The sequence below is a fragment of the Pseudomonas sp. LS-2 genome, assembly GCF_003605735.1.
In the GTDB taxonomy this organism is placed as follows: domain Bacteria; phylum Pseudomonadota; class Gammaproteobacteria; order Pseudomonadales; family Pseudomonadaceae; genus Aquipseudomonas.
This window is the reverse complement of record NZ_QXTJ01000046.1, coordinates 57,672-115,342: the sequence shown is the minus strand read 5'-3', so window position 1 is coordinate 115,342 and position 57,671 is coordinate 57,672. Positions and strand designations below refer to the sequence as shown.

51 protein-coding genes (2 of these 51 cut by a window edge) are annotated in these 57,671 nt (G+C 49.8%); 11 read left to right on the top strand and 40 right to left on the bottom strand.

Annotated elements, in window-relative coordinates:
* From D3M70_RS32175 to trfA, 6 genes are all read left to right on the top strand, one after another.
* Positions 1 to 21, top strand: partial view of a hypothetical protein gene (locus tag D3M70_RS32175; protein ID WP_165869944.1) — the 3' end only. Its footprint begins 411 nt before the window's first position; 21 of the gene's 432 nt are visible here — the last part of the coding sequence; the start codon falls outside the window, past its left edge; its stop codon occupies positions 19 to 21.
* Position 22: 1 nt separating this feature from the next.
* The gene (locus D3M70_RS31225) at positions 23 to 796 is read left to right on the top strand and encodes a FlhC family transcriptional regulator (RefSeq protein WP_165869943.1); all 774 of its coding nucleotides are present in this window, start codon (positions 23 to 25) and stop codon (positions 794 to 796) included.
* A 134-nt stretch (positions 797 to 930) separates the two neighbouring features.
* Positions 931 to 2,226, top strand: coding sequence for a 3'-5' exonuclease (locus tag D3M70_RS31220; RefSeq protein WP_375233064.1), 1,296 nt, complete (start codon positions 931 to 933; stop codon positions 2,224 to 2,226).
* A gap of 2,524 nt (positions 2,227 to 4,750) precedes the next feature.
* Positions 4,751 to 5,581, top strand: a complete 831-nt coding sequence (locus D3M70_RS31215) for a ParA family protein (RefSeq protein WP_120130074.1) — start codon at positions 4,751 to 4,753, stop codon at positions 5,579 to 5,581.
* Positions 5,578 to 6,546 carry a ParB/RepB/Spo0J family partition protein gene (locus D3M70_RS31210; protein ID WP_256660051.1) on the top strand — a complete coding sequence of 323 codons (969 nt, stop codon included), beginning with the start codon at positions 5,578 to 5,580 and terminating at the stop codon, positions 6,544 to 6,546. Before D3M70_RS31215 ends, D3M70_RS31210 begins: the two co-directional genes overlap by 4 nt.
* A gap of 8 nt (positions 6,547 to 6,554) precedes the next feature.
* On the top strand, positions 6,555 to 7,502 hold the full coding sequence (gene trfA, locus D3M70_RS31205; protein WP_120130072.1) for a plasmid replication initiator TrfA: 948 nt from the start codon (positions 6,555 to 6,557) through the stop codon (positions 7,500 to 7,502).
* Between the two features lie 1,072 nt (positions 7,503 to 8,574).
* On the opposite strand, the gene D3M70_RS31200 is transcribed toward trfA, so the two are convergent.
* Together D3M70_RS31200 and D3M70_RS31195 are read right to left on the bottom strand one after the other, a co-directional pair.
* The gene (locus D3M70_RS31200; RefSeq protein WP_120130070.1) at positions 8,575 to 9,054 is read right to left on the bottom strand and encodes a hypothetical protein; all 480 of its coding nucleotides are present in this window, start codon (positions 9,052 to 9,054) and stop codon (positions 8,575 to 8,577) included.
* Positions 9,054 to 9,977: a DNA-binding protein gene (locus D3M70_RS31195; protein ID WP_120130069.1), complete on the bottom strand. Its 924-nt coding sequence runs from the start codon at positions 9,975 to 9,977 to the stop codon at positions 9,054 to 9,056. The genes D3M70_RS31200 and D3M70_RS31195 overlap by 1 nt, the downstream gene beginning before the upstream one ends.
* Positions 9,978 to 11,152: 1,175 nt before the next feature.
* Here D3M70_RS31195 and D3M70_RS31190 point away from each other — a divergent pair.
* On the top strand, positions 11,153 to 12,054 hold a 902-nt coding region (locus tag D3M70_RS31190; RefSeq protein WP_165869946.1), incomplete at its 5' end, for a DNA replication terminus site-binding protein.
* Between the two features lie 55 nt (positions 12,055 to 12,109).
* Entirely contained in the window at positions 12,110 to 12,841 is a 732-nt protein-coding gene (locus tag D3M70_RS31185) for a hypothetical protein (protein WP_120130065.1), read from the top strand.
* A 37-nt stretch (positions 12,842 to 12,878) separates the two neighbouring features.
* Here D3M70_RS31185 and D3M70_RS31180 read toward each other — a convergent pair whose 3' ends face one another.
* The 4 genes from D3M70_RS31180 to D3M70_RS31840 are packed head-to-tail and all read right to left on the bottom strand — an operon-like array spanning position 12,879 to position 18,753.
* On the bottom strand, positions 12,879 to 16,004 hold the full coding sequence (locus D3M70_RS31180) for a conjugal transfer protein TraG N-terminal domain-containing protein (RefSeq protein WP_120130064.1): 3,126 nt from the start codon (positions 16,002 to 16,004) through the stop codon (positions 12,879 to 12,881).
* Positions 16,004 to 17,431 carry a conjugal transfer protein TraH gene (locus tag D3M70_RS31175; protein WP_120130062.1) on the bottom strand — a complete coding sequence of 476 codons (1,428 nt, stop codon included), beginning with the start codon at positions 17,429 to 17,431 and terminating at the stop codon, positions 16,004 to 16,006. Before D3M70_RS31175 ends, D3M70_RS31180 begins: the two co-directional genes overlap by 1 nt.
* A complete protein-coding gene (traF, locus tag D3M70_RS31170) occupies positions 17,415 to 18,446 on the bottom strand; it encodes a conjugal transfer protein TraF (RefSeq protein ID WP_256660050.1) in 1,032 nt (343 codons plus the stop codon). The genes D3M70_RS31175 and traF overlap by 17 nt, the downstream gene beginning before the upstream one ends.
* Before the next feature lie 7 nt (positions 18,447 to 18,453).
* Positions 18,454 to 18,753: a hypothetical protein gene (locus tag D3M70_RS31840; RefSeq protein WP_133306556.1), complete on the bottom strand. Its 300-nt coding sequence runs from the start codon at positions 18,751 to 18,753 to the stop codon at positions 18,454 to 18,456.
* A gap of 237 nt (positions 18,754 to 18,990) precedes the next feature.
* On the opposite strand from D3M70_RS31840, the gene D3M70_RS31165 reads away from it, so the two are divergent.
* Together D3M70_RS31165 and D3M70_RS31160 are read left to right on the top strand one after the other, a co-directional pair.
* Positions 18,991 to 20,919, top strand: a complete 1,929-nt coding sequence (locus D3M70_RS31165) for a hypothetical protein (protein WP_120130059.1) — start codon at positions 18,991 to 18,993, stop codon at positions 20,917 to 20,919.
* Positions 20,920 to 21,228: 309 nt separating this feature from the next.
* Positions 21,229 to 22,533 (top strand): site-specific integrase, encoded by a 1,305-nt coding sequence (locus D3M70_RS31160; RefSeq protein WP_120130057.1) that lies wholly within the window; start codon positions 21,229 to 21,231, stop codon positions 22,531 to 22,533.
* 84 nt (positions 22,534 to 22,617) lie between these two features.
* On the opposite strand, the gene D3M70_RS31155 is transcribed toward D3M70_RS31160, so the two are convergent.
* The 26 genes from D3M70_RS31155 to D3M70_RS31035 form a co-directional block, all read right to left on the bottom strand.
* Entirely contained in the window at positions 22,618 to 23,346 is a 729-nt protein-coding gene (locus tag D3M70_RS31155; RefSeq protein ID WP_120130056.1) for a hypothetical protein, read from the bottom strand.
* Between the two features lie 383 nt (positions 23,347 to 23,729).
* Positions 23,730 to 24,869, bottom strand: a complete 1,140-nt coding sequence (locus tag D3M70_RS31150) for a toprim domain-containing protein (protein ID WP_177418501.1) — start codon at positions 24,867 to 24,869, stop codon at positions 23,730 to 23,732.
* 132 nt (positions 24,870 to 25,001) lie between these two features.
* Positions 25,002 to 25,790, bottom strand: a complete 789-nt coding sequence (locus D3M70_RS31145) for a hypothetical protein (protein ID WP_120130053.1) — start codon at positions 25,788 to 25,790, stop codon at positions 25,002 to 25,004.
* A gap of 1,119 nt (positions 25,791 to 26,909) precedes the next feature.
* Positions 26,910 to 27,287, bottom strand: coding sequence for a hypothetical protein (locus D3M70_RS31135; protein ID WP_120130051.1), 378 nt, complete (start codon positions 27,285 to 27,287; stop codon positions 26,910 to 26,912).
* Between the two features lie 104 nt (positions 27,288 to 27,391).
* Positions 27,392 to 27,709, bottom strand: a complete 318-nt coding sequence (locus tag D3M70_RS31130; protein WP_120130050.1) for a hypothetical protein — start codon at positions 27,707 to 27,709, stop codon at positions 27,392 to 27,394.
* A gap of 214 nt (positions 27,710 to 27,923) precedes the next feature.
* Entirely contained in the window at positions 27,924 to 28,067 is a 144-nt protein-coding gene (locus tag D3M70_RS32170) for a hypothetical protein (RefSeq protein ID WP_165869942.1), read from the bottom strand.
* A 228-nt stretch (positions 28,068 to 28,295) separates the two neighbouring features.
* A complete protein-coding gene (locus tag D3M70_RS31125) occupies positions 28,296 to 28,577 on the bottom strand; it encodes a hypothetical protein (RefSeq protein WP_120130048.1) in 282 nt (93 codons plus the stop codon).
* Positions 28,578 to 28,715: 138 nt separating this feature from the next.
* Positions 28,716 to 29,018, bottom strand: a complete 303-nt coding sequence (locus tag D3M70_RS31120) for a hypothetical protein (RefSeq protein ID WP_120130046.1) — start codon at positions 29,016 to 29,018, stop codon at positions 28,716 to 28,718.
* Between the two features lie 464 nt (positions 29,019 to 29,482).
* The gene (locus D3M70_RS31115; RefSeq protein WP_120130045.1) at positions 29,483 to 29,728 is read right to left on the bottom strand and encodes a hypothetical protein; all 246 of its coding nucleotides are present in this window, start codon (positions 29,726 to 29,728) and stop codon (positions 29,483 to 29,485) included.
* Between the two features lie 186 nt (positions 29,729 to 29,914).
* Entirely contained in the window at positions 29,915 to 30,796 is an 882-nt protein-coding gene (locus D3M70_RS31110; RefSeq protein ID WP_120130043.1) for a DNA adenine modification methylase, read from the bottom strand.
* Between the two features lie 733 nt (positions 30,797 to 31,529).
* Entirely contained in the window at positions 31,530 to 33,092 is a 1,563-nt protein-coding gene (locus tag D3M70_RS31105; protein ID WP_120130042.1) for a DNA cytosine methyltransferase, read from the bottom strand.
* A 173-nt stretch (positions 33,093 to 33,265) separates the two neighbouring features.
* The gene (locus tag D3M70_RS31835) at positions 33,266 to 33,568 is read right to left on the bottom strand and encodes a hypothetical protein (RefSeq protein WP_133306555.1); all 303 of its coding nucleotides are present in this window, start codon (positions 33,566 to 33,568) and stop codon (positions 33,266 to 33,268) included.
* Positions 33,569 to 33,930: 362 nt separating this feature from the next.
* Complete coding sequence (locus D3M70_RS31100; RefSeq protein WP_120130040.1) at positions 33,931 to 34,392, bottom strand: hypothetical protein; 462 nt, start codon at positions 34,390 to 34,392, stop codon at positions 33,931 to 33,933.
* Between the two features lie 361 nt (positions 34,393 to 34,753).
* Positions 34,754 to 35,188, bottom strand: coding sequence for a hypothetical protein (locus tag D3M70_RS31095; protein ID WP_120130039.1), 435 nt, complete (start codon positions 35,186 to 35,188; stop codon positions 34,754 to 34,756).
* A 104-nt stretch (positions 35,189 to 35,292) separates the two neighbouring features.
* Entirely contained in the window at positions 35,293 to 36,837 is a 1,545-nt protein-coding gene (locus D3M70_RS31830; RefSeq protein ID WP_133306554.1) for a hypothetical protein, read from the bottom strand.
* Between the two features lie 187 nt (positions 36,838 to 37,024).
* Positions 37,025 to 37,801, bottom strand: coding sequence for a hypothetical protein (locus D3M70_RS31085; RefSeq protein WP_120130036.1), 777 nt, complete (start codon positions 37,799 to 37,801; stop codon positions 37,025 to 37,027).
* A gap of 77 nt (positions 37,802 to 37,878) precedes the next feature.
* A complete protein-coding gene (locus tag D3M70_RS31080) occupies positions 37,879 to 38,304 on the bottom strand; it encodes a hypothetical protein (protein WP_120130034.1) in 426 nt (141 codons plus the stop codon).
* A gap of 70 nt (positions 38,305 to 38,374) precedes the next feature.
* Complete coding sequence (locus D3M70_RS31075) at positions 38,375 to 40,171, bottom strand: VWA domain-containing protein (protein WP_120130033.1); 1,797 nt, start codon at positions 40,169 to 40,171, stop codon at positions 38,375 to 38,377.
* Between the two features lie 68 nt (positions 40,172 to 40,239).
* A complete protein-coding gene (locus D3M70_RS31070; protein ID WP_120130031.1) occupies positions 40,240 to 41,472 on the bottom strand; it encodes a DUF3150 domain-containing protein in 1,233 nt (410 codons plus the stop codon).
* Between the two features lie 203 nt (positions 41,473 to 41,675).
* Positions 41,676 to 41,996, bottom strand: a complete 321-nt coding sequence (locus D3M70_RS31065) for a hypothetical protein (protein ID WP_120130029.1) — start codon at positions 41,994 to 41,996, stop codon at positions 41,676 to 41,678.
* Positions 41,997 to 42,051: 55 nt separating this feature from the next.
* Positions 42,052 to 42,513, bottom strand: coding sequence for a hypothetical protein (locus D3M70_RS31060; RefSeq protein ID WP_120130028.1), 462 nt, complete (start codon positions 42,511 to 42,513; stop codon positions 42,052 to 42,054).
* An 11-nt stretch (positions 42,514 to 42,524) separates the two neighbouring features.
* Complete coding sequence (locus D3M70_RS31055) at positions 42,525 to 43,238, bottom strand: AAA family ATPase (RefSeq protein WP_256660054.1); 714 nt, start codon at positions 43,236 to 43,238, stop codon at positions 42,525 to 42,527.
* Between the two features lie 477 nt (positions 43,239 to 43,715).
* Positions 43,716 to 44,729 carry a lambda-exonuclease family protein gene (locus D3M70_RS31050; protein WP_120130026.1) on the bottom strand — a complete coding sequence of 338 codons (1,014 nt, stop codon included), beginning with the start codon at positions 44,727 to 44,729 and terminating at the stop codon, positions 43,716 to 43,718.
* A gap of 69 nt (positions 44,730 to 44,798) precedes the next feature.
* Positions 44,799 to 45,983: a RecT family recombinase gene (locus D3M70_RS31045; RefSeq protein WP_120130025.1), complete on the bottom strand. Its 1,185-nt coding sequence runs from the start codon at positions 45,981 to 45,983 to the stop codon at positions 44,799 to 44,801.
* Positions 45,984 to 46,320: 337 nt separating this feature from the next.
* Positions 46,321 to 46,509, bottom strand: coding sequence for a hypothetical protein (locus tag D3M70_RS31040; RefSeq protein WP_120130023.1), 189 nt, complete (start codon positions 46,507 to 46,509; stop codon positions 46,321 to 46,323).
* 110 nt (positions 46,510 to 46,619) lie between these two features.
* On the bottom strand, positions 46,620 to 46,931 hold the full coding sequence (locus D3M70_RS31035) for a hypothetical protein (RefSeq protein ID WP_120130022.1): 312 nt from the start codon (positions 46,929 to 46,931) through the stop codon (positions 46,620 to 46,622).
* Between the two features lie 454 nt (positions 46,932 to 47,385).
* On the opposite strand from D3M70_RS31035, the gene D3M70_RS31030 reads away from it, so the two are divergent.
* Positions 47,386 to 48,048 carry a hypothetical protein gene (locus D3M70_RS31030; protein ID WP_120130020.1) on the top strand — a complete coding sequence of 221 codons (663 nt, stop codon included), beginning with the start codon at positions 47,386 to 47,388 and terminating at the stop codon, positions 48,046 to 48,048.
* 38 nt (positions 48,049 to 48,086) lie between these two features.
* Here the strand turns inward: D3M70_RS31030 and traN are convergent, their stop codons facing one another.
* The 8 genes in view from traN to D3M70_RS30990 are tightly spaced (at most 20 nt apart) and all read right to left on the bottom strand, a layout consistent with a single transcriptional unit that may run on beyond the window.
* The gene (gene traN, locus D3M70_RS31025; RefSeq protein ID WP_120130018.1) at positions 48,087 to 51,446 is read right to left on the bottom strand and encodes a conjugal transfer protein TraN; all 3,360 of its coding nucleotides are present in this window, start codon (positions 51,444 to 51,446) and stop codon (positions 48,087 to 48,089) included.
* A 9-nt stretch (positions 51,447 to 51,455) separates the two neighbouring features.
* Complete coding sequence (locus tag D3M70_RS31020) at positions 51,456 to 52,502, bottom strand: TraU family protein (RefSeq protein ID WP_165869941.1); 1,047 nt, start codon at positions 52,500 to 52,502, stop codon at positions 51,456 to 51,458.
* Positions 52,503 to 52,509: 7 nt separating this feature from the next.
* Positions 52,510 to 53,202, bottom strand: a complete 693-nt coding sequence (locus D3M70_RS31015) for an EAL domain-containing protein (RefSeq protein ID WP_165869940.1) — start codon at positions 53,200 to 53,202, stop codon at positions 52,510 to 52,512.
* Entirely contained in the window at positions 53,199 to 54,323 is a 1,125-nt protein-coding gene (locus tag D3M70_RS31010) for a TrbC family F-type conjugative pilus assembly protein (RefSeq protein ID WP_256660049.1), read from the bottom strand. Before D3M70_RS31010 ends, D3M70_RS31015 begins: the two co-directional genes overlap by 4 nt.
* 20 nt (positions 54,324 to 54,343) lie before the next feature.
* Positions 54,344 to 54,838, bottom strand: a complete 495-nt coding sequence (lepB, locus tag D3M70_RS31005; RefSeq protein ID WP_120130014.1) for a signal peptidase I — start codon at positions 54,836 to 54,838, stop codon at positions 54,344 to 54,346.
* Positions 54,828 to 55,145, bottom strand: coding sequence for a hypothetical protein (locus D3M70_RS31000; protein ID WP_133306553.1), 318 nt, complete (start codon positions 55,143 to 55,145; stop codon positions 54,828 to 54,830). Before D3M70_RS31000 ends, lepB begins: the two co-directional genes overlap by 11 nt.
* Positions 55,142 to 57,544, bottom strand: coding sequence for a type IV secretion system protein TraC (gene traC / locus D3M70_RS30995; RefSeq protein WP_120130011.1), 2,403 nt, complete (start codon positions 57,542 to 57,544; stop codon positions 55,142 to 55,144). The genes D3M70_RS31000 and traC overlap by 4 nt, the downstream gene beginning before the upstream one ends.
* Positions 57,541 to 57,671: the final stretch of a DsbC family protein gene (locus tag D3M70_RS30990; RefSeq protein WP_120130009.1), read on the bottom strand. The gene runs 559 nt beyond the window's last position; the window shows 131 of its 690 coding nt (coding positions 560-690); its start codon lies off the right edge, out of view; it ends in the stop codon at positions 57,541 to 57,543. The genes traC and D3M70_RS30990 overlap by 4 nt, the downstream gene beginning before the upstream one ends.

Genomic DNA, 57,671 nt, shown 5'->3' with positions numbered 1-57,671 from the left:
AGCATTATCAAAGGGCATTGAGATGGACGAATCACTGGCTAAAACACTTGTGCACGTAGGCTTTCGATCGGCAATCATCCGTATTCACACCGGTATGACTCGGAAGCAGGTCACCAGCTTGCGCAAGCGGGAAGGCATCGTCGGTCCATCAGAATCTGGCCCACTGCCCAATGCGGAAAGTCTGCTCGCAAAGAAAGAAGCAACGCTTGAAGCAAGCCTCTTTATGCTGGCCTACCTGATAACGGCGAAAGCGCCTCGCTCGGAAATTGACGTAGATGCGGTGATGGCAGCGCACTCTCAATACTACGATTGCCACGCTGCACTGCGGAATGGCCAACTGGATCTCGAGAATGTCCTCGAGATTGACGATGCATGGGTTATCGCTCGGGACTACCGGTCCAAAGAGGTAACCATGCGATCTTGCTCCACATGCCATATCGAATTCGTGGTGAGCATTAATCGTCCAAAACATTGCTGCCCGCTATGCGAAGGTGTCCAGGTCCGCGATCGCTTCCACTGCGACTTTGCAGACCGATCGCTGACTCACAAGACGCCTGCTGAGCTCATTGAAATGTCTTCGAAGGTAAGCCAGTGGATCAATTGGGGATATTCTGTTGAGGAGATCAAGGCGGAGTATGAGTTGACTGACAAAGAGTTTGCAGCTTGCAAGAAGCTGCAGAGCTTTGGTCCTGCCAAACTGCAGGATATTCTGAACCGCTACGCTAGCGGCGACCGACTAGTCAAAGCCCTTCTGAGTGGCACAAGAACGCAGACAGCCCCACTCAGAGCTCGTTAAATCATGCATGCGCCTACAGATGAGCAGGCGGCATTCAGAAAAGCCGCTGTGGAGCTTTTGGGGCTCCTAGGGGCGTCATCAAATCAACTGCCGGCGCTGGATGTGGAAAAACTACAGCGCTCAAAGGTGCAGCATTGGACTGCAGAGAAGCCGGGGCAACCCGGCTTCTTGTATTGGCGTTCAGCAAAACCTTGATTGAGTCACTGCAGACCACATTCGGTGATGTAGCAGCGGTAAGAACGTTCAACAGCCTTGCATTCGAATGGGCCAGGACTCTCATAATTGGACGATCAGTAGGTCAGGTTTACCCCTCTCACGTCATTGAAGCCTTTGATTTATCTAGAAAAAAGCTACCCATCGAAGTGATGAGCTTCGCCAAGGTCACCATTGCAATCCTGATGAATTATTGCCACAGCAGTAATCGGGAGTTCGGCAAACAGCACATTCCAGGTTGGGTAAGAGACCCTGTTGTAGGTGAACTGGGGGCCAAATATGCTGTAGTCCTTTTTAACGCCTTAAGACCTGGTAGTAAGACGAAATTGCACGTCCCCCATGAGGTCTACGTCAAAGCATGGCAGTTGGATGGCTGTCCTGGCCTTTCCACCTTCGACCAGGTCTACATGGACGAAGCTAATGACGCTACTGATGTCATGCTTTCGTGCTTGGCATTTGCCAGGCGCGCTTGCTACGTTGGAGACGCAGGACAACAGATCTCCTCCTTCCGCGGCTCAAAGGATGCAATGCTCAAAGTTCCGGGCAAACAGTATCCACTGACTCTATCGTTTAGGTTTGGCCCCCAAATCGCGAGCTTAGCCAATCAGATCCTCTCGAAGAAAACCACACCGCCCTCTATTTGCTTAAGAGGGATGGCAGGCAAACCAAGTCGTGTCGGCCCCATCTCAGCGAAGGAGCAGCACACTAGGCTTTTCCGAACTAATGTCGGCGTAATCAGAGACGCAATGGCATTGAGCGACATGGGAGAGTCCTACGCCATCACGGGCGATATGGCTGACCTGCGTGACAAGATTCTGTCCACGTACGCGCTATTAAGAAATGCAAAAAATGAAGCACGGCACCCGGCTTATGCATTTTTCAAAAACCATGAGGACCTGGCTGAATGGTCACATGCTCACCCAACCACTGAAGCGGCTCTGCTCTATAGCCTGGCACGGGATTACTCAAGGCGTGAAAGTGATCTCAATCGACTACTCACAGGCCGAGCAAGGGACACAAATCCCAAAATCCAGCTGATGACTTGCGTACGAGCTAAAGGGAGAGAATTCAACAACGTAGTTATTCGCGATGACTTTCAGTATTCCGGACCATCACGAGGGGCCTCCCCTCCTCCGATCGGCGACGAAGAATTGAACACACTGTATGTTGGGGTTACGCGAGCCAGGCTCGCAGTAGAAATGCAACCAACGATATAAAGTCTCGCAACGATTTGCTGTTGGAAAGGTCGCCACATGGCGACCTTTTTTTATTCCCACCATGGGAATTCCTTTAGGTGACGATCGACAAACAATTGTCGTCCGAATGTCGATCTATGCCCGCCCCTTGGAGGGGAGGAACTGTTGACGACAATCGTCTACTTCGATCGATCACCGATTGCGCAGCGATTGTCGATCGATTGTCTATCATCCCAGAAAGCAGAAACTGATTATGGGGTAAGGGCAGTAACACACTGCATGCGCCCTCCCCTTCACCGACGACCTTCAGTGGTCAACATCGCTAACGGTGGTGTTTTCTTCTAACCGTACGTTGCGCGGTAGGACCGGCCTAATGACTGAGCTAGGTCATTACTAAGCAGTCACTTCTTGCTTAGAGAAATTGGATAGAGACCGAAGACCTGCATCAGGATCTCCGCTTCAACTAAAACCGGACAGTTTCGACCTGTGTAGAGCCGTGATCGTACGGGCCAAGAGTCGCCATTTCCCATAATGGGAATCAGCTCCCACATAAGGACGTCAATCAGGCGGTATCCATTTCTCAAAACTGGGAGTGCTCTTGTTGACTCAACTGAAGCAATTAATGTGAATCCAGCCTGACGTGGCAAGAATACTTGTGTGAGGTTCAATTCAAGACGTGAGATAGCGATGGCCTTTGATTCCCATAGTGGGAATTACAGCTTTAAGGATAGAGGATAGCTTCTATCTCTGTATGCCGTGGCCAGACGGCCGCCATCAGAGATGTCCCACGAAAGGGGCGTTACTCGATCTAGGACTTCGCACCTGGCGGATAATCACCAGAGGCGGCAAAGCTAAACTATGCCATTGACTTCCTTTTCGGCGTCTATTCCTACCCAGAGAGCTTAGACATAGAACGGACCAACCGAGGACAGATGCATAGCAAAATAGAGCCCGCCGGTACTCTAAGCAAATGCTTCAGCGAAAAGAGTCGCATGTATTCCCATAGTGGGAATACTGCCGGGACAACAAGCGGTCAGGGATTCAAAACGAATGCTGTCAATACCAATGCCGCCAGGTGAAGCCCAGCTAGCACGGAGAGCACGGTGTTGCGGGGAGGAGCGCTTAAGCACTAGCTAACTCTCATAATCAAAATGGTTGTCGACCATGATGCCGCCGAGTTTCACATGCTTCTAGCAATCCCGCGGACTAAGGAGAGGCAAGCAGCGGTTTTCCATAACGAATGCCGTATGGGTCGTAGCATCGAAAGATGTTAGAGCCTACAACCCAGATCCTGAAAGATAATCGCAATGCCACGACTTGGAACAAAACGGCGATGCTCACAAGTCGGTGCATTGAAGAACGCGTGAGTAATTCGAGATTTGAGAGAGATCGTACTTTCGATAGTGGTAATTCAAAAGGCATGTATGGAAACAAATCGGTTTTTGCCTTCCACCGAGATGATCAACTGGGCACCAACAAAGGGGGGGCATAGAAACCTACGGCTTAAGCCACCCAGACATTCAATTCGGTAAAATTCCCATAGTGGGAATCTCGATGAAAAATCATCCTATTCATCGGGTCTCAGGAAGCGAGTACGCGTTCTTCGGACCAAGCAGCAGCTGAGAAGCCGATACTAGGAAGGGCAGGGAACGATCAGCAAGCTGACAGCTGGCAAGGAGAAGGATTTCCCATAGTGGGAATCACATAGGTGCATGAGCGAAGGGATAGTCCTAGTTTCTCGCTCCCCTCAACGGCTATCTGCGAGCCTACAAAGGAGACATGAAAAACGGCGGGGTAAGCCACCCAACCATTAAATCCGATGAAAATTCCCATAGTGGGAAGGTTGACCAAGGTCAACCAAATCAAAGCGACTGAAGAGAGGAGTGGGATCCTTCGGACCAATCAGCAGCGGAGCTAGCCAATGCTAGGCAGGGCAGAGCAGAGCAGAGCAGAGCAGAGCAGAGCAGGATCAGCAAGCTGACAGCTGGCTAGGAGAAGGAATTCCCATAGTGGGAATCACATAGGTTCATGTGCGAATAGATGTTCTTAGTTTCTCGCCCCCCTCAATGGCAATCTGCGAGCCTACAAAGGAGACTTAAAAAACGGCGGGTTAAGCCGCCACCATTCAATCCAATGAAAATTCCCATACTGGGAATTTTGACGAAGGGTCACCCAATTCAACGGGACTGATGAGAGGAGTACGATCCTTCGGACCAACCAGAAACGGAGGCAGCAGATGCTAGGCAGGGCAGGGCAGGGCAGGGCAGGGCAGGGCAGGGCAGGATCAACGAGCTTACAGCTGGCTGCAAGAAAGAATTCCCATAGTGGGAATCGAGAAATAGGAACACCGAACCCAGAATCGAGGCCGGCACAGAGGCGATCAGCTGCCAATCATGAAACGGGGCGTATCACAAGTCGACAACCAGGCTTCAGATAATGGTGGAAATATCCAAGGACAAGCGCAAAAAACCGGGCTAATGTTGCATAATGAGCATCACGGTGTATGACATTAAGAGGCATGCATCGAAAATATCTAGGAGCAGAAATGGCCGCCACTAAAGCCAAGCCCGGCGAAATTGATACTGTAATCATCGCAATTTGTAACCATAAAGGAGGGGTTACAAAGACAACTACAGCCATTAACCTGGCTGATAATCTTGCGAAGCAGGGTGAAGACACGTCCGTCGTGTTGGTGGACATGGATCCTCAGGCGAACGCGTCGATTCACATTGGTGTAGTGCACCCAATGAAAGTCAGCAAAAACCTCGCTGAATTAATGCTTCAGCCGAACCCTAATATTGCAACGTACATATTCGACGAGACTAGCGTTGAGGGCGTGAGCCTGATCTATGGATCGATGAGCCTGGAAAACGTACCGGACGTTATTCGCCATGAGGCAGCTCGGCCAAATGAAGTACTTAAGGAGCGACTAAAACCACTAATCGGTCATGCGGACTACATAATCTTGGACTGCCCGCCGAACCTTGGGCTTTTAACAATGAACGCCTTAGCTGCGGCAACACATTACATAATCCCGGTTGAATCGGGAGCCAGCTATGCGCTTTATGGACTCGCGGACTTACAGCAAAGAATCACTAAAATCAAGCAGATCAACCCCGAGTTGGATTTCTTGGGCGCTCTACTTGCAAAGCATGACAAACGAATGACCCTATGCCAAGAAACTGAATCGGATGCAGAGCAGTTATTCGGTAAGGTACTGCCCGTATACATTTCTCCGTCCACAAAAGTGAACCAATCTGTAGCTGTTAAGCTGACAGTGGGTGATTTAGATAAACGAAACCCAGTAGCTAAGCAGTACGCAGAACTAGCGGCATACGTGGCAAAGCAGACAAAAGGAAAGGGCCGTAAACCATGAGTAAAAAACCTGCTGTATCAAAAGACCCAGCAAATGAAAGTCCTCAAACCCAGGTGCCTAGAAAACGCACAGGGATCGGGGCAAGACTAGCTGGTTCAATGACCGCGGGATTCATTGCTCACCAAGAAATCGTGGGCACGATGGACAGAGAGAATGATACAAATCTCTGGACCGCTCGCCCAATAGACTTGAGTTCAATCGACCCAAACCCTTACCAACCCCGGCTACGTTTTGTGGGCATAGAGGCTCTGGCTCAGCTCATAGACGAGCAAGGACTACAACAGCCGATTACTGTACGACCTCATGGAGATCGCTACCAGATCGTCTCGGGGGAGCGGCGGTTTAGGGCGCACAAGCTATTGAAGAAGGCTTTAATTCTCGCCCACACCAGGACGATATCGGACCAAGAAATGTCAGCCTTAGCAATGGCTGAGAACCTTGGGCGGGAAGATTTAACCGATTACGAACTTTCGCGTTCGCTCATCAGACACAAGCGAGAGTTTGGCAGTGGATCTCAGACGCATGAAGAATTTGGCCTTAGTAAAACTCTCTATTACAGGCTCATGAGCTTCGAACAGCTTCCTGCACCAGTTGATGATCATCTTGCTACGGCGCCTGACATGATTTCAGGTTTAACAGCAGAAACGCTGGCTAGGATTTTCAAGAAACGATCAGAGGAGGGGATGTCTCTTGAATTGGTCCACAAAGCATTAATCACAATAGTGCAGAAAGCTTCAGCAACGGGCGGCCCAATTAAGAATCTTGGTGCACAACTAGAGGCTAAACTCGGAGGAGAACCCTCGGCCAAGATCACACCACAGAAAATTGAGATGAATGGTGGTCAGATCGGCCAGGTTAAAACCACGAAATCGCATTTCGAGTTGAAACTGAACAGAAGCACTTTCACACAAGAGCATCTCCAACAGATTGAAGACTTTGTGAAAAACCTTACTGCCGCCCGATAGGTCCCGATGTGAGCACTGAGAAATCAGAGAACCATAAAACTGCCGACTTGTTTAGCGGGGAAGACATGAATCTTGCCCCAAAAACTACACCTAAAACGACCAAAGGCAGTGGTATGCAGGCTGCCAGGGACAGGGCTGCGGCCGTCACGGCAGCCCAACAAGAGGTTGCGGAGCGTAGATTGAAGGCGTGGGCAGATGAGGTCCGAGAAGCGCCGAATGAAGCACTCAGAGGAGCATTGTTTACCGCAAGGAACCGCAATACAGCTCGCCAGCAGTTTAGGGCTGAAGAATTGGCAGTTTATGGAAACGCCCGTCTGATCTATACCGGGGAGGAGCTTCGCCAAGATGATCTAGACGTCTGGTTTCAGGTCCTGCATTTTGCGAGAGAAGCAGATCTTGGCCACCCAATCGCATTCAGCCCACTAGCCATGAAAAAAGAGCTGGATATGCCTTACGGCCGGAAGCACACCGATAGGCTCAAGACAATCCTAACCAGGCTGAAAGCTAACAGCTTGACGATACACTCAGAACGTCTCGGCAGGGGAGTGGCGCTGTCACTAATTCGGAAATTTGAGTACGACGATGCGCTGGAGGAAGACAAGCCAGGAAAGGACGTATCCTGGGTCGTTGAGTTGGAACCTGAAATCGTCAAGCTTTTCGGGAGCGGGCTTTACACCACCAGGATTGAGTGGGAACAGCGCCTGCAGTTGAAAGGTAACCTAGCAAAGTGGATGCAAGGCTTCTATGCATCACACTCAGAACCGTACGACATCAAAGTAGAAACACTGATCAAAAGCTCTGGATGCAAAGTTTCAACGCTTGGGAAAGCACGGCAGATGATCCGCGAGGCTTTAGCAGAGCTCATAAAATCCGGCTTCTTGATTGAAGGTTACATCGACAATAAAGACAAAGTCGTAGTGAAACGGCGTAAGACAAGCAAACAAGACCCCGCATAGCGGGGTTTTTTTTGATCAGAAAAAAGGGGAGGGTAGTAATCCAGGCCACAGATTATCCGCAGAACAATGGCGATGGAGTCAGAGCTCGAGAAGCACGCAAGGTCACGCAGTACCCATTCAGCGGCAGCAGTTGGCAGGAACATGGCATTCAGTCCATCAGCTGCCCAGTACAGCCCAGTGACGAAACGACACCTGACTACGGGGTAACTGAAGGACAGTTCCAGTATCTGATTTGCCCCCCAAGCGCACTCATGAGACAGAAAAACAGCTGAAAAAAGAAATTTCGGATGCAAATCGCTTGAGCTGATTTTGGCGTAAGGGGGGACGAGAAGAGCTAACTATGGGGTAAGTCAGTGGGAGGGGGGAGGGCTCACAAGGCGAACAGCTCCAAAGTAGGGCTGATTATGGAGTAAAAAAAGGCAGAAGGAACCATCGTGAACCGCACGCCGGGACCTGCACTATGAGGTAAGGGGAATGAAAAACCTGAAAAAAAGAGGTTCTGAGAGCACCAAAATTGCATTTGCAAGGGCAAAATCAGCGTTTATAGACGCTTTGGAGTGACCGCGAAGGGTGCAAATGAGCCTCCATCAGAGCAGAGCGGAGATTACCATACAGCCTTTTTTACCCCAAAATCAGGTCTTGGCAAAGAAATACGGCATTAGAAAACACGAATTAGAGAACCAGATAAAATCCTTGTAAATCAATGAGTTATAAAGAGTTACCCCATAATCAGTAGGCTTACCTCTAAGTCAGCTGCCTTTACTCCATAATCAGGGCAGATAAAAACAAGCAAAACCCTTATAAATCAAGGGCTTGCGAGCTGTTGTTAACATGATGGCGTATCTTAAAGGAGCCTTACCTCATGATCAGGTATGGTTACCTCATAGTGAGGTAAATTTACCTCATGATCAGGTATAAAAACCTCTTGATGAGGTAACGACAAATCTAGTCAAACCGTTATAAATCAAGGGGTTCAAGGATATTTCTAAGCCCCTTAACCGTCTTTAACCGCTTTTTAACCGCTTTTAACCATTCAAGCTATTTTTTGAATCGAAAGGTACAAAAGCGGGGTTCATTGCATACCGTTGATAAGGCGACCAGTCGTCCCCCGGAGCAGCAGCAGGGAGGTCTGAATGTCAGTCTGTGACTGGAGGGAAAGAACCTTCAGGCCTAGCGCGGATAAATGAAAGACCTTATCAGGTGAGACCGGAAGACTGAGGCTACCAGAGCCGTCCGAAACACGAAGATAAATGATCCCTTTCTCTGGTTGGTTTTCTAGCCGGATCGATTTGTTCTTATTCGAGCCGTGATTTCGAACGTCGAAAACAGGCAAGATCCCTAACAGCGCACACATGAGATTAGGCATCTCACGGTCAGTGACCTGCAACGAGATCTTGTTTGCCCAATCAAAGGTCTCACGGCCGGGTACACGAGCTGCCACATCTAGACCCAGGACAGGTTGACGTGAGGCGTTATAGGCAATCTCAAACTTAGCGGAAGCTGAAGCCCCATAGACGTGGAACCCTTGAGGTAGATCAGTCGACTTAGCCATCACGAAGCTACCGAGGAACTAGGAATCGATAGCCCCGCAGCCCCGATCGTAGCCTCAAGCTTTTGAATCAACTGGGTTGCTAGGGATAAGCGGTCTGACAAAGATTCTTTTTCGATATTACATAGGTGGGTGAGATTCTCAGCATCACTCAGCGATTTTCTCAGACTCTGCATCTGCGCCGCATTCTCAGTGCGCAAAGATTCAAGGACTTTGACTTTGCCCAGGCTTTGAGACTCAGTGTCACGAGCACGTTGCTCTCTTTGAAGGGCCAGATCCACCTTCATCTCAAGCTCCGCTGAAATCTGAGATAGCGAATCACAACGTTCCTGTAATCGAATGCATTCATCGCCGGCGCATTTGAGCTGGTCCGATTTTGCGTCGACAGCCAGTTGTAGGTCGTCAACCTTCGCCTGCAGCAGGGTGAGTGAGAGAGCCTGTTCAGCTTTCACATCATTCGACTTGTCCAGGGCGTCGCTTAACGACTGAATTTGCTCAAGAAACCCAGACCTTTCTTTATGCATCGAGCTGAGCTGATCCTCGAACGACTGGAGGAATTGAACAGCATCCTCCTGGCTTAAAACGAGACGATCGTTTTCGCGTGCAAGCTCAGCAAGCCGTTCTGCAAATTCACCATGAGCGGCAGTTGCCGAAGCGTTTGCTACATCCCGAAGAAGTGAATTCAACGCGGCTGAATGCTTTTTGACTGCTTTTTCGATGAGCTCAGCTACGGCCGGGGGAATTGGGGGCGAACTAGCCTCAAGGTCGCTGCCACCATTAAAGCTCTCATAGACACTCATTAAACGATCAGGCCTGCCTGATCCAAGGATGGCACGTAGCGACCAGCCATTCACAGCCTTGCCATCTCGTTTGAGTGAATCTCCAGCAGCAAGAATCTCCGCATCATCAAGACTGGGCTTTCTCATCGGGGCATCTCTGAAATTAACGTTTAGGGAAGGGTACCAGATTGGACATTTCCAAACAAACAAACAAACAAACAAACAATTGTCAGGATGGTCATGCGTGCGGAGGTGACCAGGTCATGCAGTCAGATTGGGCATGGAGACAGCAGGGCACTGTGCAAACGCTGGCCACCACGGATTGACGAAAACCAGTGCGTGATTTGTTTCTCAACCCACCCGAGGGATAGAAACGAATGACGAAGCCTGACCCTGAGGTCCCAGCACGATTACTGCGAACTTGAGGGATCTCGGCCAGGCTTTGGATTCCAGTAGTAGATCACTGCGCGGCCGGTTACGTGGGCTGGGTGAATAAAAGAGAAAATCCGGTAAGTCGAGAGCACTGTTACGGAGAAAGCACTTTTACCCTGATCGACAACTTGCTGCAGAGGTCAGCACCCTTGGCCCCAAGCACGAAGGCCAGCGCCAAATGGAGTCGGTAATGCAGGATGGCCATCGGTACGGTTGGCTTCTGCGATTGAAAACCAAGGAGCAATGCATGAGTACGGAAGAAGCGCCTTACCAGGATTGAAACCGATCGAGTTCATCGCAGGCGAAATACATCGGGAGCTGCAAGAGGTGGTCTCGTGTTGTCGGGCGACCACAGAAGGCCTGATGTATGAAACCGCGTGTTATCAACAGCGTGGCACCCTGCTAAAGGGTAACGGTCGATGTACGAGCGGTAATGGATGTAACGTAGACGAAAATAGCAGTCACAAAGGTTCCACCGGGTCGTTGCGTGTGGACAATCGCTCGACAATCGAAGAACTGCTGGTACCACCAAAAACGTAACAATTATTTATACCACCCCTGCACATGGCACAGGATAGAGCAGATCACCCTCTGTAACATCCACGGTGTCCCCCCAACCCTCAAACGCCCTACTGCGCTGCTGATGGCCCATTTAGACCATAAGCACTGGTCTGACCTACCCCTGGTACTGATCGGCCCGCGCAGCGCGCGATGGAAGGTGGAAGGGAGGTGAAAGGAAGGAAAGAATGGAAGGTAAAGCAGGAAGCCCCAACTCGGTTGGGCAGGTTGCAGGAGGTGGTGGGGGTGGTATGAGTAAAAGCCGTACAGGGGTGGTATAATTTTGCATTTAGGAGGCGTTCATGTACGACGAAATCCAGCGTGCCTACGANTGGTCGCCGGCAAGGTCTGGGACTTACCGCTGCTCCAGGAGCAACGAACACCCGAAGTCATAGAGGTTGCCGGCCTTACCGGCAGTGATGCGATTGACGCCGCGATAGGGGCGATCAGTTCGTTTGAACGCGATGTTGGCCAGGCCGCAGGTACGGTTATGCGCCTACCAGGTTATTTCCAGTTGAAGGACTCCGTTCTGCAGTATGCGATCGACATCAACGATGCTAAGCAACAACTTGCCGCAGCGATTGACGCAGAGCGCATCGCGCAAAACCTTACCGCTGAGATGCGGCCGCGGATAATGCGCCGAGCGTTAGGTTCAGCAACATTCAGCACCAAACAGTTGCAAAGGTCAGTTCACGCATTCGACGGAGCTCCAAGACGGATATCATTCACTTGGGCAGGCCATACAACCGGTACCGAACGCATAATGGTGGCGAAGGTCCGTGAGCAGCTTATGGCAGAAGCAGAGACACGTGCAGCAAACGAAGAGATCCTGATCCAGGACACTCCTGAATTTTTCGATCTGACTGCCATAATGAAGCTGTCCGACAGTGAAGTTTTGATTAAGCACAAGAACATCGCTCCCCATCCTAGGTGCACCATCTGGTTTGGCCCCACTGGAGAACGATGGAGCGCTCAACCAAAAGCTAACCTTCCCGTGTTCGTTCTGGCGGGTGAACCCCCCATGAAGCTCTCTGAGCTAAAAAAATTCGACAAGACTGCGAGGGGTGGTCGCCGGCGCGACGTGAAAAATCGGGAGGAGGTTTGGCCGCAACGAGACATGTATCTGCCTTCGGGGATCGGCAATCTAGGAGATTCCCACCAGGTAGAGCAGGAAGATGAACATCAAGTACCGTCAACGTATCGACTCGGGGGCGTCGTTTACGAGCGCTCGTGAGCTTGCAAAATTCTGGAGTAGGGTAGGATTGAAGCAAGTCGAAAGGAGCAACTAAATGAAAAGTGTCATCGCCGCTGAAGCAAAACGTGCAGAATCTCTGATCGAGGGTTACCTGAGCTTACCACCTGACTCCATCGATCTCGAGTTGTTCAACCCAAGCGTTCTCAACCGTGCGCCCAAAGAATTCGCCCAAGCAGTTGCAGCCATTCAAGCTGTAGCTGCAAAGAGTCGCCCATCGCAAGCAGACGCTGCATATGCAGTGAACGTGGTCGACCTCATGGCAGAGTATGCACAGCGCCCAAGATTGTCGCCAGCCACACAGAAGCTGTGGGCCGCAGAGCAGGCAATACGAGAGTCAGGTGTGGGCCTGACTCTTCGGCACCTCGTGGCGATCGTGCTGGCGATAGGCGGTATTGTTGTCGGTGGAAGCGCAGAAATGAGCATTGGGGCACAGGCTTATGCTTACGCCGCTTTAGCGTTCCTCGTAGTATCAGGTGCACTGTCCTTGTCACATTCCCGAAATGCTGAAATCAACGTGCCGTTTTTCAGCCTTTCAGCCCTAATCGGATTCTGTGTGATCACCGAGAAAACCGGAGCTAACGTAGCTTTCTTGGCACTGTTGGCCACCGCAGTGTTTTTCATGGTGGGGACGATGCTTAGTTTCAACCGTACCAGTGGAAAGGGGCCAGAAACCTATGAGCCACAGCTGCCACCTCTTGCTGAATACAACCCTTACGTGATCACCGAGGGAAATGATATGTCGGAGCCACTCAAAAACCTTCAATAAAAAACCCGGCAGATGCCGGGTTTTTTATGCGCGAAGCTTACCTTCGCAAAGCTTGTTGAGGATCGATACTGTCCGTTTGCTGGTGATTCAGGATGTCGGGCGTGTTATTGCCTACCGATCCATCTACAACTGGTGGTTGGTACGTTGATTGAGAACCGCGAGCAACGTTGATCTTCATGTTGTCGCCGATTGAATCACGCTGATTTAGCGTACGAATATCAGCGAGCTGGCCACCAGATCCGTCATCATGCACGCCGGCCTGAATCAGTTGCTGGTACATCCCATCACGAAGGTCATTGTCCATTCCTTGGGAAGCTGCGTACTGGTCCCAGCGCTCTTTCGAGTTGTCAGTGAGACCACCGACCCGAGCTGTCGCAAATACGTCAGCCTGGGCCTCATTGAGCCCCAAATGACGACCTTCGGCCTGGTAGTCCTCACGTGATCCCCTAAAGCCCAGTGTGCTAGCAACGCTGTTGGAAATAGCAGAGAGGGCGCCAAACGAGGACTCACCGCGGTCATTAACCTCTCTGGCAAGCCCACGAATGCGGTTTTCAGCGTTTTCAGCGGCAGGCCTGATTGCCGACTGAGCGTAAGCTTGGCCGTCGTTCTCCACCAGTGGACGAAGGCGCTGGAATTCCCCGCCAGGGTTTGCTCCATGCACAGCAGCGTCTTTGCGACCATCAAATCCACGATTGAACGAGCCGGTATTTACTGAGTGTCCAGCATGTTGAGTATCAGCCTGCAGATTCTGAGTCACTGGTCCTTTGAGGTTGGAGAAACGATCGTAGTTAACCTGTGGGCCATTGATTGCCTCAAAATCACCATGCTTGGCCAACGTCATCAGCGCAGCAGCTGCATCAGCACGACGAGGATCGAGCATTGTGTTGCTGAGCTGGCGCTGATGCTCCTGGAACTCTGAACCGTATTTGTTCATCGCATCAGAAACGACAGCGTCATCACGATTTTCGTTGACGAATTTTCCAGCCCAGGAATCAAGCTTGAAATTCTCGCTGTAGCCAGCGGACCGGACAAACGATTCTGCTTGCTGGAAAGCTTTTTGATCACTGACGGTCTGCTGAGCAGACTTAGATAGGCTTTCTTGATCGGATTGTGAAACGCCGGAACGCTCAGATTTGTCAAAATTTTCGGCCAGGTTATAGCCACTGGTCCTATTCAGCGAGTTTGCAATACGCTCACCGAGGACAGATTTGACAGCGTTGGAAGCGGACTCTGAACTGCTTGAGTTATCAGATCTGGTCGTCTGGCTTGTGTTCGAGGCGTCCGCTCCACCAGATACACCAACACCAGCGCTAGCTGGCCCGCCACCCGCCTTAACGCCGGCAGTAGCCGAAGCGCCACCGCGGAGCGCCACACTTGCGATGCCAGCATCAATCTGGCTGGATGAGAAACCCTGCTGCCTCAGCTGATCGTAGCCGGCCTGAAAACCGGCATCATTTGTCATACCAAACGAGCTCTGCAGTCCTCGGCCAACAGCAGCCTGCTCAGAAATGCTATGTGAACTATCAAGCTGCCGGCCGTAGGCGCTAGTAAGTTGTTTCGAGAAGCTTTCCGACGACGCCTCAGCGCGAGTACGGGTGCTGGAAAGCCCCTCACTCATGATCGAGCCAACAGAAATGTCACCCCGTTGATTTTCCGAGCCGTTTACACGAAGCCCTTTGTCGTAGTCGCTGGTAGCGAATGGAGTCGTCTGAAGAGCTGGAGCCGGAGAGATGATGTCAGGAGAGGCGATCTTCTCGTTAATTTGATCAGAACCGTTCATGCGTCCCGCAATACTCGAGGCTGCAATAGCGGTACCAGACACTAGGAACAAGCAGATCGCAGGTACGGACGATGCCATCAACCCGGCTACGCCCACTGCTTGCTCGAGGGCTGGAGCCATCTGCTTCAACATTTCAAACGAAACGGCAGATCCACCCGAATCGAATGAAGAGGTCCCAAGAAGGCCCTGCATGACAGACGAAGTCGAGGAAATCGTGTAGAGGTTGACAATGGACAGCGCTGGCATCCAGAGCATCATCCAAGCAAGAAGCATGATGTACTTGCCGATCAAGCTTATGCCGAACCCGCCCATCGTAATCAAAAAGGCCATCAGTGGCGTTATCGCGTAAATGAGCCCTTCAAAAAACGTCATGAATGGACGCACGTACTTAGTAAACATGGTGCCTTCAGCCGCCCACTGGGTGCTTTGTTGCGCCATTGCCTGGCTCATCATCACGGCGTAACTTCCCTGCAGATCCTCAACAGCTTTCTGGCCAGGCGCTTGCTGAAAAATTGGATAGAGGATCGACGCCATCGTAAACGAACGAGCATCCATAGAGGACAAGTTAAGGGCGTAGAGCGAATCACTGATGCGAGACGTCACATCGTCGCCACTGACGACCTTGCCAGGCCGCTGGAATGCAGCCGTTGCTACCTGATCCATAACATCGGAGGTGGCGGACGTCGTTGCAGATACCAGCGCAGTGTGGGCGTCTGAGCAATTGAGCGTTCGCCCGCCGACGGTACCATCATAGATCTGGGTGTAGTAAACACTACTGTTAAATCGCGCTGCCTGCATCGGATCGTTGCTACGCGCAATCGTTGCGTAGACGTTCATGTCCTCGCCCATGCCTGCGAGCGTACATTCGCGGAAATAATTCGACCAAGACGTGAGCAGGTTCTGATTGGCTGTGCCGCCGTTGGTGAAGGCTGGAATCGACATAAGGTTGCCGGTAACCGATCGAACCTTCATCAATGTTTCAATAGGGTCAGCAAACCCATAGCTAGTCATTGAAGGTGTGGAGAACGCCTGCTCAAAAAGATGGGTCATGTTATACCCAACGTTAGAAACAACAGATCCAACCACCAATGGTCCTAAAGGTACATTGTCAACTACCGTAACAGAGCCATCATAGACATCCTCGATGATGGCGCGGCCTGATGGACCGTACATCGCGAGATAAAGGATCAAACAAATCCCAACCTGGTGAAACGGAATCGATTGGTTTTTGAACACCGCCTGAAACCCAAGAAACAAGGTACCAATCAGAAATCCTATCTTCGCAAGAGATTCAATATCGCCGGTACCAGTAATCATCGCGACTGCGTTAAGGATCTCTTCCAGATAGGAGGAAGAACCAACGGAGTAAATTGTAAACTCCATTATTGAGCCCTCACCGGGTGATTGCCCATGGTAGTGATAAAGTTAGGTGGAGGAATGACCTGCATACGAACTGTCCAGTCCTTGTACATATCATTATCGTTACCATACTTGGCCTGCAGGGCGAGATGTTCGGCTGTGAGACGATCCCGAGCATCAACGATAAATTCTCGGCTCTTCTCACCCAACTGATCGACCATCTTGCCGCGCTGAAGTACTGCCTCAGCGGTGTTGATGTAAGATGAAGTAAGTGAGTATGCACCTTCAAGAGCGAGCATTTTCGCATGAGCAGATACAAAACCTTTAGCCATTGACTCGCTACGCTGTGCAATACGTTGAATCATCGCTGAGAATCCAGCTTTTTGAAGTGCACTTATCACTGAGACCTCGTCTGCAGTGAAAGAGCCAGTATTGCTGGCCCATTTATAGACGATCCCAGGCGAATTGGAATTGCCATTAAAGGCCTTAACTATTTTTTCGCCAAGGCCATCGAATGCTATATTCTGGCTTTTAAGTTCCATGCATGCAGCTTCGTCGGATGAACAGTCGTAAATCGACACTGTTTCATCTTTTTTGCCTTCGACGATGTCTTGAAGAGTGATACCGGTAGGTCCAAAGTACTGAGTTTCAGGAACCTTACCTTTACCATCCTCAGCATCAGTGAGAGCCTTAATCAACACTGTGCCAGTAAAGGACATAATGATTTCATCAGTCTGCCTAGATCCATAAGTAAAAAAGCTCTGTGCCCCGTACTGCTCCATGGCGCACCACAGCACGTTACCGATATCTTCGCAGGACTTGGCCAACCCAGAATCGCTTTGCTGCTCTTTGGGTGATTTAGAGGTAAGGCTGCCTGGCATGATCGATGAGAAAGCATCCCCGATACCCTGAGAGACGTTGATGTTCGCGGCTCGCATCGTATCCTTGGATACGAAAGAGCTGAACGCATCGGTGACCAGCCCTTGCGCTAATTGGCAAGAATTGGACATCAGGCTGTTAATGTCTTGCATAACCTCCTGGAGGTTTTGAATGACGTTGTGAACTGTCGGGCCCATTGCATTCAAAGCGAGTTTAAACGCATAACCGGAAGCTACACCGACAGCATTAGACGCAACAGAGCGTAAAGCCTGAACGAACTGCTGGGCGTTAATGAAAGAGAACGACCCAGCGAACATATCAATACCACCGCATCCAGCTTGAAAAGACGGTGGCTTGAAGTTGATTATAGGCGTCGTAGAAATTTTGTTGCGGACACGCAAAGACCCACCAGTAATCACACCACGGGTTGCTGTCTCATAAGCTCCTGCATCAGTTGTGTTAGACATCGAGTCAAACATCGAGTCAAGTTGCGACTGAATGTCAGCGTGCGCACCTAATGGTGCCAGGCTGAGAAGCCCAGCCAGCAAGAGAGTATTACTGTTCAGTCTCATTATGAGGCTCCCCATCGATAGCTTTGCGTGCCAATTTCTTTTTCATGGATTCAACAAACTTCTGCGGATCATTCAAGAGATCCTCATCAATACCGTCATTATCATCGAGAGACAACAACCCGTTATCAAAAAACGGCTGTGTGCTATCAAATGTTTTTTTATCGATAAGACCCGATTCTTTGGAAACGATTAAAATACGATTGAACAAGACATCTAAAGTAATGGCACCATAGCCTACGATTTCCGTCTTATTAGGTGGGATTGCCAGCGCAAGGGCTGGAGTCTGAAAAATCTCAAGTTTTTTGGATTGGCCATCATCAACCCGATAATCAGGAAACGCACCGTTATCAAGCGGCCTTCCATCAACCGACACGGGAATAATATTGATCCCGGTTGATGTGGTCAGAGACTGAAGGACATTTGCTTGCTCAGCGCACAGCACGCAGTTTGACTTAAAGAAGAAAAATAGACCTACCTTGCCACCAAGGCTTTTCAGAACTTTATCTTTATTTGAGGCTACTTCTCTATTCAATGCGTTTGCAGCATACGTAGCAACTGGACGACGACTGTCCTCGTCGAGGAACGGGTCTTTCATAATTACCCGCGAGGACATCTCAGAAAACTTAGATGCCTTGTCCATCATCACTCGCTGCAGGTAATAGTAGGCTTGGACATTCTCATCAGTCGGATTATCAATCGCTCTATCACGATAGATCGGTAGGTTTTTCTTGATCCATGCAACGCTAAAAACCGCTGGACCTTTCGGTGCTGCAGGCTCTTGTTTCTCGACTTCCTTTTCAGGAGCGGGCGGAGGAGGGGGAGGAGGGGGAAGCTCAATTTTATGAGGCTCATCTGGCTGCTCCTCGGCAGGGTCCTTGTACCAGAACCAGCCCTCAGATTTTCCTCTATAAAACTTTCCACTGCCGGCATCGGGCAGAGAAGATTCTTCCTGGGTTTCGCCAAGCGCTTGCTGAGCCAGCAAAAGGACAACAGCAGATGCGATTACAATTTTCAACCGCATATCAAGCCCCCCGGCCTAGGTAAGAGGCGACAGCATCAGTGCCATATACCCAGAAACGGCCACGCTTTTTCCGAGAAGGGCTGATTGCCTTGACCCATGCCAAATGCTGGTAGCGGGAATTGCCGATTTTCTTTCGGAAATAGGTTTCCGTGTAATCGAGTTCGCATGATACCTGGGCACTAGACATGAATTCACCGTACTGGTCATTCAGCCGGCGAAAGGTTTGTTCAGTTAAGGTTGCATTTTTGGCCACAACCGCAGCTGTGGACTGCTGTCCATGGTCAGACGTGAGTTGAAGCATCGCTACACCGAATTATTGATCTGATAGGGCCATGCTATTGACATCTCGTGGCTGGTAGCGGCGAATCGGGCCCCGGTGTGGGCTCAGAACGATGTCTGATTTAACGTCTACGTGACAAAGAAATTGCGGCCCATAGTCGAAGGAGGTGAATGCCTTCTCGATTGTGGCCAGCGTCATGGATCATCCCATGATCATCGGCTATATTAACGTCTACGTTACTAATTCAGACAGTTAGACATGGCCAGCAAAAAGATTATCGACCTAAAGGTGATACGAGAGGAGCATCGTCTCGATGGCGGAACCGATTTCCTTACGCGCCTGTTGATGTCAGACGGAAAGATTTTATGGGTCGCACTTCGCATCGGGGAACAGAATATTGCGGTGGTCCCCAAAAATGTTAACCATGACACTGCTAGGTTTAAGTCAACCTGCATAAGGTCCGCAGCACCGAATGTCAAAATGGTGCAAATTCCAAAGAAAAGAACCTTTCGAGCATCAATCAAGCTTCTGCTGGCGGATCTACGGTATGCATTCTCAGAAGATGATAGATTAATCTACCAAAGTTTTTATCTCTTGAATGAAGACGATAGACTTCGGCGAGAGAGAGAACAAAATCTGAGACGCACATGGCGCATTCATGAACTCATTACGCCAATAACCAACGACAAAAACGATCTGTCATTTTTAGTGAGACTGTCTTGTAACAAGACTAGTCACTATAGCGCAGGATATGATCAGTTCGTCCTAGAGGCAAAACTTCTTGGCGGCCAAATTTGCATATGTACTGTTGACGCGCATGGCGCTGGGGACTATGACTACGACAAGAAGACTATTCTAGGAATTAAAAATGCACTACTCTTCGGTAGACAATACGACTTACAAAGCGCTCTCGTCGATCTGAATAGGGGCTTGAGAAACGCCTTTGATGCGGAACTGATATTTAAGAAAAAACGAGAAAATTTACTCGGTGAGTATAAATATCAGCAGGGTGAGCGGGCAAACTCTGTTCGCCAAATTGGCAAAGATATCACGAGCTCAATATCTGTCGAATACTGCTACGAAAGCTTTAGATCTCTTGCATACATCATTCGTCATGACGAAAGCCGTACAGTGATGACTGTCAACAAGCACATGGCGTCCGACCGTACCGCAAAACTCATTGGAGTGCCGAACAACTATGCAGAGCTGATTTTCACAACGCCAATTGAAACTGCTAGAAGACTTTTGGGTTATGGAAAATCGTACAAGACTAAGGATGAAGCACGGAGACAGATCAGCGAATTAGCAGAAAAGGATTTCCGAAACCTTTTACTGAATAGCACCAACGCGAACTTTTCGATATGCGAGACAGCGATTCTAGATGGTGAGGAACTATGCATTTTCTATGCAGCCCTTCCAGGAGAGACTGGAAAGCTTCCCCCAGCATTTCCGAGGCCGATCTATAGAATCAGAAAATTAACACCAACAAAAAATACCGCGGGAATGGTGACTGGTATCACCTCAATATCACTACCAACGGGCAAGGACTGCACCTCAATACTACGATCCGACGAGCTCACCAGCTATCAGAACCTATTGAAGCTTACCGAGAACAATTTTTGCAATTATGATTCGGCAATAAGATACCTACAGAGCACTGATTATTTAAGCGACCCTGGTTACCCGTTTCTGAATGACGCTATGGATGCGTGGGAGCTTATTACTGAGTCAGCTATTAAAAGGACAATTGACGGCCTTGTATGCAATGTCCCAGGCACCTTGCTCCAGAAAATGTCCGATATGAAGTTCAGTAGAAATCTCGAAAAGGTAAGAAAGGGAGTCGAAGAGAGCATCTGGGGACAAGCCGACATTACTACTATGATGGAAAACTACAAAAGAGAGAATTTCCTGCCAGCAGAGCTGGTTATGTGCATTGACGAATATTGGAAGTCTCATCAACCTCCGGCAACTCAATTGCTGGAAGTGCACAGGTCAAAAAAAAGAGGTCGCCCAGCAAAGACGTGGAACAGTGACGAAGAGAAGGTATCTGCTCGGAAGGCAGCTAAAGCAGCTTGGGCTCGAGAAGCTCGAAGCTCAGGAAGGATTAAAGAGGACAAAGACAAGGTTGCGGCCAGACAGAAAGCATGGCGTGAGCGGCACAAACCCTCTGGAGCGGACAGCGAATAACTTTACTTTTCTTAGAAAGAAACGCCTGGTCAAGCCGGCGCGCAACATTGGTGCGCTCAACCCAATTACCCAACGTTTTCCACCGTTGAAAACCCCGACTCCAGTTTTCCAAAACCTGACAGGAAAATCAGCCTACAAGGACTACTAGCTCAATGCAATATCCGAAAATGTGAGTTTTGGGATATTGCACACAGTTCTATTCAGAAGGGGGTTGTAGCCGGTTTATAGTGGTTTTTCGTGTTGCATTATCCGAGAATCAGGTTCAGTCTATAAACCCTACCACACCCCATGGGCAAAAGGAATCTGACGATGGCCAAGAAGCCCTTTCCGCTCTTCGAACCTCACAGTCGGTTCGTGAAACTCGATTTCAACAATCTCAACGACGAACTCCCCATTGTCCTTGATTACCTCAGGTCGTTTCCCGAGCCACTCAAGGCCATTGAGAGCTACCAGGCAGTACGTCGATTCCTTAAGATGTACTCCAAGAACCCCACGACTTTCACGACCTACAGAACGCACATCGAGCGCTTGCTTCTGTGGTCTTTTCTCGTGGCCAAGAAATGCCTTGCAGATCTGACGCCGCTCGATGCACAGGAGTTTTTGGACTTTAGCGGCCAGCCGCCAGACTCTTGGATTGGCCCTGTCGTCAAATCACGATTCATTCGGCAAGGAGGTCGGAAAGCCAAGGCTTCCGACACATATGTCCTGAATGATGTCTGGAGGCCCTTCAATCACACCACTGATAAGCGCACTGCCAAGCTGGCAGAAGAGAAAAATCAAAGCGTCCCTGAAGCCCCATATGCGATGGCGTCAGATTCAGTCGTAATGGTCTTCGCGGTGTGCGGGAGCTTTTTTAAATTCGCAGCTGGGGATCGATTCACTGACAGGGTCAACCCGTTCCAGGCAATTGGGCAGAAATCTGAGTTCAAGAACATTACCCAAACGTCAGTTCGTTCTCGCTCCCTGACCGAAGAACAGTGGAATTTTGTACTCCAGACCGCCGAGGAAATGGCCGAGGCTGACCCTGTTGTTCACGAACGCACCCTCTTCATTCTCGCAACCATGTTCTCGATGTATCTCCGAGTCTCGGACATCGTAGGCCGGCGTAACTGGAAGCCGAAGATGAATTCTTTCTTCCGAGACAGCGATGGATTTTGGTGGTTCTCCGTAGTTGGCAAGGGCAATAAAGAGGCTGAGGTGAGCGTGAAACAGGAGTACATCGATGTGTACCTGCGCCGCTACCGAACCTTCTTGAACCTTCCAGGCCTCCCTTCCCGCGATGAATCAACTCCTCTTCTAGCTACCCTTCAAGGCCGTGCCGGATTATCCGACAGGCACATTCGGCTCCTGCTGCAGGAGGTGTTCGACAAGGCGGTAGAGCGGATGAAAGCGGCTAACATCGAAGAGGACAAAATCGATGAGCTTCGCTCTGCCTCGCTCCATACCCTGAGGCATACGTCAGCTACATTCGATTCGAAGGTCCGGAGTGATAAAGACCTACAGGCAGACCTACGTCACCAAAGCATGTCTACCACCCAAGATACCTACTTCAACAGTCTTAAAGCAGATAGGGCCAAATCCAACCAAGGCCTGAGCATCAAGAAGAAACGGTGACTATACCTCACTGAAGGTTCGTCGCACCTCGGTCCTCACCCTATCAGAGCACTAATGCGGGTCACGCGTAAAAGCATTGGTGCACTAAAACCCGTGACGTTGGTAAACAGTGAGGGCCACAAGCGCGTCATTCTGTTCAGTAGGACGTACTACGATTTGCCATCCAGCTGAATTATTCAGATAACGAGTACCCGCTTGAGACGATCCATATTTTCTCTCTTTGTGCCCGTTCGCTCTATCAGGAAGTAAAGACTCCCGATCGGCTTCCTTCACGATGCGACTCAGCCTGGCAAATACGTTTTCCCTTTTACACTCGCCTTTGGTTTCGGCTAAGTATTCCACGGCAGAATGGAATGTCATAAGGATACGTCCAAATACGGGGTTGTCGATCGCTGGTTGCGGCGGAGGCAACCCGTCCCATTTAAGACAAATGCCGGCATGCTCGTTTTGGAGCCAATCCTCCCCTTTTTCAACAGAGATATCCTCGAGGCCAAACAATTGAGTCCGCAAAGCGTAGGCGTATTGGTAAAGCTCCTCCTTCGAACTCGATACCAAAAGTAGCCGCTTTACTGCCCCTCTTGAGACCACAAGCTTAAGGTTACGTGAAGTACGATTTGACCCTGCTAACTCAAGATGTACAAGGCAGCACCAAACGCCATAAAGCTCGATAAAATCAAGTGTATTGGGGCCGAAATCACGTTCGACGTGAATTTCGATCGCGCGAAAAAATCGGTCGTCTCCGTTGAATTGCACCTGGTAAATTTTAGGATTGATCGTCCGCGAGGTGCTGATCTTTACTACTTTGAAGGTCATGAAGTGATCTCTGTGGCCGACCTGTAGAAAACCACAAAGGTCAGTAATAGCAAGCTGTTTCTGCCGTCCCCAGATTTATTTGGGCCAAAAAAAAGGCCAGCGTTAGCTGGCCTTTCTCATCACACAATCTGCAGAACTGATGCGGGACAACAGCTCTGCTGCCACAAAGGCGAATCGGCCTTCAAAGCGGATACCCCCTTCTTTGAAGCGCCGAGCTCTCTCGATCATTGCTTTTCGGGTTACTGGAACCCTGAATCGCCTGACCATGAGTAACCGATAATCAACCGAGCTCCCCGCGAATCCATGGGGCGGGGAAAATGGGCAGTCCTCACAAATTCCAGGATCAGTTCCCAGCACCTGTGTAGTAAGCGAACCGTGATAAATCACGCCACAGCCCTCTTGCCTTTCGGAAAGCCCATCCGACCGAGCTGAATCAAGACATCATTCCAGTCGACCGATTTTTCACCCTCAGCAATTGGCAACGGAGGCAGCAGGATTTGGGCTTGAATGCCTTTTTCCCAGAGACGCTTTTTGAGTTCCAAAGCGGCCTGCTCTCCCCGGCCGGATTTGTCTTTGTCAGCCCAAATCCGAACCAGCTTGGTTTGCGGCCCTGGCTCAAATGATTCAAGCAAAGTCGCATTCACCGTCGGAACCACAGTAATCACCAAGTCCATGCCGGTTTCAATCGCCCACGCCGTTTCGAGACCTTCACAAACGTCCTCAACCCACCCTACAGGTTGCTGAACGAAGATCCCTCCACCTGTTACAACCACATCTGATGGATAGGCGCACATTTTCTTGCAGCTCTCGACCGGAGCCTTCATACCTTTTTCGGTAAGAAAATACCTATGAAGCGTGATCGGGCGGCCCTGCTTACTTACCTTGGCAACAATGGCTGGGTAATCACCTTCGAACTGACCATCTTCGTTGTAGCTCGCCAAACTAGGATGAAACCGCACCGCACGCTCAGCACCTTGCTTGTCCCAGCAAAGGATCTTTCGACTCGCAAGGTACAACCTACCTGGCTCAGCTATTGGATGAGTCAGAGCAAACGTTTCAGACCAAATCTGATTGAGTCGACCACGCAAATAGACGTTTTCGGCTCGCTCTTTTTCCTCGAAGGCTCTTTTTCTTTCAGCCAGCTTAGCTTGGCTTTCTTTATTGATTCGCTCTTGGGCATTTTCATCGTCGGTCGTCCTGATGTTGCACTCGGCACCGACCATAGCAACCGCATCCGCGAAGTTGATACCTTTGAGCCACATCAACAGTGCAAAGCCATCCGCGAAAATCCCACAAGTATTGCAAACTGCCCCGCCTGAATCCCGGAAGGGTACCTTCTTGTTCAAGAAACGGAATCCATCGCCGCTGCGCGTCGATTTTCCATGAACTGGGCACGCGACATGTTTGCCAGGTTTATCAAAAGCTTTGGTTGAGATTTCGGGGCACAGATTGCGGAGAACCTGATCCCATCCATTCAACAACGCAGCTTTTCGAACCACATCAGCCTTTAAATTTCTCATCATGTACCTCCAGAAAGACCCAACTCAGGACTTCCGAAAGCCACCGACACGGGAGCTTTGGGAAGCCCCGAAGCCGGGGGGGTAAAGGAGGTACTCACCCCTTGGGGGATAAGTCCCCCAAGGGTTAGAAATGCGTTATGCGACTCGCCGTAGACGTGGTTGCATGAGTTTGAAATATGTCTCCCGTGCTTCAGCGATAGCTTCTGTCACGAGTGATTTGCTGTACGAACACAATCCAACAATGGACGTGCTCCGAGTAAACCCGCCGAATTGGCAATTAGCCAAGGTCGAGATGTCTTCACCGTTTTCGTCGACCATAACGACCTTGACCGCAATCCCAAGCGCCTCGATCTTCCCTTCACGAATGTCTTGAATGCTCTTGTCAAGATCATCAAACGTCTCAGCATCTTCAAGCACGTCATAATCCTCGTCTGAGTACTTCCATACCTCAACGCGGAAAAGACGGGTAGTAAAGCTCCTGAGCAAGGATCTTTCTGAGGGGTATGCCTCCAGGATCTCATAACCCAAGCGAGCTAACTCAATGCCGGTATCAACAATGTCTACTTCCAACTTTTTTAAAAGGGAGTGAAAGGCGACACGTTGGGCTGCTCCGCCGAACACGTCAGCATCAGTCAGTTCAACACCTGCTGAATCGTAGTTGAGCGTAGTCGAACGCTCGTGCACGTAGCGACAAGCTGAACTTCTGGTTATCTCTAGCCGTGAATCAAGCTTGAGTGAATCCCAAATGCTTCTTGCGTACTGTGGAGTGAGACGTTTAGCCAATGCGGCAACATCAAGATGCCCAACGAAGCTAGCACCGTCACCCTGGCAATAGCCTAGCGAAAAGCTGATGTTGTCACTGGGGTAACCCTTCGCTTCGAGGCAATGGGCCAATGCAATACGGATAGAATTGTTCATAGACATTATGGTTGCTCCAGGTATGGGAGCGCCCACCCCCCAAAGGGGCTGGAGGCCCCGAAAGGGTAAGGTTTAACTAACAGAGACGAGACAGGAAATTGCTCCACAGCACATGGCCGTGAGAAACAACGATTCCGTCATGGACCAAAACACGCCGGCGACCTACGAAGCCGCGGTCAATAGCATATGCAGTCTTATCACACGCATCGGGGTAACGCGTCAGCAGTCGGGAGGTAGCAGGCAACTGGCGCAGAGCTAATGCCCTTCTGATCACCCTATGTCTTCCCCCGCAACGAACAACAGCTTCAGCTTCAACCCCTCGGGTGAGGGCCTCCGCTTCCCCAGTTGTAAGGTTCATCGTTTCTCGTAATAGCTGAATAAGGAGTGGGAAGGTTTTCACTTTCGACCTCCTTTCACCTTACTAGGAATGCCACAGAGGCCACCCATGATTTCTACGAATCGAGCATCACTCAAAGCATCAAAATGATGTCCAACACGATTGGGAACTGGAACGACATGCTTCAGTGGCTTCTTATGTTGTGTGCTCACGCGACACCCCCGCCAAAGCAAACGAAACGACATTCATTGATACCTCCAATTAAGCAGAGGGTACCTCACCTGGCAGGAGAGGCCCCACCAGGATAGACAAATGCTGGACTTAACCAGCTCACACATAGGATGCACCACAAGGCGCCATGCAGAATTCACTTTCGACAATAAAGGTACCGGAAATGGACTCTGCACTTGGACCAACGCTCACGCAGAAAGCGTTTGCCCAGATCGTTCTCACATGATGTTAAAAACGAAGTCGACGATGATAATGATCAGATCAAACATGAGAAACCTCAGATTCAAATGCACGATCCACCCAACAAGGGGAAGGACCCGGCGGGGTTAGAACGCCCTAATGGACGTATGGTGCTGTAAAAGGCCGCACAGCTCACGGCATCTTCAGCCGCACAAGCGACGGAAAGAATCTTGCTTTGGAAAACGATGCTTTCCAAAAAAACCTTCGGGAAATGATTTTTTGAGGTTTAGGGCGGTGGGGTGCTGAATCAGCTTTTGGAAATATAGCATTGGGCGCTACGCCAGAAAAGCGGGGGTTCTATCCCCCGCTCCACTCTTTTAGGCTGTTCTACGAACATCAACCATTTCGGCCTTCATCGCTCGAAGCAGCTGAAGATTGTAATGCCTGAGTTCATACGCCGGCATAGTACTGCAAGCCGAGGAGATTTCGTGGACCAACTCGATGTGCTCTCGCAGATCGGAAGCTGTTGCAATCCCCCGCTCTCCGAGGCCAGCATCAATTTCAATTTGTGAGATCGAAGCAACCGTCGCAAGGTAGTGAGGTCGATCCCTACGATCCAATAGCAAGGAGTCTGGAAACCCCTCTTCGACACCTTCAGGAAACAAAAGACGCTTACGTTGCTCTATCAGACCTCGATAGTGAGAATAGCGCAATTGAGCGTCATTGGTTAAACGGTGGATTGGTTCATTAAACATGTTTGGAGCCTCCAGCAGTTAAGCGCCGGGCCCCACCCTGCCGGGAGGAGCCCGACGAGGGTTAGCTGCATCTGCAGCAGAATAAACGCTCTATAGCAAAGGAGTTACCAGGTAGCCTCGACGGCCTCAAGCATCAACTGTAATCGTTGGAGCGGAAGGGTTAGTAGCCAATTCCTGGTTTCGGAAGTATACAAAACCAAAAGATTTACTAAACGACAGTGCTCTTCAAGTTCGTCGATCGAGGAAACCTTGCGGAGTCGCATACGACATTGAGAGCTGGCCAGCGTAGCCCGTTCGAAATCTGAGAGAACTTGATAAGCTTCACAGATGATCCCAGAAGCGTTCATACGAGCTAAACGAGTTGGTAATGCTGTCGCAACTGAGGATAACCCTGCTGCGATGAGATCTTCATAAATCGACATGGAACCTCCAGTTTGAAGGTTCAGATCCCATGGGGGGGGTTGAACCCCCGGTGGGCGTTGGCATGAGCCTGAATGCTGCCTAGCGTGGCAGCTAACATTCAACCTGAAGCTGCAGCGCTTCCAAGTAGAACTTACCGTCGACAGAAGACGCTAAGCATCCTTTGTAGACAAAACACGAAAAATGATGCCCCTCAACGAGGGGCACCTGAGTCGATCATCGGTTTTTTTGAGCTTGTTGCTGGACAGCCTTAACCGCACCAGCAAGCGGTGCAAAATAGATTGCTGGTGCGGCCTTCGCTGCTACAGCAAATTCATTTGCAAAACCACGAACAAAGTTTTGAAAGCGTTTCCGGACCATGATTAGCTCCTCGCATCACCATGGAACCAGCATACGCTCACTTTCAATTTCGGACAACGTACTCAAGCCCTTTTGTGAGCAACCGCTCGCGAGCCATTACGAGAACGAAGTTTTTGCCACTGGCTGACAACACCTTGGACGGCACCGCGAACCGGAGCAAAGTATATCGCAGGGGCCTCATGAGCAGCTTTGGTAAACTCATCAATTGTTCCTGCTATCCAGCTAGCATTACTCTCCATCTTTCATCTCCTTCACTGCATTCAATGCCGTGAAAAGCAAGTGACAAATAAAAAGAGCACAGTCAACGACCAAGATGCATTTTTCCAGACCAGACAAAACGTCAACCGTAAACGAGTCAACATGCAGATCTTTCAGTTGATGCACCAGGTAACCTAGGCCAACAGCCGGGGTTGCTACGATGACAAAAATGCCACTCCCGATAATTGAATGTGCCGCAAAATGTGCCAAAGGCGCATACCACGGCTTATGGGGAGAAGTTTTTTTCTCCATGGGTACCTCCAGAGTTGAGCAGGAGGCCCACCCTGACGGGGTGAACCATCCTGCAGTTGCTATAGTAACTTTTATTGAATCACCAACTACGAACGCCCACCTCGCCCTTTAGAAGAGCATGGACGCAAATAGTTTATTTTACTCACGCGTGTACTCGATCATAAGAATCGAGGCCAGGGGCAAGAGAAATTCGCCATTCTTCAGTTCGGGGGTCCGAACAATCAGAATTGATTCACCCATAGCATGGGCCCGGTAGCAAAAAATAGAACGACCGTTTACCAGCGTAATGCGAAAGGTTCCAACAATACGTTTAGTAGAGTCGAACTCATCACGCGGCTTCGTTCCAGTTTTGAAACTGTGGATCTCATTATCTGTCATGTTACTCAGATGCACAGAATTAAGAAGATTTTGAAGCTCAACCGCAGGATTTTGTTCAGACATAAAGCCTCCTAAATAGGTTCTATGCCCGCCAAGGGTCATAGAGACCCAAGGGGTTAAAGGATGCTGGCAGAAAGGCCAGCTGCTTTCGACTAGGTCAACATAGACCAAGTAGAAATTGCTATGGAAATGCCATATTTCCGCAGCAATTTCGAATCTGCACTCCAAGGCATGTGCCTTGGAGTGAGATTGAACTGGCGCGATGGCCAGACCGCAGTGGCACAGTATTACCTGGACAACTGCAATTTAGCAGGAAAGCTTAGGGGTCGAGTCTTGAGGCATAATTCATGAGATCCATGGTTGTGCTCTTCAACGATACCCATAATGCAACAGCAGGTGCCCAGTACCCGACGATCGACTGCTTGACGCCACGCTTGAAGCCGCGGATGAAGTGTTTCATCACGATTCCCTCTATACTTCCTGATTAATAGGCGAGCCAGGTCGCCTCTATATTATGAGGCTTTGGATCAAATCTGTTTGCATGCCTTCCAGGTGGAAAAAATCAACCACCACACGACGAACACACAATCGCCTATCATAATTAACATCTCGATAGTCTCTAGATAAGGGACGAGATGTTTACCTGCATCCAAAGTCCCAACCCAATGGGTAACGAGCGACAGGAACAGGCTAGCCAAGGCAAGCATAAGGAAGAATGCGATACCCATCAGAACATGAGCGAGATACTCACCCAACATTTCTAGTTTTTTCATTTTCTAACTCCGGTTTGAGACGGAGTTAGCAACCCAAACGGGATGCCAGACCCCGTCGGTTGGTTAAATGCTGATTGAACAGCTTTTCGAGATAGATCAACATTGATCTAACTGAAACCGCTTGAGCAATTATGCTCTTGCTGAAGCGGTCTCTACATCACTCCAGAAATCTGGAGTGATGCGTATTTAGGCTGCGAGACGATATGTACCTGGTGCAACGCGCTCAAAAAATCGAGCATCCTGACATACCTGACGAATCTTTGCCTCCCAGTGATGATTTGCCCGCGTATGAGCATAAGGCGCAATCATCTCGTTAATTTCACCAAGGTGCATTACCTTGCCGCCTTGCAAAATCCGTCGGACTGCTGCTCGCCAAGTAGTTCCTACCATCGCTGCAGCACGCTTGTCGACTTTAGATAAAAACAACAAGGAGCTTTGATCTTTTTTGAAGATTAAAAGTTTTTCGTGACTGATCCTGACTATATTGCCATACGACCGCTGGTCCGAAGAACAGTTGTGCTGGGTCTTAATAATTTCATCAATTAGTTTTCCAGGTGCGACCCTCTCAACTAATGAGGATAGGTTGTAGTACTCACCTTTGCGCCTGAGGTTGCCCATCAGAATTGCATAGGTACCACCACGCTCCATTGCGTCATGTATGTTCATAACGGCCAGCTCTAAGGCTTCCACAAAATCGTTCATGGCCATCCGGCTCATGTCCCACTTGTTTGGCTCGCCCCACATGTTCCCGCTGTACGTGATCATGTCAAGGTAGGCTGGATGCCAGAAACAGCTATGAGCTTCTTCACCAAGATGCTGTCCGACGTCGTCAAGCAGAAGGTTGAAGCCTTGATGTAGATCCATACCTTTGAACCGCAATCCAAGTTCATTGGCTACGTCAACCGACGTACCACCGCCAATACTGGGATCAAACGCCAAACCATTTTTCCTGCGATGGTATGTCTCGAAGTAACCTCGAATTACGTGACCACTGCAGTTACCACGGTATTTATTTGAACCCCAAGGGCCGCGGTCTGGAAAGCTAATGACGCTCGATTGAAATTTCATGCTGTGCACTCCGTGATAGGGGGGAGCACGACCCCACATAGGGGATAGAGCTCCCCGATGGGTAAAAGAATCTTTTGACGCAAAATGAGAACCCGGATGGAAAAGGCATCCAGTGGGTAGTAAGTTGGAGAATCTAGTGCTGAACGACCTTCAGCTTGGCTACTTTCGCCCGATAAGTCGGGGTTTAGTGTCAATCGCTTTCGCAAGGAGAACTTGGGAAAGAGATCGATTGGAGATAGGCAGGATGGGAATTAAATTTGCTGTCCTACAGCTCGTCGATGTATCGCGCTGATAATATACGCTAAACGGAGGTTCGATGATAGAGCACCGCTCACCATGACTGGCGAGCGGTTATATCAGGCCGCCAAATAGCGTTTAGGCGAGAATACCCTTGCGTGACCGCGTTCATAGTATTCGAGAAGATCCTCGAACCGTTCGTCGCGTTCCGTCGCTACACGAAAAGAATGAGGACCATGGGTAGGCGTATCGCGAACGATCTCAATTACTTTTGAATCATCAAGCTCCCAAAGGAAGATTGTGCAGCTAGCGGTTTTTGCTGTTCCGCTCCGGGTTATTTTCCGACTGCCCATTATTCGAGCCGCCCAAAGAATTGGATTCACGCATGTCACCTCATTTTTTGAAGGACACGCACCCCTAACGGGATGAATGCCCGTCAGGGTTAGCTATGGGTCGAAGACCATTGATGCACCAGAAAGGCATCCGGTACGCCTGGTTAGCAAAATTCAAGTGCTACTTGAATCTGCTTTTGGGGAACAGAGGGTTGAGGCTCTAGCTCTTCGACAGGTTCTTCATGAGCGAGGAGCTCGTCCCAGTCGGTAAGCCCGAGTTCATCCCAATCGGTTTCATCATCACCTCCATTAACAGCTATCGCTCCATCAACGACCAGTCTGGCTTCAACTAGCCGATCCTGCTGATGAGTAATTGCCATTCCGATGCTACGTCCTACAGCTTCGAAAACTGGCCCAATGACGCCCTGGCCCAGGATCTCGTGCGCTTTTGTATCCGCCACACCATCAACAATTGACGCTGGCACCCCCTTCAACCTTGCGTGCTCTACTGGCGTAAAGAGCCGTGAGAGCTTCGGATCTGTTGGATGCTGCAAGTGAGGATCTGTCGAACGCACGCGCTGGTAACCGCGGGTCATAGTCCCGACGGAGGTAGCGTTGTAACTAATCAACTGCCGTCGAAAATTCTTTCCCTGCTCCTTGTCCCGCTTCTCTTTGATTGCCAGGTATTCGTACTCATTCCAACGGTCTGAATCGAGAGGAATATCCTCGAGGATGTCGGCAACCTTAAGGTTCGTTTTCCCTGTTGGAGCAGGAAATGAGAACTCTACATCTAGACGTTTGCTTATGGCGACGAACACCATCCGCTCACGTGCTTCCAAAACACCAAAATCAGTGCCAAGGAGAACCTTTTCATGCATGTCGTATCCCCGAGACTTCAGGAGGCTACGAATCACAGCCATACCAGCCGACTGCGCGTAATCCGCGACATTTTCGATTAATATGACCGCAGGATTTGAGGCCTTTGCAAAATCAAGAAAATCATTGAAGAGCGTTCCAGCAGTATCGTGCTCCTCAGCATGTTTCAACTTGTTTTTCGCCTTGCCTGCGCGGGAACTTCCTGTACATGGAATTCCGGCCCAAAGTAGATCCAGCTGAGGCATAGCGTTAGACAGGTCTAAGTCACGAATGTCAGAGTTCACCACCAATGACTCACTGGTCCAAAGCTCTGGATTGTTCCTCAACGAGGCGTCGAGATAGTCACCGTTAACTTCGACACCAACCTGAATGAATGCAGCTACTCCAGCAGCAAGCAATCCTGAGTGGATTGCCTTATCCATTACACCTGCCCCATGGAACAAAGTTCCACAAGCCAACTTTTCTTTATTCGCTATCTTTTGTTTGAGTCGCTCTACCCTCTCACGAATTTTCATCTCAACGTGCAGAGCTGTAATAGCAAGTCTACCGTTGCGAATAGCTACACGAACCTTTTCGCAACCATCGTAAAATGATTTCAGTAGATCTGTTCGAATCTCCAACAGAGGGGTAATCAAACCGTTACGTTCACGCTTGGATACAGTCACAACGCCTTCGCCAACAGCCGAAGGTTCAGCTGGGACCAATTCGATGCGCTTCTGCGATTCGTCGGCACGGACAACATATTTAGCGCCGATATTTACTCCGGCATGTAAAAGCTTCTGTCCTTCCATCCACACGCGGGCCACACCGCTACGGGTTTCGCCAATAGTAACGTTAAGAATTGTCGTCATGGTGCTTCTCCGGTTTAAAGGAGCACCACCCCTTTGGGGGTGATTGCCCCCTAGGGTAAGAAAAGCCGGCCTTAGCCAGCAGTTTTGGCCAATCACTCAAAGGAGCAATTGGTAATGTTTATTGCCAGCGATTGCTGGCAGCGAACGTGATTGCAGTTGTATCACTGGGGGTTTTAATCGTCGGGCCGTAGGGCTCCATGGTATTCCGGGCTTGTTGGACAACAGTTCAAAAGCTCAACCAACGCGTCTACATCATCTTCGCAAAGCGAAGTGATTTCGTCGTTGTTGGTAGCGAGATCTTGGAACTCGTCAGAACGTCGCGCCGGCTCACACATACCGTTGCTCTGCCAGAATCGGAGTGCCGCAATAAGCGTGTGGCGCACCTCTTCATCAGGAACGATAAGTAAGTTTTTGGTTGAATTACTCGGAGTGCTTGCTTCATCGGAGATTACTGGTGAGACGAATGTAGTCGACATGGGTTGCTCCAGAAATTTGCAAAGCCATGCCCCAGGTGGGCGGAGGCCCCACAGGGTTGAGAGTGCTGGCAAGCCAGCTTCAGTTTGGTAATCCGCACGGACACCAAAAGAATCTTTTCACCAAGGTTGATCTTGGTCAAAGGACTCTTGGAGGGGGGCACAGAAATCCTGTGAAAAATGTCACGAAATGGGGTACGACAGGATGTGGCCCAGGAGTGCTGAATTCAGCTGTGGATTTGTTACACCACAGATTCGATTGTGCCTGGCGCTGGGATGTGGCGCAAGCAGGTCGATGCCCCCGAATGGGGGCATCGTTGCTTGGACCATGTGTGCCTTACACACAATATTCCAAAGGATTGGGGTCAGTGCGTCCTCAAGGCAGCATCTAATGCTACTTCTAAAGGAACTCCAGCAAGCGCCCTAACCTCTTCGAATCGTTGCGTAGGAGTCCAACCTTCAGGACCATACACCGCGCCGACGTAAATGTTGAAACCTGACGGCATGTAATCCCCGTACCGATCAGGATCTGCTCGCATCTTACTGACCTGTTCCATCCAATCGGAATACCGATGTCGATTAAACGAAGCAACGAATTCAGGCGTAATCTTGAGTGGGTCGCCCTTGATGAATCCGACAGAGCTATTCACAGATTTTTCAAACTCCTGCTTCGTCAGTGTTGAGTGTTGAGGGTATCGCTCCCTGGCAACCTGAACCTCGATACGGAAATCTTTGCCCCCAAATGTACATTCGTAGGTATGAGAACCTTGGTAGGAAAGCAGCCACCGAAAGGATGACTTAGGGGCAAGGAAGGAATTGGTGTTCATTCATTTCTCCAGTTTTTAGAAGGCCCTCCCCCCTCTAGGGAGAAAGGCCTCCAAGATTATGTATTGAGCATCAGCTGCAAAATGTTTTGCACTGATGCTCAAGATTGTAGTGCCCTATTCATTTTTATGAACAATGTCACATCTGATTAGAGCAGCATTCAGATCAATCCTTGTAGCCTTCGATACTCAGCAATAGCATTCTGAGCCGTTGGCTCATCAGGCGGAAGAGCGTACCAGGTCAGATGACCACGGCGATCGCGAATTGCGACATCCGCGAGCAGTACTTTTGAACTATAAGGGCTCTGAAACACTGACACTTGACCTTCGTGAATAATTGCTTCTTGGGAGTTGCAACCACTCATTACTGATATCTCCGCTGGTCGATCCTAACCCATCCCTCACCAGCCTCATAAACTGCCGGTACAACTACAGGAAATGGTGCTATGGTCGGATCATCATCCTCGATTACTCCGTACCGATCCGGCTGACTCTTTAGGCGGTTTACGCGTTCTGCGTGGCAAGTCATTCGCCACTCGTTGAACGCCGCTACCATCTCATCAGATGGCACGGCATTGCTCTCAAGTGTGATGGTTCCAACCCGGCCTATGATGTCACGTGCGAACTCAACATCATTCAGCCCTGAAAACATAAACCGCTTTCCGAGGTAGGAGTCATCACCAACGATAGCCACCTGAATGCTACCGTTTACCCAGACATGATGCTCCCAGCATCCATTGAATTTCAGCCTTGCCTGGAATCGATATTCTTTCTTGGGTACTAATAGATTTTGAGGCATTTCACTCTCCAAAACAGGAAACTGGGCCCCATCCCATTGGGGATGGAGCCCCGCCGGGTTGTAATTGTCGAACTAGATTTTCTTCATGGCCTAGTACATACGACCTACAAGACTCTGCCAGCCTCCTCATCGGCCGCCAACTCGTCATCGTACGAGGGAATGCTAGTGACGTCAGATACCGCCAAAATCTGGCCGGTATGTTTGTCGACAAGCTTGATTTGTTGTGTACGCGTATTGGCGATCAACGTCCCCTTATCCGCATCCTTGAACCACAGGTAATCGCTGTCGGCATCGCGCGCTTCGAATAGATGCTCGCTCGGCGAAACTTGGAATCGACCGCATGCGCTTTCGAAGACCCTCCGGATTTCTGTGTCCTCATCACTGCAAAGCGTAAAGAGGTCTTGATAATCGCCAAAGTTTTCGTAGGCGAGATCGATGTAGACCGGATGATTCACCTGGTACACTAAACCTTCATTAAATCCCACAACTTGAGCAGAAACTTCTCTGGCTTCAGGCAGCCGAATCCGTCCGTTTTCTGTTAGCTCCACTGAATGCAAGCGCGGTTTTCCGCTGCTCCATACCACATAAAAAACAGCTTTACGGCTGTCATTTGGATGGCAAATGAGAATACCCATTTCCGGGTAGTCGATCAGACGAGCTACTAGAGCCTCACAAAGCTGAACATTGGAATGCTGGCTTGGTAAAGGTTCAAGATGCTGCTGGCACTTACCCGCGTAGGTCTTAAGTTCGATAGCCATTTTCTTTCCTGCCTTCATAAAATGCCCGGCCAAGCCCTGTCGGGTGATAGACCCGGCGAGGTAATTGCGTTTCCCAGAACGTTTTATCTTCGGCCGAGAGCTATTTGCCCTCACGTACTGGTTCACTATTTCGATCTGCCTAGCCTCATCGAACGACTCAAGGGCTTGATTAAAATCAACCAAGACTTTTTTTCTTACGTGAGTTAGGTCATCAGCAATCACAGCATCCACTGGGAGTAGTGCGGTAATCGTGATCTGATCGCCGCTATCATCCCTAGAATCAGCAAAGGACATTGGTACTCGTTCGCCTGAAAATCCAAGTGACGAGAGCAAATGTAGCACTCCAGCTGTCGTAGCTTGCGCTGGAACACCATATTTTATGCAAGCTGGGTAGGTATGATGGTAGCCAGTTACCTTAGCCTCACTAAGCCTGGAACGATCGACCAATAACGTCTGGCCAAACTTTGAGTGCACAGCAGAGCCCAGTTTCGGATCCTGCAACCCCATCGACGTATCAACGTCAAAGGTTATCTCAACCATGGCTTTCGAGTAATCGAAGTCATCCGAATCGTTCACAATTCCATACGACACTAGGGACTCTAGGAGATCATTGAGAACATGGCCCAACGGCTGACCGCTGCCATGAAATACAGCTGCCGCCGTAGCTATGGATATGATTTCTGAAATTCCTGCTTGCGTGACTGATGTCGAGTAGTTCCCGAACGGATTCCCCAACTCATCAAGCGTCGTTACCGTTACCGGAACACTACAAGCCCGCTCTCCAGGTTGGTCCACCAAACTTGAAATCCAAGCGGAGACAACTGCAGGAATCTCAACACCTCTTTCAGCAAGGCTGCGAATAAAATTTTGTACAGCATAAGAATTGGGCATAGCGCTCTCCTTGGTTGGGATGGGGCCATACCCAATGTGGGATGGAGCCCCACAGGGTTTAATGCTGGAAACCAGCTATCTCAGCGCCAAGACATCTCGACGCAGTGAATCTTTTTTGGACAGCTACCGAGCTGTCCAAAACAGACTCAGCTAGGACCACCAGATGGTGGCCCTAGCTGCATTACTCTCAATCCTGCGCTGGCATAGCCGCACGTTGGTGCACCTTTGCAACCCAGGTATTGCGGTCGACCATTTTCGTGACGACCTTGTACGTTTGATCCTCTTGAAGCTCACGTACCTCGACTTCAACAGGTTGCTTGCCGATGCATTTCAGTGAAATGCGATCGCCTCGTTTGAGCTTGTGCAAGTTGGCCAGTCGTTCCAGGTCAATCCCCCACACGTACTCATGCTGTCCCAAGCGAATCAGGTAAGACATGGATTCCTTATTGTCGAATTTGTAGTGATACCTTCCGACTTGTCGAATCACACCTGACTTCGCGTTGCTCCAGTCAATACCTTCTTCGTCTTCCGAGATAGTAATGTGGCTAACAGATTCCAGTGGAACTGCGCCAACATTTCGGTCTTCGTTTTCGAAAGCATGGCCATCGTCCGTTTGAAGGTGGTCGTAATCATCCATCGTGCCATAGGGGACCTCCTCAAACAGGTGATGGCTTGCAGATGTCAGTTCCAGAGCCACCGCGCCCAATTGCATACGTGGCTGGGTTGGCATCTGATACCCTGCAAACGGCTTATTTAGCTCGCAAGGAAAAGAACGAAGCGATTCATTCAACTCCCGATGCGCGGAGAGGCGAAGCAAAAACTCTTGCCGACGGTTGAAAGTCAGCCTTTGCTGCTGGCCAGCTAAATTAACGTACTCCTCCTTCGTGCGATTGTGGGCTGATTCCTGGTATGGATACAGTTCAAAGCACATAGGTTGAATGACGTGGGCTTGTTGATAACGCATGGGTCTTCTCCGTATTGGAGGAACCCGTCTTCCCAAAGGGAAGAATGGCTCCCCGATGGGTTATTGATGCTTAAAGGTTAGGCAACGCTTTCGAGCTGATCGATCACTTTCTCCCTGCGGCATAGGTAGGTAAGGCTTTCTCGAAGCTCTACTCCACGTACGCCGGCGAAATACGCACATACCAGAAAGGAAAATGGCCCTGAGCTTTCGCTCATGATCCAGCTCCAACGATCGCGTCGGGTTGCGACTGCTGCACGCTTGTCCAACAGAACATGACACGCTTCAAAAAGAAGCTTTTCACGAAGCAAGTCGACGTCTGAGTCCGTCCAGACAAACTCTTCCAACTGATCGTCAGGCATCGCGAGCAGATTAAGGTAGAGCTGTTCAATATCACTGCTGGTGAGTTTCTCGGCCTTGACGCGCCGGTGCCTAGGCAACCGACTTGCTACAGCCAATTTATTGAAGTCAAACGACTCATCACCTAGAGCTAGGGCAAATTGCATGGTGAAACCTCCGGGTTGAAGGAGGCACACCTCCCCTAAGGGGACATGTGCCCCCAAGGGTTGGCCGCGGTTATGCGGCTTGGATAAGAACCTGTTGAACCAGGTTGCTTAGCGCGTGACGGAGTTGGCTGATATCAGCCAATAACTCCCATTTGTTACGTCCGAAAATCGATTGAAGCTTTGATTCGTGGGCTGACCCGAAAGCAATGGCGAATACCTCAATCCCTGACCTACGGCAGCGATCAACCATTTCCTTCGTTGCCCCTTCATCATCAGGGTCACCATCGGTAATGATGATCATCACCTTTTGGTCACCTTTCGCATGAAGCAAATCCCCAGCTGCGGGCCAAATGGCATTTGCAAGGGGTGTCGTTCCAGTAGGGCCCGAACCAAAGCGGCCTTCAAGGAACGCATTTGCCAAGCTTTGATTGTGGCGTTTGAGCACCGCAACCGAATTTTGACCGCCCTGACTCTTTGGAAAAACCATTGCGCCGGTGGAAACACCGTTCACGCCTTCCAATGCAGTCATTATTGCGTAAGCACTCTCCTCTGCGATTTGAAGCGCAGATTTACGAGCTTTGATAACCGCTTCACGCTCTTGTACGGATAGGGAATCAAGGTTTTCGTTCAAGCCGACTACCTTCGTTCCCATAGAAGACGACCCGTCCACCAAAAGCTCGATCGCAGCATGCGTGCGCTGCACCGGTTCTTGTCGCCGGAATATCCGGTTTTCCCCAACCCGAACCCGTGCTAGTCGCCCGCCTTCGATCTTACTTCCTGTACTACGAACGCTGACTCGAGCGTTCTGTGAACCCTGCACAAGGCTGTTCAAAACCTGCCTAAGCCCCATAGAAGCGGCCTGGCCATTTTCGAATATCTTGCGCCCGAGCATTGAGGAACCAACCGGTTCCTTAATTACGAGTGAAGGGGTAGTCGCGTAAGGATCCGCTACTTGAGCGAGCATGTCCGACGCCAACTTACCGATATCGGCAATGGCATCCTTAAGGTCTTCATCCGAAGCAGAAAGTATCTTTTTCTTCAGATTTGGTCCTGGCTGCTTACCGGTATTCTCATCAGCATCGTCTGCACCGTTCTGAGCTGAACCAGCCGGATGCTGCTGATTTTCTCCATCACAATCATCACCGCTCTGCCCGCCTCCTTGTTGATCGCCATCACCTTTATCTTGTTGCTGATCATTGGCCTGGTTCTGTTGCTGAGGTTGTTGAGCCTGTGACTGAGTTTGAGGGTCTTGTTGATCTTCTTCGTCTAGCACATCGAGCATTCGATGCATCATGTTGTAAATCGACCAGGTGTCAGGTAGATCAGCCACCTGACTTAACAAGCCCAAAATTTTGGTGCTGCGGCCCAGTCCGAACACCTTCTTAAGCTCGCCTTCAAGAAGCGCCGCGTCTTCCTTGAGGGGTTGATTAAGAAGCCGTGCCCGACCAATGCCGAGACAAGCGTTATGCAGCAGAGCAGCCTCACTCGTGCCACCAATAGAGAATTTTCCTGCCAGCATCTCTTTCGCCGTAACCGTCAAAGGGTTAATGGTCGAGAAATGGTCAGCCATCATGCGCTTCTCAATGCGGAGATCCTCAAGGACATTGAGGAAACCGACTGAAAAGGCAGACTCGGACGCAGCCTTGTCATAGGCGTCGTCTTGAGTGTATTTGATGTGTGCAGATTCATGCGCAGTCCATCCAAGGGCGACTTGAGTCGTCAATGGTGACTCATCACTGAGCATGGGCAGGTAGAGAATCTTGTCTTTGGTTGCGGGTTGGTTCCCGCCCCAAATTATCTTTACCCCTAAGTCATCCGTGTAGTATCGAGCGACAATTGGGAATGCAGTGGTGAGTGAACTTTGCATAGAGTGCCTCCAAAGAATTGAAGGCGCCCTCCCCCCTTAAGGGGCAGGACGCCCCTTAAGGGTTGTGATTACATGCAGAAGTCTAAACTGCAGTCATCGACGTGTAATTCAGTCCCCATTGACTGCTGTACCAAAGCGATCGGTGCAGAAGAGGCAATTTCCTCCTCCAATACGTAGACTTTGTCAGCATTGAGAATTGCGTCATCCTGAACATTCTGAGCCATTGCAGCTAGCTCATTTACGTTGAGAGACATCAGGTCAGCACCGGCCATGAGGCTTGCGAACGTACCGGAGCTAGTGTCAGCCATATGCGCCGAATCCAGTGCGCCGGCGAGAACATCAAAAGATGTTTCTTCATCGAGGTACTCGAATCCAGCGAACGCGTCGACTTCAGGCTGATCAGGTAGCGAGAGCGTGGAGTCTACGAAGTCGGCCGAAGCATCGGCTCCAGCCTTCATAAACAACCCAGCCAACTTCAGGATCTTTGTCTCGTCCGATAACGTCATCATCAGAGATTGGAGATCTTGAAACTCACTCCCTTTATACGGACCCGCCTTAGGCAGCTTGCTGATCACATTTGTCATGTAGTCAGCGACCTGCAGAACACCAGGGTTCAAGAAGGCAAGCGACGTCAGTTTTTTGTGCATTTTCAGCATTGCGGACACCGCTTTGCGAGTCACGGAATCCTTGCCAACGAAGCTGTTGTCCAACAGGTCTTCGGCAGCATCGGCGATTTCACGAAACAGCTGTCCGGACAGCCCAGAAACCTCTTGCGCAAGCCCCTTTGAGAGATCTGCACTTGAAGAATCCGGAGCGACGCGGCACAGGGTGAAACGGAAACCGAATTTGTGTGCAACCACATCCTTTGGGGTTTTGGCATTAGTAACGGCCGCTTTCCAAAGAGGGTTGGTCCATTTCATGGCCCAGTCAGCAAAGCTCGAGTCGTATCCATTGATGAATGAATCTTTCTCTGCTTCGAATTCCCGCTTAATAGCTTCCAGCTCTGCTGCCACTTCGGGTGCGACATCGTCCGGGATGCCATAGCCGCCAAGAAAACGCACACCATTCGCCTCAAGCAACCGAATTGCCCGGCGCTTGAGATTTTCAAAAGCTTTAAGCTTGTCAGAGTCGATGATTTTCTTACTCCCTAGGGAAGCAAGTTCGGCTGGAGGTAAATTAATACCTCCCCCCAAATCTTCGACACGAAGCTTCTTTCGACCAGACCAAATACTTACATTCAGGTCGACAAGCAAAAGTTTGTTGAGAGTATCGATTTCTTTGATCGGGGTAGAATTTTGCATGAGACGCCTCCAGGTATTGAGGGCGGTCTCACCCCATCGGGGAGAAATCGCCCCGTTGGGTTTAGTAAAATTTGCTGTTTTATGGTGAACAGCTATCACTTCACAGATCGCTCGCATAAGCGATCAGAGAACCTGCTTTGCTATAGGCGCACTATAGCAAAGGAGGCTCGAATGAGGGAGCCCGAAGCTCCCCTATCGGTAAATCACCACTCAAACTGAGCAAGCTCATCAATCTTCTCACCATCTGAGTCGAAAGCTAAGTAAACGATACCATGCTCTGGTTTCAAGCAGTAATTCAAGATCGATACCAGCTCTGAAGAAGCGCCATTTTTGATTATCCCGTCAGCGGTTAGCTGTCCAATGACAATGACAAAGCCGTAACGTGTTGCAAGCACAGCCGGTCTGGTTGGACCGTCGCTACGCGTTTCAGAAAAAGCATCGGCCATTTCACTGAGTATTTGTGAATCATTCTCGGTGATGTGACTCGTGCTGAGCTCAACGGATTTGCAAAGAGGTAGTTGCATGATAACTCCCGAAGCAAGTTGCGGAGCCCACCCAGACGGGGAAGCCCCACATGGGTTAGAAGCAGAAGCCCAGTTCAGCGGCACACGAGTTGTCGTATCCTTGAGCAAGACTTGATAGGTCGATGGGTCGTGGCAGCACTTCAAATTCTACGAACATAGAAACGAAGTACTGATAGAGGTCAGGCTTATCGGACAATGTTTTATCCAAGAAAGCCTCAACGTCCTTCGTTGAGGAAACCGACAGTGCATTTCCCGCAGAATCAGACAGCGTCAGAGCGCTGCCGCCAGGGTCCCTTTTAGCAAGCTGGGTGGCTATAGCAATCAGAACTACCACTTTTTCAGGTTGCTTACTAAGGTCCAGCTCGCCAGATCCAAAGGTTGAAAAAAGATCCTTTTGTAGATCTTCACTAGGCACCGTGAGATCAAGACGAGCAACCTCAGGACCTAGGTCCTGAAGCACTCGCTTGACCGGCTCACGGTCCTGCTCATCGCTTGTGACAGCAAAAAACAGACTCATGAGGGTTTTCCTTATGCCAAGACCGGATCGGCACCCCAAGCGGTGCCAAACTTATCCTTGGCAATGGTGTGGAGGACCAGACGCATTGCCTTGTCAGCACGGTTACTCAAAGACTCCCGAAGGGCCTGAGCAAGTGGCGAAGGAAATGGAAAGGTTCCCGCTTGCTTAGCTGCAGCAGAGCTGTAAACCATCCCAAGACGTGCCCAACGAAGCAGTGTGCGCGTTGAGAACGTAATGGTGATGCCCTGAGCCCCCGAACTCAAATCCATGTCAGGGTTGCCAACAAACTGCTTACGCACCTGGTTGGCAATTTCAACCATGGTTTCGATAATTGCCGGGTCAACCTTTGGCATGGAGGACTGAAGGATCTTCATCTCGGAGGCTTTATCGAGGTAGGAAACCTCAAGCAACCGAATGCGATCCCACGAAGCGAGATTCTGGGACAGTGTTCCACTATACAGTCCAGTTTCGTCGCCCTGGCCACGTGTGTTACCAGTGATGACAAAGCGGAAATTCGGATGTGCGTGAATGATCTCGCCTCCATTATCCGCCAGCATCAAATAGCCCCCTTCCAATACCGCATTCAAACCCGCCATTACGGAGGGATCGAGCACGTCAGCCTCGTTTAGAAGGAAAATAGTCCCCTCCTTCATCGCCAGAGCTAGTGGACCATACCGAAAGTATGTCCGCTGGTCCCCAGTAGCAGGATCACACTCGAGCCCCATCTGACCAACCAGCTCAGGAAGCTCCATACGTGAATGANACCACCGAGGTTTTGCCGGCGCCAGTTGGACCAACCAATCCCAAGGCATCACCACCAGGACTCACGAGGAAGTTCATTACTGGCATCCGCAATTCAGGCCGGAAGAAATAATGAGGATTAACGACCGGTACAAGCTCCATCAGGTCATGGCCTGCAGGAAATGCAGGGGCCAGGGTGGTGCCCTGTTGACCTTCAATACCGAACGAGCTCATTGGAAGAATATTCTGAAGTTTCATGGTGCATCTCCGAAAGGAGGGACACCACACCCCTGCTGGGGTATGAGTATCCCAGAGGGTTTGAGTTTTGCTGTTAGAGCGAACAGCTGCGCTATCGTTCACTGCCACATGGCAAGGGAACAGATTCTGAAGATTCTGGTAACCGCCGGCGATCGACGGTTACCGCAATTTTCAGGAAGAAACAGGGAGCGTGGCCCCCCGTTTCATATGCAAAATGCCTGACCCGTCTCCTCAAAGTCAACAGCTTGTAGGAGGAGTTCAAGCGGAGCAGTCGTGATCGGTGTTTGAGCGTTGATGGTCAGTTTGACACGCTCGCCCCCCGCTCCACGGAATGCATTCAACTGATCATCGCTGTAGCCAGGATTGAGCGACTTGTACGCCTCTTTCCAGCGGACATTGCCTTTTTGGCTATAGCGACACACCCTAACACCATGTGCCTCTGCAAGTAAGTAGTCACCCATAAGGCCAACGAATCCCTCTTGCAGTTTTTCACGTTCAGCCTTAAGCACTTTGATTCTAGCTTCTAGATCTTGAAGCTCAGTGTCAATTAGCCCGGCGTACGCAGCATGAACCCCCCACTCCGCTAGCACTGCTCCGGTTGGAGCAAAGTAGTCTCGCGCTGGATCCTTTTCAGGCTCATTATTCCCAGCAACACTTGCCCAAAAGGCTAATGAAGCTTGAAGAATCAATGCGATAGCTTTCTCCGAACGTCGAATCTCAAAAACTATCGGCTGATTACGCGTGTGATAGAACACTAGATAGCCAAGATCAGCACCTGAGACAGCTAATTGGTGCTGAACCTGCCACCAGTAGAGCTTGTAGTGTGATGACCCGACTCCCATCTGGGCCACCTCATTGAAGTTCGAGTCAGCAAGAACCTTCACCTCAACAGGGCGCATGGTGTCGAGCTCCACTCCGTCAAAACTTGCCCGCAGCAGAGGGTTGATCTCAGATTCGCCGCAGTACGGCATCAGCACGGTATCGTACCGATCCTGAAACCATGCTAGAGCGTGGGGCTCAAGCATAATCGCCAACCTGACTTGGGGAATCATCGAAAGATCCAGCGGTTCGACCTTACCTGTAAGTTCAGCCCATAACCGCCAGCGGGTTTTATGTGGGTGGTGTCCAAGGATCACCGCCGCAGATGTAGCTGTGACCCCCATGGACCGCCAGGCATGCCACTCGGGCGTACGCTGGACTAAATCAATAATCTTCATGCTCTCCTCCGATAATTGGAGGGACCCAACCCCAGTGGGGATAAGTCCCCACTAGGGTTAAGTTCAGCATCAGGCGGAAGCCTTCTGCGATTGTTGCGACAAAGCCTCACCACGTTTGAACAGCGCAAGCGCTTCCGCTTGAAGTTCATCACGGAGATTTTCTTTAGCCCATTGTGTAGCCGCATTCCAGCTCCCATTACGAATCGTGCGATCGTAAATTGTCTGAATCCGCTTACGCATGATTGCTACAGGATCGCCACGATCAGTGTGTACCGCCTGACTGGCGTTCCCTTGTCCAGCGGATGCTGGCTGAGGCCTGCCTCCCTCCGATGAAGCTTGAGAGGTGGGTATAACCAGTGGGTCACTCATTTCATGACGACCTGTCAGGCCGTCATTACGATGTTCCACTGTGCCGGCCTGTTGATGCTCCAGGACATTGCCTGTCAGATCCACAATGTTCGAAGCTACCGTATGGCCAAGCATGTCGCTTGCAGCAGTCGCCATAGTAATTGGCCCACTGCCGAAACCTTCATCCGCTTCCTCGTTGAGATAGCTGATGACGTTTTCCAACACGGGACTTGTTTTTGGCCAGTATTTTGAGGCGCTTTTAATACCCGTCTTGATGGCCATAGACTCAAAATGCGTAGCCCAAGGGCCGCGCTTATTGGGATCGCTGTGTTGAAACGCACGCGAAAGTTGCCTCGCAGCGTAGACATCCTCTGCGCTCAGAGGGTCTACAACCAATCGGCCGGATGGAAGATATGCCTTAACATAAACACCGCGAAAGATTCCACGATCTGCCTTCGCGAGAAACGGGTCAAAGACATGATCCGGCTCTGCAGTTGGGCCGTTGTAAATGAACCGATCGCCAGCGTATACCGCTTCGGCAACAACAAGATCAACAGCTCGTGAATCCGTTGCGATTTTCATGAGGCCCCGGTAGGAAATGTCTGCTATGACCTTCCCTTGACGAGGCACCAGGTAGGCCAACCCTAGAGAAGGATTCAAACTCAGTCCGGACGAGGCAATTTGTTGCATCGCCAAAATGAAGCTGACCTCATTACCCGCCGCGGTATCGTACAAGGTTTGGTTCGACATCATCGCGTGATACGCATACAGGCCTTCCTGCGCAAAATTCATTCTGCTGTTGGTAGCAGCGATAATTTTCATGAAGGAAGGTTGAGCACGCGAAATGAGCGACTTGGCATTATCGGGCGTGAATTGAGAATTAGAAATTTGCGTTCTACGTGACATATGAACCTCCGGGTTAATAAACGGAGGCAAACCCCAAACGGGTTTGCACCCCGAATGGGTATTGGTTGATAGGATTTGCAGTAAATTGAATGCCCAGCGCAAAGCAGATCGCATGATCCGATTTTGATGGGCCGCAGACGGAGTCACAGATGTGACAGTACCCGTCCAGGTTTGTGTGTGCTAGGTATCGCAGCCTAGCTTCTGCATCCAACAGACTTCAGGGTCTGTCAGGAATTGGCGAAAGCTTGCAGAAGATTCTTTTCCATGTGACTGATAACAGGATGAATGGAAAAAAAGCCTCAAGGGGGAGCGGGCTCCCCCCAGCTAAGAAATAGAGCTACATCGTTATTCCGATTTCCGCGGTAGCAGGAATAATGTTGTTGAACACGGCCCATCGCTTGAGATAGCGAACGTCGAGTACATCGGGAGAAACCGTATCAGCGATACCGTCCGGCACTTTGACCGTACCATCGCTCACGAGGAGCTCCCGCAGCTCCATCAAATAGATTGCTTGTAACTGATGCATGGGGGGTTCCTCGCCAGGTGGTCCACCAAAAAACTCTGTAGAAGTTTTTTGGTGGACCACCTCACGGTGGCCCTGCAGCACTGCTTCCCTTTCGAGGAGCAGTCCATTAATCAGCTCTGAAAGCTGAGTGTTTTACCAAGACGCTGGTATGCCGGCTCGTCGTAAATCGAGTAATCGATTCCAACAGGAAGCCGGTTGATCCGAGAAGCTCCTCGCAATGCGAGAAAATCACTCTTTTCAAGACCAAGCGTTGCTTGAGCTGCTTTTGCAGGGGCGGCCTTGTTGGGCGACACCTGAGAGACATTGCCGCTCTCACTTCCAATCGTGGGTTCCTGGCGAGGAATATCCTTACGTTGACGAGTGAAAAACAGCCATGCGAGAACCACTACGAGAATGCAAACGACTACTGGAAAGGTATTCATTGTGCAGCCTCCTCAATCGCGTGCATGTGCTGAGCGATGTGAGTTGCAGCAGTGCTAGCAGGAACAGCAGTGACGCCGGTAACTGTACAAACAGTCCAAACGGCAAAGCAGAGGAGATAAAACTTAGAGAGAGTTGTCATGGAGGCCTCCAAAAAAACAGAGGGGCCACCATCCCTTGAGGGGACAGGAGCCCCTCGAGGGTAAGGTCACAACCGCGAATCGTGACCGGAAGTGCTGGTTAGGTGCCAGCTTCACACAAACCCGAAAGGCTAAGCCTTCGGGAACATCACTCAAGCTCAAGCTTGGGCGAAGATTAGGCTTGAGCATAACTGCACGGTCATTGCCTGTAAAGCACCCTAGATCACTTCTGACCCACCTACAGGGTCAGATTCGGGAAAATAGGATCGTGGAGCGGCTTAAGGTTGGATTTCCCCAACCCTAAGGAGCCATCAGCATGGCAAATGGAAACGATTTCAAACCTCAAGGTAAGTATTCCAGCGCTACTCTGACGTCGGAATACGTACTGAATACTGAACATGCGCAGCGCGTTCACCGCCGTTGCTTCGAAGGCGCAGCTCGAGCGCTCTTCACTATTGACGTGATTGCTCGAGCCCTCTCCCACGGCAACAAATCGTTCAACTACTCTGAAGTCATGGCCGCGGTCGAGACGACTATCACCAGCCTCGAAACCGAAATCATCAAAGAGCGTGACCGTTTTAAGGCAATTCTCGAAGCCAACGGAAGCGCCGGCGTTACTGCACGCTATGACAATGCTGCTCACGTAAGCTTTACCGTGTCCACCCCGCTGATCATGCGCCTGGCCCAGATCATTCAAGCATTCGACCAAATGCTGATCGCTGCACAAACTTGCTGGCTGATGTGCTACCTGCCCTCCGACAAAAACGAGCTGGTGGCCAACGAGCGTATGCGCCAGGTGATGCGTGTAATTCGGAAGTTGCAACTGATGGCAACGGAAGCACGTAACAAGGCGAAAGCCGACAAAAATGCTGCTGAGATCGCAGTAGATTTAGGTGATGCCAACGAAGAAAACGACATCGACAAAGAAACAGCATCAGCAATTGAGCAAGAAGAAGCAGCGGCAAAAAACGCTGCTTAGTGCAGATCTAAAAAAAAGGGGCCTGAGGCCCCTTTTTTTTATTGGTTAAACGTACTTCGTAAATCGTCCTCAGCCGTTTTCCGGGTTTCTGAAAAGGTCTCACCTAGGCCGTTGAGCCGGTCCTCATTTCGATCAAGCGTATCTGTCCGTCCATCGCCGATGTTCAGGGCCGATCCGGAGCCGGTAAGATTATCAAGATTGATTTTGTCTTCGGTCGGGTAGAAATTCGTTACCTGCAGCAATCCAATCCACTCCGAAATATCAATCTTGCTCCAGTCTAGCTTCGACAGGTCGTCGACAGACAAGCCTTCACAAGACGGATTTTTCACATCCCCCCAGTCCATCCCGAGCTGAGGGCGAGCTTGCTCTTGGATAATCCGACCTAGAGGTGAGTTGAAGCAACAGTAGGATTCGCGTTTTTCAATACAGCCGAGCGCAGATTTGCTTGCGCAATAGCTGCCTACGTAGTGGCAGACTTTCGTCTCCTTTTTGGCACCCAGCTCAAATTCTGATTGCTCACATTCCCAGATAATATTCACCAAAATATTGGCGATCTGATAGACCATGTACGCAATCATCACTACGGAGAGAACCGCAGCGAAACTGCTGGCCAAGGTCGCATTAGCAGAGGTGGTAACGGTGCCAGTGGCAGGGTTTGCTGTCGCAAACGCCTCAGTACTTGGACCATTTGCTGCAATTCCACTTGCGAAAATTGTATTCGCTGCAGTCGCACCAAAGGTCTGTGCAGTCCAGTTGGCCACGTAGTTCATCATCTGCTGCTTGAAGCCTTCGATGATCCCCAGCTGAGCGACATCAGTCACTGCAGCGTTCGTAGCAGTGGCAGCACTCCAAGCAGCATCCCAGCCCTTGCCAGTGGCTAATTGGGATGCCAATGTCCAGGCACTTGAGAGCGTAGGGGCATTGTCAATAATACCAACCTTCTCAGTGAGCTGAATTGTATTGTAGGTAAGGGAGACGTAATCCATGAGGGACACCCCCTCAGGTGCCTCGCAGCAATCCACCCAGCCACCAACCGCCTTCTTGCATTCCATCATTTCCCCTTTCCACACCTTGCAGACATGATCTTCCGTGGTGCTTTCTGGGTTTTCACCGCAATCAAGGTCATGCTCAGCAAATTGCGCGATCTGAAGGGCGGCAGCTGCGTAGCCAAATTCAGTAGATTTCTCATCCGTTGGGTTGAAGCATTCAGTTCCAAGGCACCGAACAGGACCATCGCATTGGTACGTTGTATTCGACCCTGTGGATGGGACTTCGACGTCATACCCACAATCCCAAACCTCTTCAGTGACATAGCATTGGCCAGAGTTCCCCTCTGCACCATCAACGCACTTTTGAGAGATAAAACCACAGGTTTTATCAGCCTCAAACTTGGTACATGTGTCGAGGTTTAACCCACCGGTAACGCATCCAGTTACCTTTGCTGATTGGAACAGCTTATCCACCCCCTGAATCGGCGAAGGCATCATAGCCTGATACATGGAATCGCCAGGGCATACCGAAATACCGTTTAATGGCAGACAGCCAGAAGTGACCCCTTTAGTGACTTGTACAGTTCCTCCTTCGGAGCACTGCCCAGTTTGAACCTTATTCGCCGAATCGATACAAAATTTTGGGCCATAAGACTCTTGGGAAATTCGGACAGCCTTTAGACGAATCTCATGAGCGTAGAAATATCCGGCAGTGCCATGTCCAGTGTCTTGAATATCCACCACCATCTTGAGACCGTTCTCACACGATGGAAGCTGAACTACGCTAACTGAATCGACACCTAGCGTGTTTGGAGCATACCGATGGCCAGTCCAAATATTCGTGGAAGACAAAGCAATTTTTTGAGGTAGTAGTTTTCCATCAGACCCTGTGGCCCTGCAGAGATAATCAAAATTAGCCTGGTCGATTGATGCGTCGGATCGCAATGTACTCGTGGTATTTTGATACGTACCGTTTACAAAATCGACCACTACACGATTAGTTTCTCCATTACCTGGAGCATCCTCCACAGCAATCTTCGCTGCAAAAGGGATCTCCATCACCTTCATGTTGTGCGTAACGGCACAGGTCTTATCGGTATTCTCAGGACATTGCTCCTGCCCCTGCGCATCGGTGTAGCACTCCATATCGCCCTTATAGAAATTACACTGTGCACTCACCGATACTTCCTGACAGAGCGGTGAAATTCCGGGCAATGGAGATCCATTAGCAAATGAGCCTTCGCAAACGGTAACACCATCAATTTCGGCGCAGCCGTCATCAGAAAGTGCTGGCATTTTCGAGCAGACGAATGATCCCTGACAGTATCCATCGTTTACAGCAGTTGCAGCGTCGAGCGCATCTTGCGAGTACCACTTATCTTCGCTAACAGCTTGAAGAGGATCATAGAGCACCCGGAGTTTCGCATATGCCTCACCCTTCCCTGTGACCGAAGCCCGAATTTTGAATTCTTTGACACCTTTCTCTTGGAGAAGGGATGTCATATCCACGTTAGGTGCTGTCGACCATGAGGTACCAAGTTCACAGGCCCCACCCGTTTCGGGCGGAAAGTTCTCGTTCGGACCAGACCAAATTTTGGTGTTTGCCACCCAAACCTGCATGTAGTCGTCCCACTTGGCGTATGTAAGACTTGCGGACTGAATTGCAGCAGGATTGATGACCTCAAACTTCATTTCATTTTCGAAAATGGTGCAGTTTCCGGACCAGTAGTTATCCCCCACCTGACCAAGCCAGATATCAATGCAGCCTGGGCCGCATGATTGGAAGTTTGTTGGACCGTCGACGTACTTAACGACACCTGCGGTGTAATCGTGTTTGAGTGTGTAGTTACCCGACTTATCTGCTACCCGCTCACACGTCTTCATATCTGATACATGTTTTGAAGTCGTTGTCTTCGTAGTTTCGGTCGTTTGCTTGCAGTCTGAGAATTCCTTATCGAAAAGATCCTGATTGTCAATCACCTTATCAGTATTTGTCCACAGCGGATCGTTCGTCAAATCTGGGCGGACGGTCCCAGAAGTATCTTTCAAAAGGCGATAGGCATCCCCGCTCATCGAGTTTTCACTCGATAACGTCGTATTAGCTTTAGCACCAGCGCTAAGCGTACCGTCGTCGTCGCCATAAAGACTTTTCAGATCACCAGTCGCAGAGGTATCAGTAACCCCAGGGAACAGCTCTGACAGGTTGATCGATTGCTTGTTATCGCCACTGCCATATGTGATTGCAGATGATGATGCGGTAGGAGGAGACCAAGCATTCATGGCGTCCTTAGCCGCCGTATTACCATCAGTTGCTGAGGTCGTGATGCTATCAGCCCACGCGGGAAAGCAAATTGCGTAGCCGTAAAAGAAAAGCGTAACTGCGGCGGTTACCCTGCAAATCGAGCCCATTTCAAATTCTCACAATGTGTTGCAGCAGTCATTCCACCGGAACAACATGTAAAGGGCGTCTTCTCCAACCTGAGGTATTACCCGCCCTTCTCCGCCCTGCCAAGTCAGCGGATGAGAACCGATGTAATGCGCCTCCCTGGTTTCAGACCTTGGGAAAAACATCGCCATTTTGTATTGTGATTTAGGAATAGTGGGGAAGATCGAGCCCCTGCAGATGGTATCGTCTCCGATCGTCAGATGGGCTAGACCACGCCTATGCTGTGTAGCAAGCGTTCTGGTGGCCAATAGAGATGTGGTCCGACCAAAGTCATTAGGTAAGGCGGTCCCTGCCATGGGATATATTTCGCCCCAGGTCCCTGCGCACCACCATAGAGAAGTTAGCGGTTCTTGACCTGCAACGCCAAGAGCTGCGTCAGCGGTACAAGCAGCTTGCGCTAATGGATTAGCAACAGCAGCCGCTTCAGGGTTAACAAAAAAGGCCAATTCATCATTGGTCCATGTTGGATCGATCTCAGACAGTTGAATGATATCAAAGTCTGCGTACCCATCGGGAGAGCAACGTTTGGGCATATACATTTCCAAAATCGAAAGCAGTGGAAATGCGTAATAATGGACATTGTAAAAAGATGTTCGCTCTTTGGTAATACTATTACCCGCTACTGCATCAGATTGAGTACCCCATAGGCGCTTATCACCAATTGGAAGCGTGATTCCGCCTAAAGCAAGTGAACATCCCGGCTTGCGAACGACTTCGATCAGGCGAGCTGGCTCCCACAGAGAATTGACAATACCTGGCTTCCAAAGTCCGAGGTTATCCTGACACATACAGATGCTTTTGGTAGTCGCCCCTCGAGGCGCATCGCCTGGAGTAATGCTCACACCAGCTACACGAATGGGAAACAGGCATGCCCAACATACGTCTGTGAAAAGCTTTGCACTGAAAAGCTGAGCATCTGGACATGAAAGCGAGTCAGTGACTGATTCATCGGACATCGAAGCTTGCGAGAAAAGGGTTAGTACTAAAAAACACAACCCACCGAAAAATTTAAACAACATGAATTGACTACCCTGCAAATTGAATCTGAGATGAAACGTCAGCCTTATAGAACTCTGGTTTTGACAGCGCGAAGCCTTGCAATGAAGCACCAGACAAAGGCCTTAACCAACCTTCCAAAATTGCCATATCTTCTACTTTCTCAAGTATCAAGCCAACGTGGTTCAACAAGCAGTAATCTCTAACTTCAATAAGCCATGGTAATTTATTTATGCTGGGGACCGCAGGAAGGTCAATTTTGCAAAAATCCCATTTGTGCTGAGTAAGACGTCGAAAATCGGAGTTGTCGCTACCGTAATCGTCGATTGCCACACGTAGACCGTTTAATCGGGCCTCAGCAATGATGCGATCCAACTCGACTGGCGTGCCAGAGAACTTTTCGGACACCTCGATAATCACGTCCAATCCGAAAGGCACTGTCTTGGCCAGTGAATGAATTAGATCCTTCACGAGCTTATAGTTTGAAAGGGTTTCCGGGCTTAGATTAACAAACAGCGGCCCCTTGTTCGAAAAGTCGAACAAATTTTCATTAATAAGCCTAACCACCTCTTTATCCAATTGCGCCCAGTCACCTGGCCTGCAGTCAACCATAAATTGCGCTGGAGATTGAAAGCGACCAGACACGACTCGACGAGCAAGAATCTCATAGCCAAGCACAGTGCCATCGGAAAAATGGATTGACTGAAGCGCTAATACGGTCAAGGCAACGACTCTCCTGAAATTTCTTCGATATAGAATTTCTTGTTATCCGCAGTCACAACAGACGGCGTATAGTCAATCGAAAAACGGGTACGAACATCATCTTTTAGGATATAAACTGCATGTCCAACTTTATCTTGAACATCCGTAAACCCTGCCCAACCAGCAGACCTATCAACCTCGCTGAGAATGACCACAACATTTTGCGCGCGGCCATACTTTTCGACTTGAGACCTGGCGAATTGAATCTGCTTTGGAATACTCGGATCGATGATTACTAAGCGTTGAGTGAATGGCCGAATGTCCAGTGGATTGATACGATCCCCTGCCTTATGGATGACGGTACCATCAGCGCCAGCCATTTCTTGAGGCACGATAATGGTAGGGTCCAAGGAACGCGTACGATTGGATGGTGCGGGCGGCAAGTCCGTAAAGGTTTGATTTGTCCAGAAACGGCCAAGGGCTTTGTCTTTCAGTTTAGCGAAATCCACCTTAGCCAGTCTTTCTTGCATTACCTCGATCAGGTCACGCTCTGCAATTTTTAATACAGGTCCGATCGAAGGGAGTTTGACCGATTTAAACTTTTCGAATTGACCTTCAGCAGCCGATATTGACGTTGTACCTGGAACGACGAATATTGTTTTTTTCCCCTCCACCTTTCGGACCTGAGGAACCACGTCAATCGCTGACTCCTCAAACGGAACAGGATTGATAAGAACTGGCGTATCAGATTTGGTCAGTAGACTCAGCCGCTGAATTTTGGCAAGGGAATCTTGAAGTGACAAACCATCAGGAATTCCACGAAAAACAAGTTCTACTGTTCGGTCCTGATTGTACTCAAGCAAAAGATTTTTGATATCGGCCTCGCCGAGGCTCCAGGAAACAAAAACCTGGTACTTCCTCGGAACACTGGCCTCCGGCTCTTGCCCCGTACCTTCTGGAGTTACAGGTGTATTTTTGGCAAACCCTAGATCTTCAGTCTTCAAAACAAAATCGACTTGTTGATCTGTTGACGTTTTGATTTTATTCAAATCATCTTTGAATAACTCAATCGCTCCCTGCTCCTGTTCTACAAACTCGGGAGAAGCAAGCGCAGCCTGCCCAAATAGCATGAGAGCAAACAAAGTGATTATGCATTTATGGGCTACCATATTGGATAAGCCCGCCCAATAACATCTGATGTAGCTGCGTAACCCCAGTACCTGGAGTCAAAACTGTCCTTCGAAGTACCCATGAACCAGAGCTTTCCATCTGGTACGACTTCTTCTCTAACGAACCGGCTATTTGGCTTATTCAAGCGCTCAGCCAGCATAAGCCCCCGCCCCTGCTCAAGACCATTCACGAGGACGTTCATCTCACTAACTTTTATTTGATCACCTGGAACACCGCGGACGTATTTAATTATTTTCGTTCCATTACGAAAAAATGGTTCCATTTGCGTGGATTTAAAAGCGTAAATTTTGTCGCGTTCAACCTCTGTATCAAAACGGTCCACAACAAACACTCGCCAGTCTAGACAAGTGTTTTTCTGTGGATCAATCCCTATTTCGTACCTTGTTGTTGCGTAAAGCGCAGCAGCCACCATTACGACAGTCAACGGTAGCGCTCGCAACAGGAAGCGAAGGTGTTTATTGGCCATTAGAGGCCTCTTCACTAGACGTTTTAGATAGCAGTGGTATTTCAAGCTCAGGTGGGTATGAGACAAGCGCACGAGAGTCAAGCACTACAAATCCGGCAGCAGTCAGCTTATTGGCGGACTCTCGTAGGGCCGTATAGTTCTCGTCGGCTTCGTTAGGGTCCTGAGCAAGGCCCGCCACATTAGCCACGTCGTAATTCAAAACTGCAAGATTTGAATTAACCGTGTCCGGCTTCATCCAGCCATAGGTGATGACGGTAGCCAGGGCACAGCAAATTGAGACCATACAGTTGATAAGAATATTTTTCATGCTGAAACCCCGCGATCACGCAGCACTGCATTAATGCCGTCAGCAGTTGTCATCCCCTGATTGACATACATGTTGATATCATGGACATCTTTCGGCGTTGTTGAATATAGAAGTTTAGAGAAATCATCTACGGTTAGACGACCCACCCCCGAACCGCCTTCTGTCATAAAAAAGATTTCTGAGTACTGCCCTCGAATGGTATGCACTGACTTAAGGATGCTGAAGCCACCGTCACTCAACGGTAGCCGACCTTCTTTTTTAATGAGGTTAATCGCATCATCTTTCTGCCCCAGCAAAAACGTATTCGCTGAGTTTTCGGCAATTGCTCGGCCTGTCGGGCTAGCATAAAGATCGTTTACCGACTGAGTTACCGTGATTGCGGAGCCGTTATATTTCCGGAATCTGCGGTAACCATGTTCGATGAACTTGGCGACATCGCCCTCGGTCAGCAATGACCATGCTTCATCGATCACAACGATTTTCTGGCGATCACGATCGCCAAGAAACATTGCTTGTTGGATTTGATAAATAAGTTGCAGAAGCACGACCTGCTGCAGATGCTTTCGCCCTTTTAGCTCTTCGAGCTCGAGCACCGTAAATGGATTTTTGAAATCAACGTTGTTCTTACCGTTGAAATACTTGCCATACATGCCACTGGTTGTGAAAGGATAGAGCTGTTTTCCGACGTCCTGAATTCGACTATCTGGGTCTGCAAGAAGCGACTTTTCCACATCGTCAATCTGCATGGCGCGACCCTTCTGCTTCCATACATCAGAGGTGTGTTTTCGCAGGCCTGCGACCTGGAGATCGAGTAGCGCCACCGTTGGTGCAGCCATTGCGCACAACAAACCGATAAGGACGTCTTCTTCTTCTGAAAAGTCCTGTACCAGTTCAAACGGATTCAAACAGATGGTAACGTCCTTCTTGAATTCAATGAAGTCGCCATCAAACGCTTTAGCCAGCTTCTCGTAAGACCGGCCGACGTCGATTACCCAAACTTGGGCACCTGAAGATTGGTACGCAGTGATTAAGTAGTTAACTAGGAAAGATTTACCACTTCCCGATTGAGCGGCCACTGTGGCGTTATAGTTTGTTTCAGAATCAAACAAACAGTATGACATCAGCTGTCCATTGCGAGAGACAAACTGCATCATTGGTGAACCGGTGCCTTTCCAGTCTGCGTAAATCGGTAGCAGTGGCAATGCTTGAGTAATCGCCATCGATTTGTAGCGGTACGTTTCACCGATTGCGTTTGCATCAGCGCCAAATGGGAGAGCATTCAGGAACAACGGAAACACGAAATACTTGTCTTCCAGAAATGAAAACTGTCGAATCCCCAAATAGTTTCTTGCCTCGGCCGATGCTCTTACTAACCGATCCCGATCGTTAGCAAATACAACAACAGTCATGTTGCATTTTACTAGTGCTTCCCCCTCTTCGATTTCTTTAAATAAATCGTCCATTCCCTGCTTTTTGGCACCGAGCTTCGGTACGAATTTAAGCAATGGTCCATAGGCCTGGTTATTCGCCCACTGACGCTTTGTGTTCATTTTATCTTTAGCGGCTTGTTGCTCTGGGAAATATACCGTGAAACTTATCAAGCAATTTTCACGGATCCCATTATTCCCGGTCAGCAGATCACCTAAGTACCAAGCCGCTGAACCCTGCACGACACGACGCGGAAACTTTTTAACGCTGAGTGTTTTTACAAGGGTGTCACCAATTTTTAAATGGTCGCTGAACACCTCAACTGTTCGATCATAATCTAGGATCTGAGCCTTCAGCGGCTTGTCGTCATCCGCTTCCTGAGCCATTCGATCCCGCCACGACGCATTTGGGCCTTGATTCAGGATCGATGCCATTACTTCGAGATACAGGTTTTGCGTCAACGCGACGGGGCAAAAGCCAATTGTCTTGAATGTTGAATCAAACTGAGACCGAAGCTCAGAGATAATCTGTATCTCTTTTTCGCTTGGTAGGGGTTCAGCAATCGGAAACTTAACGGTGATCAGACTCAAGATCTCGCGAACTTTAATGCCAGAGAAATCGTCGATAGGCTCCAGCGTGCCGTTAAACAAGTAGGTCGCCCTGCTTTTTACCGCCTGGTGTGCGATATTGTCAGGAGAATGCATTCGCATTCTAAGCATAGTGTTTACTTGATCATTAATATTCTGGGACGAGATCAAGTTGAAATTGATCATAGTACCAGCCGGCCACGCTTGTTTCAGCACACTTTTAAGCTGATCACCTTCTTTGCCATCACTTCCCGGCAGGGGGCGGCACAGAAATGCGAAACCGGCAGTGTTATCATCCATGACAAAGTATTTTTTCTCTTCGTCATACGAAATTACACTGAGAACATCGGCTAATGGAAAGTTTGCCTTTGGAAAAGTTGTCATTGCACACCCCCTACCAACCAGCTCTCAAGTGAATTCTTGGCGTAACCTTGACGCACAAGCCCGTCATCACGAATCAAGAACGGCACGCCCTTAAGCCCAAACATTTGTGCTGTAATAATTCGCTTTC

Excerpts from the sequence above, each read along its gene's own strand:
- D3M70_RS31225 (WP_165869943.1), top strand. The coding sequence starts at position 23 with ATGGACGAATCACTGGCTAAAACACTTGTGCACGTAGGCTTTCGATCG.
- D3M70_RS31215 (WP_120130074.1), top strand. The coding sequence starts at position 4,751 with ATGGCCGCCACTAAAGCCAAGCCCGGCGAAATTGATACTGTAATCATC.
- D3M70_RS31210 (WP_256660051.1), top strand. The coding sequence starts at position 5,578 with ATGAGTAAAAAACCTGCTGTATCAAAAGACCCAGCAAATGAAAGTCCT.
- D3M70_RS31200 (WP_120130070.1), bottom strand. The coding sequence starts at position 9,054 with ATGGCTAAGTCGACTGATCTACCTCAAGGGTTCCACGTCTATGGGGCT.
- D3M70_RS31195 (WP_120130069.1), bottom strand. The coding sequence starts at position 9,977 with ATGAGAAAGCCCAGTCTTGATGATGCGGAGATTCTTGCTGCTGGAGAT.
- D3M70_RS31185 (WP_120130065.1), top strand. The coding sequence starts at position 12,110 with ATGAAAAGTGTCATCGCCGCTGAAGCAAAACGTGCAGAATCTCTGATC.
- D3M70_RS31180 (WP_120130064.1), bottom strand. The coding sequence starts at position 16,004 with ATGGAGTTTACAATTTACTCCGTTGGTTCTTCCTCCTATCTGGAAGAG.
- D3M70_RS31175 (WP_120130062.1), bottom strand. The coding sequence starts at position 17,431 with ATGAGACTGAACAGTAATACTCTCTTGCTGGCTGGGCTTCTCAGCCTG.
- D3M70_RS31840 (WP_133306556.1), bottom strand. The coding sequence starts at position 18,753 with ATGCTTCAACTCACGTCTGACCATGGACAGCAGTCCACAGCTGCGGTT.
- D3M70_RS31165 (WP_120130059.1), top strand. The coding sequence starts at position 18,991 with ATGGCCAGCAAAAAGATTATCGACCTAAAGGTGATACGAGAGGAGCAT.
- D3M70_RS31160 (WP_120130057.1), top strand. The coding sequence starts at position 21,229 with ATGGCCAAGAAGCCCTTTCCGCTCTTCGAACCTCACAGTCGGTTCGTG.
- D3M70_RS31155 (WP_120130056.1), bottom strand. The coding sequence starts at position 23,346 with ATGACCTTCAAAGTAGTAAAGATCAGCACCTCGCGGACGATCAATCCT.
- D3M70_RS31150 (WP_177418501.1), bottom strand. The coding sequence starts at position 24,869 with ATGATGAGAAATTTAAAGGCTGATGTGGTTCGAAAAGCTGCGTTGTTG.
- D3M70_RS31145 (WP_120130053.1), bottom strand. The coding sequence starts at position 25,790 with ATGTCTATGAACAATTCTATCCGTATTGCATTGGCCCATTGCCTCGAA.
- D3M70_RS31135 (WP_120130051.1), bottom strand. The coding sequence starts at position 27,287 with ATGTTTAATGAACCAATCCACCGTTTAACCAATGACGCTCAATTGCGC.
- D3M70_RS31130 (WP_120130050.1), bottom strand. The coding sequence starts at position 27,709 with ATGTCGATTTATGAAGATCTCATCGCAGCAGGGTTATCCTCAGTTGCG.
- D3M70_RS32170 (WP_165869942.1), bottom strand. The coding sequence starts at position 28,067 with ATGGTCCGGAAACGCTTTCAAAACTTTGTTCGTGGTTTTGCAAATGAA.
- D3M70_RS31125 (WP_120130048.1), bottom strand. The coding sequence starts at position 28,577 with ATGGAGAAAAAAACTTCTCCCCATAAGCCGTGGTATGCGCCTTTGGCA.
- D3M70_RS31120 (WP_120130046.1), bottom strand. The coding sequence starts at position 29,018 with ATGTCTGAACAAAATCCTGCGGTTGAGCTTCAAAATCTTCTTAATTCT.
- D3M70_RS31115 (WP_120130045.1), bottom strand. The coding sequence starts at position 29,728 with ATGAAAAAACTAGAAATGTTGGGTGAGTATCTCGCTCATGTTCTGATG.
- D3M70_RS31110 (WP_120130043.1), bottom strand. The coding sequence starts at position 30,796 with ATGAAATTTCAATCGAGCGTCATTAGCTTTCCAGACCGCGGCCCTTGG.
- D3M70_RS31105 (WP_120130042.1), bottom strand. The coding sequence starts at position 33,092 with ATGACGACAATTCTTAACGTTACTATTGGCGAAACCCGTAGCGGTGTG.
- D3M70_RS31835 (WP_133306555.1), bottom strand. The coding sequence starts at position 33,568 with ATGTCGACTACATTCGTCTCACCAGTAATCTCCGATGAAGCAAGCACT.
- D3M70_RS31100 (WP_120130040.1), bottom strand. The coding sequence starts at position 34,392 with ATGAACACCAATTCCTTCCTTGCCCCTAAGTCATCCTTTCGGTGGCTG.
- D3M70_RS31095 (WP_120130039.1), bottom strand. The coding sequence starts at position 35,188 with ATGCCTCAAAATCTATTAGTACCCAAGAAAGAATATCGATTCCAGGCA.
- D3M70_RS31830 (WP_133306554.1), bottom strand. The coding sequence starts at position 36,837 with ATGCCCAATTCTTATGCTGTACAAAATTTTATTCGCAGCCTTGCTGAA.
- D3M70_RS31085 (WP_120130036.1), bottom strand. The coding sequence starts at position 37,801 with ATGCGTTATCAACAAGCCCACGTCATTCAACCTATGTGCTTTGAACTG.
- D3M70_RS31080 (WP_120130034.1), bottom strand. The coding sequence starts at position 38,304 with ATGCAATTTGCCCTAGCTCTAGGTGATGAGTCGTTTGACTTCAATAAA.
- D3M70_RS31075 (WP_120130033.1), bottom strand. The coding sequence starts at position 40,171 with ATGCAAAGTTCACTCACCACTGCATTCCCAATTGTCGCTCGATACTAC.
- D3M70_RS31070 (WP_120130031.1), bottom strand. The coding sequence starts at position 41,472 with ATGCAAAATTCTACCCCGATCAAAGAAATCGATACTCTCAACAAACTT.
- D3M70_RS31065 (WP_120130029.1), bottom strand. The coding sequence starts at position 41,996 with ATGCAACTACCTCTTTGCAAATCCGTTGAGCTCAGCACGAGTCACATC.
- D3M70_RS31060 (WP_120130028.1), bottom strand. The coding sequence starts at position 42,513 with ATGAGTCTGTTTTTTGCTGTCACAAGCGATGAGCAGGACCGTGAGCCG.
- D3M70_RS31055 (WP_256660054.1), bottom strand. The coding sequence starts at position 43,238 with ATGGGGCTCGAGTGTGATCCTGCTACTGGGGACCAGCGGACATACTTT.
- D3M70_RS31050 (WP_120130026.1), bottom strand. The coding sequence starts at position 44,729 with ATGAAGATTATTGATTTAGTCCAGCGTACGCCCGAGTGGCATGCCTGG.
- D3M70_RS31045 (WP_120130025.1), bottom strand. The coding sequence starts at position 45,983 with ATGTCACGTAGAACGCAAATTTCTAATTCTCAATTCACGCCCGATAAT.
- D3M70_RS31040 (WP_120130023.1), bottom strand. The coding sequence starts at position 46,509 with ATGCATCAGTTACAAGCAATCTATTTGATGGAGCTGCGGGAGCTCCTC.
- D3M70_RS31035 (WP_120130022.1), bottom strand. The coding sequence starts at position 46,931 with ATGAATACCTTTCCAGTAGTCGTTTGCATTCTCGTAGTGGTTCTCGCA.
- D3M70_RS31030 (WP_120130020.1), top strand. The coding sequence starts at position 47,386 with ATGGCAAATGGAAACGATTTCAAACCTCAAGGTAAGTATTCCAGCGCT.
- traN (WP_120130018.1), bottom strand. The coding sequence starts at position 51,446 with ATGGGCTCGATTTGCAGGGTAACCGCCGCAGTTACGCTTTTCTTTTAC.
- D3M70_RS31020 (WP_165869941.1), bottom strand. The coding sequence starts at position 52,502 with ATGTTGTTTAAATTTTTCGGTGGGTTGTGTTTTTTAGTACTAACCCTT.
- lepB (WP_120130014.1), bottom strand. The coding sequence starts at position 54,838 with ATGGCCAATAAACACCTTCGCTTCCTGTTGCGAGCGCTACCGTTGACT.
- D3M70_RS31000 (WP_133306553.1), bottom strand. The coding sequence starts at position 55,145 with ATGAAAAATATTCTTATCAACTGTATGGTCTCAATTTGCTGTGCCCTG.
- traC (WP_120130011.1), bottom strand. The coding sequence starts at position 57,544 with ATGACAACTTTTCCAAAGGCAAACTTTCCATTAGCCGATGTTCTCAGT.